This window comes from Myxococcus sp. AB036A, assembly GCF_006547355.1.
GTDB lineage: Bacteria > Myxococcota > Myxococcia > Myxococcales > Myxococcaceae > Myxococcus > Myxococcus virescens.
In genome coordinates, this window is sequence record NZ_VHLC01000031.1 from 1 (window position 1) to 57671 (window position 57671).

Annotated in this window: 20 protein-coding genes and 1 pseudogene (1 of these 21 running past the window's edge); 7 read left to right on the forward strand and 14 right to left on the reverse strand. The window is 66.7% G+C overall.

Annotation, left to right across the window (positions count from 1 at the left end):
- Positions 1-358: 358 nt before the first annotated feature.
- The 7 genes and pseudogenes from FL344_RS15120 to FL344_RS15145 all read right to left on the reverse strand — a co-directional run bounded on the left by FL344_RS15120 (position 359) and on the right by FL344_RS15145 (position 16185).
- Positions 359-2257 carry a hypothetical protein gene (locus FL344_RS15120; RefSeq protein ID WP_141619035.1) on the reverse strand — a complete coding sequence of 633 codons (1899 nt, stop codon included), beginning with the start codon at positions 2255-2257 and terminating at the stop codon, positions 359-361.
- A 347-nt stretch (positions 2258-2604) separates the two neighbouring features.
- Positions 2605-6963 carry a DEAD/DEAH box helicase family protein gene (locus FL344_RS15125; RefSeq protein ID WP_141619036.1) on the reverse strand — a complete coding sequence of 1453 codons (4359 nt, stop codon included), beginning with the start codon at positions 6961-6963 and terminating at the stop codon, positions 2605-2607.
- Positions 6960-9320, reverse strand: coding sequence for a hypothetical protein (locus FL344_RS15130; RefSeq protein WP_141619037.1), 2361 nt, complete (start codon positions 9318-9320; stop codon positions 6960-6962). Before FL344_RS15130 ends, FL344_RS15125 begins: the two co-directional genes overlap by 4 nt.
- A gap of 338 nt (positions 9321-9658) precedes the next feature.
- The gene (locus FL344_RS39085) at positions 9659-10075 is read right to left on the reverse strand and encodes a hypothetical protein (RefSeq protein WP_228565067.1); all 417 of its coding nucleotides are present in this window, start codon (positions 10073-10075) and stop codon (positions 9659-9661) included.
- Between the two features lie 321 nt (positions 10076-10396).
- Positions 10397-11368, reverse strand: a pseudogene (locus FL344_RS40020) (N-6 DNA methylase); the annotation flags it as partial.
- Between the two features lie 307 nt (positions 11369-11675).
- Positions 11676-13013 (reverse strand): phospholipase D family protein, encoded by a 1338-nt coding sequence (locus FL344_RS15140; protein ID WP_141619039.1) that lies wholly within the window; start codon positions 13011-13013, stop codon positions 11676-11678.
- A 1351-nt stretch (positions 13014-14364) separates the two neighbouring features.
- Complete coding sequence (locus FL344_RS15145) at positions 14365-16185, reverse strand: hypothetical protein (RefSeq protein ID WP_228565068.1); 1821 nt, start codon at positions 16183-16185, stop codon at positions 14365-14367.
- A 280-nt stretch (positions 16186-16465) separates the two neighbouring features.
- Between FL344_RS15145 and FL344_RS15150 the strand changes: the two genes are divergently transcribed.
- Entirely contained in the window at positions 16466-16795 is a 330-nt protein-coding gene (locus tag FL344_RS15150) for a YnfA family protein (RefSeq protein WP_141619040.1), read from the forward strand.
- Between the two features lie 34 nt (positions 16796-16829).
- Here FL344_RS15150 and FL344_RS15155 read toward each other — a convergent pair whose 3' ends face one another.
- From FL344_RS15155 to FL344_RS15180, 6 genes are all read right to left on the reverse strand, one after another.
- Entirely contained in the window at positions 16830-18575 is a 1746-nt protein-coding gene (locus FL344_RS15155; protein WP_141619041.1) for a fatty acyl-AMP ligase, read from the reverse strand.
- Between the two features lie 39 nt (positions 18576-18614).
- Positions 18615-19943 (reverse strand): MFS transporter, encoded by a 1329-nt coding sequence (locus FL344_RS15160; RefSeq protein ID WP_141619042.1) that lies wholly within the window; start codon positions 19941-19943, stop codon positions 18615-18617.
- Positions 19940-24100, reverse strand: coding sequence for an amino acid adenylation domain-containing protein (locus tag FL344_RS15165; protein ID WP_141619043.1), 4161 nt, complete (start codon positions 24098-24100; stop codon positions 19940-19942). The genes FL344_RS15160 and FL344_RS15165 overlap by 4 nt, the downstream gene beginning before the upstream one ends.
- Positions 24093-38333: a non-ribosomal peptide synthetase gene (locus tag FL344_RS15170; protein ID WP_141619044.1), complete on the reverse strand. Its 14241-nt coding sequence runs from the start codon at positions 38331-38333 to the stop codon at positions 24093-24095. The genes FL344_RS15165 and FL344_RS15170 overlap by 8 nt, the downstream gene beginning before the upstream one ends.
- Before the next feature lie 92 nt (positions 38334-38425).
- Complete coding sequence (locus FL344_RS15175) at positions 38426-41866, reverse strand: non-ribosomal peptide synthetase (protein WP_141619045.1); 3441 nt, start codon at positions 41864-41866, stop codon at positions 38426-38428.
- A complete protein-coding gene (locus tag FL344_RS15180; protein ID WP_228565069.1) occupies positions 41863-50058 on the reverse strand; it encodes a non-ribosomal peptide synthetase/type I polyketide synthase in 8196 nt (2731 codons plus the stop codon). Before FL344_RS15180 ends, FL344_RS15175 begins: the two co-directional genes overlap by 4 nt.
- 227 nt (positions 50059-50285) lie before the next feature.
- On the opposite strand from FL344_RS15180, the gene FL344_RS15185 reads away from it, so the two are divergent.
- Positions 50286-51230, forward strand: coding sequence for an arginine deiminase family protein (locus FL344_RS15185; protein ID WP_141619047.1), 945 nt, complete (start codon positions 50286-50288; stop codon positions 51228-51230).
- Between the two features lie 24 nt (positions 51231-51254).
- Here FL344_RS15185 and FL344_RS15190 read toward each other — a convergent pair whose 3' ends face one another.
- Positions 51255-51458 carry a hypothetical protein gene (locus tag FL344_RS15190; RefSeq protein WP_141592917.1) on the reverse strand — a complete coding sequence of 68 codons (204 nt, stop codon included), beginning with the start codon at positions 51456-51458 and terminating at the stop codon, positions 51255-51257.
- 146 nt (positions 51459-51604) lie between these two features.
- Here FL344_RS15190 and FL344_RS15195 point away from each other — a divergent pair, with 146 nt between their 5' ends.
- From FL344_RS15195 to FL344_RS15215, 5 genes are all read left to right on the forward strand, one after another.
- Positions 51605-52210 carry a hypothetical protein gene (locus FL344_RS15195; RefSeq protein WP_141619048.1) on the forward strand — a complete coding sequence of 202 codons (606 nt, stop codon included), beginning with the start codon at positions 51605-51607 and terminating at the stop codon, positions 52208-52210.
- Positions 52211-52257: 47 nt separating this feature from the next.
- Positions 52258-52770 carry an FHA domain-containing protein gene (locus FL344_RS15200; protein WP_141592919.1) on the forward strand — a complete coding sequence of 171 codons (513 nt, stop codon included), beginning with the start codon at positions 52258-52260 and terminating at the stop codon, positions 52768-52770.
- 61 nt (positions 52771-52831) lie between these two features.
- Entirely contained in the window at positions 52832-54115 is a 1284-nt protein-coding gene (locus FL344_RS15205) for a Stp1/IreP family PP2C-type Ser/Thr phosphatase (RefSeq protein ID WP_090490810.1), read from the forward strand.
- Positions 54116-54222: 107 nt separating this feature from the next.
- Complete coding sequence (locus tag FL344_RS15210; protein WP_141619049.1) at positions 54223-54708, forward strand: hypothetical protein; 486 nt, start codon at positions 54223-54225, stop codon at positions 54706-54708.
- A 102-nt stretch (positions 54709-54810) separates the two neighbouring features.
- Positions 54811-57671: the 5' portion of a carboxypeptidase regulatory-like domain-containing protein gene (locus FL344_RS15215; protein ID WP_141619050.1), read on the forward strand. It continues 109 nt past the right edge of the window; 2861 of the gene's 2970 nt are visible here — the first part of the coding sequence; the start codon lies at positions 54811-54813; its stop codon lies beyond the right edge, outside the window.

A 57671-nucleotide genomic window follows, 5' to 3' on the forward strand; every position in this document is an offset into this window, starting at 1 on the left:
CTTCCTGGCCAATGCGCGGGCCATGGCCAATCTCGCCCCCAAGGAGGGCCTGCCCCCAAAAGCGCTCGGCCTGCCGTCGCGAAGAAACCCCATGCGGGCGTTTCTCGTCCGGCAGGGCCTTCACTGAAAGTCCTCGTCCGCTACTCCGTCCAGGAGATTCGGCGCCTGCTGCTGGCCCTCTGGCGGCGCACGCTCCCGCCAGTTGCCGATGTCCTCCTGTGGAGTCGGTGGCGACGGCACCATCAAGCCGTCGCCATGCGCTGCCACTACCGGGCGCGTGGCGCCAGACACAAACTGCAACTGTAGGACTAAGCGCCTCAGGCGAGGGGCACTCCGTCAACGCCTGCATGATAGGCATCTATAAGATAAACGTGGGAGAGAGCCAGCCTTCCACCCACGGCGCCGTCTGTTCCTCCCACATCGGCGCCCGTCCACCTGCCAGTACTGCGCGGGAGAGCAGCTGGTTCGACGCGGTGCAAGTTACATCAGGCAGCATCACGCATGCCGGACAGGCGCCTCCGCGGGCATCGCAGAGACTCCCGGAGCCGCAGCGTAGACGCCTGGGGTCACCCATCATTCGAAGGAACTCGCGATGGCGGTTCCGCCACATTGCCGAGAGGTGGCCGAGGTCTGGCGTCATTCCCTTGCGATATACGACAAAAGCCAAGTCGGCGGGATAGACGAGCTCTCCAATCCCATCCGAATCCAGACCTGATGTTTCCGCCATAGCATGGACCATCTGGTGTGCTAGCGTGTGCAGGAGCATATACACGTATGCAGGCAACTCCCGGACGGCGCCAGGTTGGCCAATGCGCTTCCGGTATTCCTCTAGAAACGGGCCGAAGTCCCGGTATTGCTCCAGGTATGCAGCTCCGATGGAATGGGTCCCTGATGCAGGGACATTTGGAACCCCATTGGCTATCAGCCATGCACGCACGCGCTCTTCGTCCAAGCGTACGTAGAAAGCCTCGTTAGCTTGTTGCAGCACGTAGACGGGTCGCTTGCCGTTCTTGAGAGGTGGGAAGGCATTGAGTCGCACGGGCACGGGGATCTTTCTATCGTTCACCTCGCGTGTGTGGATAGGCGTAGCGGAAACTCGCGTGTATCCAAACGTGTACTCGCAGATAGGCAGGCCTTTAATCAGGACTAGCTTTGATAGGCCCAGTTTGCACAGGAGGTCTCCCGTTTCCACTTTATAGTCGGCAAGTCGTGCGGGGCTGTCACTGGCTTCCGAGAGATTCTTGTCTGGGAACAGAACGTCGAATGCCGTGATCCCAGCCTTTTCGTCCACATGCTCATGCCGGAGTGCTGCATGCTCAAGCGTTCGTTGAAAGGGGTTGAAACGGCGGGCCCAGTCGACCTGCGCCTCCGCTTGGCGCGAGAGTTCTGCGCTATCCACCTCACCCAGCGATACGATCTCCGCAGCTAGCCATTCCCGCATAATCTCGTCCGCGAGGCGCTGATATTTTTGCGATTGAGGAAGTCTCCCGGATGTGGCGGCGTCCTGCGCGAGCTGGTTGTACTCTTTCCACTCGTCCCATTTCTCACCCAGGCCGGAATCCCGAACAGCAGCCTCAAGTTGTTGTTCGGGCGGAGGGCGACGCGGGACACCATGAAGGCGTGCAACCTCATGGAGTAGCTCCTCACGCCGGTCAGCGGTCATCAGCTCACTGGGACGAGGATCGCGCAAAATGACGAAGCGCCCGCTCTGTACGTAATGGACAGAATTAGCTCTGTATGAAACGGGCAGCATGTTGATTTCCGCCCACTCATGGTCATTCCCAGCGTCCATTAGAGGCTTGAGGATTGTGAGGGAGTGCTTGTCCTTCTGCACGACTTGGCGCAGGCCTGAACACGTCAGGCACTGAAATGCCCACTCAGAAAATGATGGGCTTTTATTGAGCAGTCGGAACTCCGTCCCGCCACATTGGCAAGAGCGAAGTTGGCTCACTTCCCCGCTTTTCTCATTGTAATGAAAGCGCCAGGGACTCAGAGGTTGGATGTCGCCAGACCAATGCGCGAACACCACGTCTACTTGGCGCCAGCGGGATCGATGATCACGGCACTTTGTAGGAAGAGGATGCTCGACCTGCTCGCGGACTGAGCCAAATTCCTTTAGTACACGGCATACTGAGCACTGGTAAAGAAGCGGCCAGGGAACATAGCCGATTTTCTTGGGATCCGTCGGGACGAAATCATGCGTCCAGTCAACAAATACATCATCCTGGGGGCCAGGCGGGATGAAGACGTTGTCCACGCAGAGCGGTAGTGGAAGGCGAGTTTCGTTGCCCCGAGAATGTCGGGCGCGGTCCGCCCAGTTCTTTACTTGTTCTTGCATTCCATCGCGAATTGCCGTGACTACCATTGCCGGCAGTTCAATTGGAATATCAAGGGGAACGGATCGACAGATGCCACGGCCACCCTCAAATGTGAAAAGCACCTCCGGGGCGTATGCCGTCGCGAGTTGAGTTCTTGAGCGTGAGAACCTTGGTGGCTCCGGAGTGGCATCCCGAGCTTCAGCCTGATTCCGCTGCCTTAGCCCTTTTGATGCTCGCGCCCGGCCACCCTTTCGCCAGTCGTCCGGCGGCTTCCTCGATCCCGCGCTCATACGGCCTCCGTGATATTGTCCTCGTCGACTTCGCTGACCTTAGCTTTTTGGTGGCGGATGAAGTCCATCACCTGCTTTACATCTTCGGACCGGACGAACCCATGTTCTGGTTCGTAATTGGCTCCCACGACGACTCCGGCCTCCTCAACATCTCGGAGTGACGTCATGGGTGGCATGAAGCGATTGCGGGGATCCCTCCAGAAATCTGCGAGCGAGGCCTCACTGTTTTCGCGCTGCACAGCATCAAGGAAGTCCTTCAACCTTCGTTCAATTTCCCGGGAGTAGTGCGTTGCGTGGCCTGGCTTGCCGAGTTCCTGCGGCCCACGTCCGTGGAACCCGAACGCATCAAGCACGAAATCAGCCAGTTTTTGCCGGAAGCTATCTGGAGCCTTGAGTAGTTCTGCACGTAAGTAACGGATGATGTTGCGCGGGCGTACTACGTGCTTCTCCCTTAATCGAAGGAACTCGGCGCCTTCCTCAAGAACAGCCCAAGCCTGGATAACCGATGGGATCGCCCGGCGCAGCGCATTATCTGCCCATCGCTCGATCGCAGGTGGATCGATCATCCGTTCAAGAAAGCGGTGAAAGATGTCGTGAGTTTCCACCACGTACCTGTCACGTCGACTCTGCGGCGTGGGCACCAGTACGACGAAGCCTACATGGGTGCGTCCAACCCGACTGGAGGCCTGAATGTACTCGGCGATGTTGGAAGGAAGGCCAGCGAAAAACATGCTGTTGAAGCGCTCCACGTCCACACCATGTGAAATGGCTGAGGTAGCCACCACGTTGCGTAGTTCGCCTTCGGCAGCGACATCCCGGTACGGCTCGCCAACCTGCGGCCGTTTCTCAGCACGCTTCATGATTTCTTGGATGGAACTCATGTCCACTCCGCCCGAAATGAGTTCAGAGGGGAAAGCCGAGCCGATATTGAGTCCTGCACGCTCGTGTTCGCGCCGCACCTGAGGGTCTAAGGCATCAATAACTTGATCCCCGCCCTTCTTGTTTGTGACATAGGTAATGGCGACTCGGTGCAGATCCAGTAGCGCCAGGAGTAAGTCGAAGCGATTCCTACGAAAGAGGTCTTCGAGGGCGTTGCGCCGCCAAGCTCCATGCTGATCAGGAGAAACGGCAGTTAGTATCCTCTGCGATGCCTCAGCCTGTAGAGAGACGTCTTGCAGTCCGCGCCAGATACTCGTCACCACCAGATGAAAAGCTGAGAGGACGGCTACGGTGGTAACCGTATGGCTCGACCCATTGGTCATAATCGAGACATACAGACGCATCCAGGGCGAGGTACGCTCCGGGCTGTTTGACCTGCCTGGTTGCATCGCAAGGGCAGCCCGGTCGAGGTTCTTGGCAGGGGGCGGAGCTGGCTCGGAGAAAAAGGAAGAGTAGATGTCCGGACCGGGCCTTGGAAATAGAAGGGCACGGCGTTGATAGATGGTTTCAAGTTGGCGTCGAGGATCGGAGACTGTTGCCGTGGCTGCGATCACCTTTGGCATGCGCGCCGGAGCACCAGGGCGGCTATGAGAGCGCGTAACGCGCAACTGCGAACCCGCCTCCGCAGCTATGCGGCGTAGTGCAGCCTCTAGAGTAGTCTCGAATAGACCGGCGAAGGTGCCAAGGCTTTCCTCAAGGAGGTGCATTTCATCTTGAATGATGAGAGACGGGAATGGATCTTTAAACACCTTCTCACCGGAATCATAGGCAGGAAACACCGGGAAGCGGTGAGAACTCGGGCCGTCGCGGAGTTCCGTTTCCTTTCGTGGTGTGAGCAGATGCCCAGCGTGCGTAATCCACCGGGCCAATCCGAACATTCCAAGGACACGGGCGATGGTGTCGGGATTTTGGCCAATCATGGCCAGTTTGTCCACGGTTCCCAAGAGCACGGATGGGGCGCGTCCGTAGATGGTATCATCCGTAAACAGGAATGGTAGCGGCGTTGGGAGGGGACCGGCGTGCGCTACGTTCCAATGGCAGCCGGCATTGAAGCACACGACAATCGCGCGGAGTTCGGCCTCGTCATTACTTCTTTTAAGTCGCAACCCGGTGGGGCACTCGCAAAGGGGGCAGACCGGAATCTTATTGTAGGCAGCGCGCGCCTCCGCATAGGCGCGCGCAGTTTCCTCGTCTGGTGGTTCCTTTTCTGGATCTAACTGGCCATCGTCAGGGTGGGAAGAATCGTCAAGGAATGGCACTGCAGATGGGATGCCAGAAACGCGATTAGGTGTATTGGCGCTTCCCACCCAAAAGCCGATCTCGAACGGCCACGTACCTAGCTCTTCCTTCTTACGAACCAATTCTGTGTGGACGAGCAGGCGAAGGAGACGTTGCGCCTGTTGAAGGGTGAGCAGTCGTAGCGGGTAGCGCACCACTCCGGTGACGCCTCGGTTCTTGCCGCGTAAGCGGTCGAGGAAGAGCGCGAAGACGAGGGTGCCGTAGAAAGCCTCCGACTTACCTCCTCCCGTGGGGAAGTAGAGTAGGCTCGCCGTGTCCTCGTCCTCATCCGGCGAGTGAAACTCCTCGAACTCTTGCAGGCGCGACGCCAGACAGGGAACGTGAGCCAAAACGAAGGCAAGTTGAAACAGACGCCAGCCCGCAGATGCATTGCCGGCCTCGCGGGCGAGGAATGACTGGTTCATGAGCACGAAGGCACGCCATGGTGTGGCCTTAGGTGACGTAGGCTCAGCGGCGAATGCGGCCTTGGCCTTGACGAGAATGGTTACTCCTTTGTCGACCAGCTCCGCTTCTCTGTGCCAGCCGGCCACATCGGCAGTGAGTCGCTCCTTCTCTGCAGAGGCTTGCTCCGGGGATAAATCGCGGCCCACCTCTGTCTTGAGTTGGTGTTCCTGCTTAGCAATCCACTGTCGGTACTCACTGGCGATCCGGTGAAGAGTGTCGACGGGAAAATCATGCCGAGCTAGTTTAGAAAACTGCGTTTGAATCTCAAGCTGGCGTGGTACTACTCGGGGTTGAACCCACCTTGGTGCCCAAGTGCTCTCAAGGACAATGTTCGAGCCCTCTCGGCGGGAGACGGACCCACAATTGAGACCTATCGCATCGTAGGTCATGTATGCGCGGAAGCGATAAGAGGGCTCAACACGATCTAGACTAAGGGGCCGATGGACAGCTTCGGGTAATGATATCTTGAGACTGGCCTGGAACAGGCAAGGGCAGCGGTGAATCAGCTCGGCCCGACTTAGCTCCCGATTGGCATTTTCCAATGCAATCCGCAAGGAAATGCGGGAGGGGGCAGTGAAGTCTTGAATTCGCGAGACCGTGAGCCGGATCTCTCGCAAGTCAGGCAAAAGAATGTTCCTATCAGGTGCTTGGCTCCGAAGTCGGTCTAGAAAGCTATTCCAACTGGCCTCGCTCTGCCAGTCCTGTGGCGCCATTCGTACTCGCCGCCATGCGTTTCGGCTCCCCTCCGGAGTGGTCAGCCAACCCTGTACGCTCTGGTGGAGGGCAGCGTGGAGTTCGTGTTTGTATCGGACGAGTTCAGCCTCTAGTGCCGCATCAGTTGCGCTCAGTTCGCACCGGAAGGCCGGGAGATCAACCGCGATGCGACGCCACTTCATGGGTATTTCGAGATCTGCCAGCATCTCCAAGGGATAGCCGCTCGCATCAATGGGAGCGGGATTGGTTTCAGCTGGCTCGACTGTCGAAGGATCCTCGGCGTCTAGTGCATCCATCTCCGACGCGCGCGGCTCAGGTGGATCTTCAGGAGTTGCCGGTTCGTTGGCGCGCTGCGGTGAGGAGATTGTCTGACCTGCCACAGGCTTCAATTCGCGTGAGGGCAGGTGGATGCCAAGTTCCTTTAGCGTCTCATCGTAGGCTTCGGCATGTAGAGCAATCCGTCGTGCTCGGCGCTCGCGCCGCTCCTCCTTGGGAAGGCCGCGATCATTGCTAGAGAGCCCATGTGAAGCGATCTTCTCTTGGTAACGTCTTGTGTGCTCCTCTTTGATTCGCTTCTCCCATTCCTTCTTGAGCCGGGGAACTGGCTTGAGGTCATAGCGCCGGTCTTGCAGTTCAGCCCATTCGGGGAGAACACGTATGTAAACGGAGAAGGACGGTTCTGCCACCAGAATGCCTGAAGACTGGGCTGCAACCTGAGTGTCTAACCCGATGACAGCGATGCGGATGTCAGAGGTTTCGTCCTCACCGGCCTCTGTATACTGGGGCAGCAGGAAGCCGGACACGAGCGCACGGTCCGGGCGCCGCCCATAGAGGACCTGCCCATCCAGCCCCTCGCCAGTACAGTGTGCAACGGTGAGGTTGACGAGCGCGTCAGCAAGACCCTCCTTTGCCTCTTGCAGCAGGGTCAGAGCTTCCGGCGGCGGCGAGGTAATAGTCATCGTGGTTTCTCCTCAGATACCTCTTCGATCACGTCCACATATCGCTCAGCAAGTGCTCGGAGAGCTTGGATGTCTGTGCGCCGGGAGGGGGTGGCTGCTTCTGCAGCATAGGGGTCGACTAGGATGTGGAGGTATGCCTTGTGAAGCTTCAGCCCGCCCGAAAGACGGCGAGAGCGAGTTTCAAGGACAGATTGCTTCCAGAACGCTCGGGCCTCACGCTCACGAATGCCGATGGCATTTGCGAATGCGAGAAAGTCTTCTAGTTGCTTGGGCGCATGTGGTTGGACGGTGCTGACATCTTCTTTTAAGTACTGATCAACGCGGATCCAGTCGAGAACCCGGTGGAGTTCAGGCGCGATGCGCTCGGTCTTCCGCATGCGTTCGGCAATCGAACGCGCCTTCTCTGTGAGGCTATCTCCGGGAATGCTTTCGAGCTTTGCCTGGATTACTTCGTGGTAGGTGCGCACCTGCTCAGCCTCGACGTAAAAGTGCAGCCGGGCCCGGGCCGTTTCCATGAACTCTTGGTTGAGCACGCAGATTTCATCCCCTGGGACGAGATCCTGGGCGTGCTTCTCGGAAAATGGGTTTGCAGGTGCCTCGCGCTCGAAGAGTACGAGCCCCATTTTGGGACGTGCACGGATGATAAAGCCCTGCCTTGTACGCAGCCTGATGATTGGACTGGTGCGGTCGTCGTCGCTAGTGAAGTCGAGGAGACGTGGGCCTGTGCGCTCGCCGCCTTCGTCATCGTCACGGAGCGGGTCATCCCAACTAAGAGGTGCATAGCGTCCGTTGCGAGTAACTATCTCCCTCTTGCATGCCGATGCCAGCTGTCCAAGGCGGACAGCAATCTCTCCCATTTCACCAAGCTCACCCAGCCGCGATGAGCGATCCTCCAGATGTTGGACCTGATCCCCATCGGCGAGCACGACAATGTGCTGGGGGAGGTCTCGCAGCGTCAAGGCTTCGAGCAATACGTTGCTGGAAAGGGAAACCATGACGAGGCTGTCGATCCGATGCTTCTTAGACTGAAGCTGAACTCTGAGTTGTTCCGGATAAACGAAACGGAGTTCTCCCGTCACTAGCCGCTTTCGGACGTCGGGACCTATTTCTGGATGTGCGGAGAGAGCTATATCCGCGTGCTCAGCTTCCATCGCATCTGCCATTACAACAGCAAGCACGGATGCCTTCGTGAAAGCCTTCTTTAACGTGGCGGCGAGGAGGGGGGCCATGGGCGAAACCGCCCGTACTCCTTCAATGAAGGCGCGGACGTCCTTGTCCAACTCACGGACGGCAGTGCTTTCTACCTGTGTTAGTACGCTGGATGGGCGGGTGATGCGATCAAGGGCTGGCCCCGCCGAGTACATGGCCATGATGTCGCGCCAACTCTCGCGGCTTGTCTCGTCGTGCACAAAGTCTGAAAGCGCGTCAACGCCAATCGGGAGGCGTGCGCACCGGCGTAGGGTCTCTCGGACTTCTTTGAGTGCATCTGCTGTGTCGGCATCGCCTAACTTCAGGGCCTGTGTGCGAAGGCGGCGGATGCGGCCCAGGATGTCCACAAAGCGCCCCGCAAACGATGCCACTTGGATGTCCAACTCGCCAGTATCAGAGAATGGCTCCGGATCCATGAGTAGTGCACCGGTACGCCGATCAGAAAGCCGGGCCCATTTTGGCACTGTACTCTTCTTGTGGAGGCCATCGTGCAGGTGCAGCAATCTGGAGCAGAGGAGGTTCTGAACGAAGGGATCGTCAGTGACGGCGAGAACAGGAATGCGCCCGTGAGTATGCCTAATTGCGGCGAGGATGGCTCCGAACACCGCGTACCAGTTTGGGCCAAAGGGCTGCCGAGCACGATCCGTTGCGTCCAGAAGAATTGCGTGGACTGGAGCGGGGACACGAATCAAGAGGGAGTGAGAAGCAGTCTCGATCATGTCATCGCGGTGCAGACCGAAGAGCATGAACGGCGCATTCGCCGGGTCATTCACCTCTCCAGAGGTCACATCTCCTAAGAGAGTGTATTTTTGCACTCTGTGAAGGACGGTATGTTTCGGTACCACCTCGCCTACGCGACAGACTGGGACGAGTTCTTCGAGGGCTGAGTGTTGATACTCAGGGAGTATACGGTTCTTGTAGCGTTTATCGGTGATGCGGCCTTGGAGATCTTTGACGCGGATGAGGGCCTGGTGGAATCCGCGCCAGCGTTCCTTGGCTGATGATGCTAGATCCAAGCGGCCGAGGTGCTCGGCATTCAGTCGATGTAACCGCACCCGATCGATCAGGATACTCCGATAGCCCATTCCCGTGTGGAGCGTCCATGGAAGGTAGAGCGCGCGGAAAGAAACTGGCTCCTCCCGGTACACGTGAGGAACCCTGTGAAGTGTTGGGGCAGCTAGAAGACCAAGGCAGGCCAGCGCGTAGGCGGCACTTATATCTGATGGGAATGGCCAATATACGACCGCTTCCGAGCGGCGCAGCAGATGTACTCGGAGAAGAGCTGTCGCTAGCTCGATGAAGAGTCTTGAGGGAGGTCTCGGGTTGCCCCCCTCAGCCGGAACAAGGAATGGTGCACCCACAGCTTCGCGGAAGCGTGCCTCGTCGGGTAATCTTGGGTCCGGAAGCGGAGCGGGGCGGGAGTCGGTATGTCCCGCTGTCTCTTGGCGCGGCGTCGGCTGGTACACGCCGTATTCACCGCGAGCGCTCATTTGACCAGCCTCTGGTGTGCCATCTCATAGGCCACCCTCACAGCGTCATCAAAGGAGAGTCCCTGCGCTAGTGTCGCTTGGAGGTCGGCGGGCCAGGGGAGGGGTAGGTCGCGCAGGGCAGCAACGGAGACACTCGCTGTCCCTGAGCTGCGTCGGTACATCGCGTCGACGGCGGCACTACCCAGCAGTTGGGCGATAAGGTTTAAGTTCGGCGAGGCGGTCTTATTCTCATCTGGAAGAAGGACCAGCGTATGATTTTCAGTTACGAAGCCGCCGAACTTGGAGAGCACTTCGGGCGCCAAGGGCGCCGCAATAAGGCGGCGAGGTTGACGATTGTTTGTTGTGCGTTGCAGTATGATCGCTGACCTTCGTATGATTGCGGCCGAGTCCCGATCGAATTGCACGAAGTCCATCCCACGAGTGTCTTTGGCAACTGGATAAACGGGACTGCCACAACTAACGTTCCTGGCCCAGATGAGGGGGACGTCAAAGCGACCTTTTCTGGCCGTTCGCATCCGGTGGCGCTCACGGTTCCAGACGAAGTAGCCTGATCGGACTTGTAGGCCCCAGTTGGAGAGCCTGGCCAAGTGGTCCGTATTCTCGGGCAGGCTGCGAGCAGGCATGACCCAAGGCATGTTGGGCCCGGATGGCAAAACTGATGTGCCTAGCGGGATCGAAGAGCCTCGATTTGGAATGAGCCCCCAATGGACCCGGCCGGAACCCGTCCCCTTACGTAGCAACATCACGCAGGTGTCCTGAGTTACTTCTAGAAATACTCCCTCACGTGCCTCAAGCACATGAATAGAGAGAACCTCAGCTTGGCTCCGGATGTATGCTCGCAGGCGGGCAAAGAGGGGGCCGGCAAGAAAGCTCGTTGGCAGCACGAGGGCGGCTATTCCTCCGTTACGGAGGAACTCAAGCGAGATGCCCACAAAGATGGCGTATAGATTGATGTGCCCTGGTTCCGCTAGATGGGCCCATCTGCGCCGCTCGGCTTTCGTAACTCCCAGAAGCCGCCCATAAGGAGGGTTCGCGAAGACCGCATCGAACGATGCGTTCCGCTGCGCACGGCGTGCATCTCCTACGGAGACAACGTGGCGCCCCAGTGAGGCAAGCCCCAATCGCCGGGCTAGAATGGCCTCGGCCAGGGCTGCTAGTTGGGGGTCAAGTTCGAGCCCCCTCAACCGGGCCAAGATGTCTTCCGGGGGAGCGCCGCTCTGCAGCATGGCTTCCCCAAGCGTTGAAAGGAAGGCAGCTCCACCTGCGCATGGGTCGATTACTCGTGCCGCACGGAGGTCCATGCCGGCTTCCAGTGCGAACGCGAGGACGTGTCGCGCGAGAGTAGGCGGTGTGAAGTGAGCGGCGAGCCGCCGACGCAGTGCGGCAGGCATCAGAAGAGTGTGGAAGTTGCCGATCCACCAGTCGCGCTCGTCAGCTGGAAGAGTGGACAGGAGCGAATGAAGCAGCTCTAGCCGGGGATCGCCTACTTGAACCGACAGGAGTTGCTGGGAGAAATGCAGGCGCTTGGCACCGGAAAGACCGAGGCGACCCGCATTCAGAACGGCCGCCGTACGCTTCACGGCTAATGCGATGCTCGTAGCTACGATAGCGCCGGCCGATTGTAGATGGGGGCCGGATACGGAAGTCGAACTAGCTTCCGAAGCACGCTCCCTCTTGCTGCGCGGCTCACGCCACGCGCCTAGCATGACTCCCCCGAAGATGTCCGCGAACCAACTCCGGAACAGACCGATATCATGTGGAGCTTGGTGCTGCAATGCGTGCGCTGATAAGATCTATACTGCGCCCGCGGGTCCATCCATCGAGTCCGTCTGGACACCATGATCAAATGGACCTGAAGGAGGGCTTATGGGTAGGGGGAGGTGGCGTCCCTGACGTGAGGGACCCGGTTCTATTCAGAGGCACCAAGAGCCTAGGAACTGTCGGGTGCCTTCACAGTCGCCTGCACCCGAGCCGACACGAGTGGCCCCCCCTTTTTGTGGGAGAGGGCACAAGCTACTTGCGCGTCCTCCGGTTCCTCGATCCGCCGTTCTCTTCGTTGTTGTCTCCCCGATGCTCCTTCTGGCGTTTAAGCTTCGTCAGATTACGACGTCGGAGCGACATCAGAACATACGAGCCTGATTCCGGGTTCAGCGTTCGGAGAGCCTCTTGGTAGGCACCATCCGTGTCTTTCTCTTCGGCTGCAAGCCCTCTTACAAGGTACCAAGGCTTGTCTTCAGGTGGAACTAGGTTAAGCCTGGCTAGGAAGCGGGTATCCTCGGGAGACGCCTCTACGGCCTGATTTTCGTTGAGAATGGGAACCCAGGTCGCCTTCCCCGAATCGAAGAGGTACTCGAACTGATCGTAGATGGCGTTTCGCACTGAAACGCGCACCTGTTGCATGTCGCGAGCTACCTTGGGCCGGAACGGCTGGGGAGCACGAAGCATCGTCGGGTTCGTCCTGTTCGCGATGTGCCAGTCAGCTTGAAGCTCGACTCCCCCACGCTGCACCTCAATCCCGAGCACCCTGCACCATAGTGTCGCCTTCGCCTGAGCCAGCGCGAGTAGTGCTGCATTTGGTGTCGCCGGAAGACTTTGAAAGATATAGATGTGCACCTCGGTATCGAGCGCCCGTAGCTGTCGAAGGGCCGCCGGGATCTCGAAGTACACTACGTCCCCTGTCGCAGGAATGCCGTTCGGTGCCTCAGCAGCAAGGATAACGATCGTCTTCGTGAACTCAGAGTCGCGCTCGGCATCGTTGACCTTGCCTCGCATGCCATCGATGAAGGAGCTTGTCCACCAGGTCAGCGCGTCCTTCATCGAAGGTGAATAGACGACCGATTGCGCCTGGGCCGCATCAATATGCGCTTTGATGCGTTGCATCTCGGGATCGCTCATAGGGCCTTCAAGCATGATGCCTGCCTCACCATTCAGGCCAAGGAGCGCGTAGCCGGTCACGTTGTGCGAGCCAACAAACGCCACTCCGCTCTTGTCGGGCATTTCCAGTAGATATACTTTGCTGTGCAGCATCGGGTGATAGCGGTAGAAGCGATGTGCGGCGCCTTTGGTCGTCCTTCGCGTATGCCCGAGATGGACGAAAAGCCGCGATGCGGCAACTCCACCGGCAAGGAGGCGATCCATTGATTCGTAGCCTCGGAAAGTGCCCGCTCCAATCACAAATGCTTCCAACTTCGCTGGATTGGTCAGGATCGGTGGTGCGATTGCCTCGATTCCTTCTACGGTGGCAAACCCACTTACGATCCAAGCACGGCTGGCTTGTTGGAGGCGGCTCTTGAGCAGCGATGCGATCTCCTGCTGCGGACGATCGAACAGCACACTGACTTGTAGAGGCATCTTCCCGCTCTTCCTCTCTGCTCGGCGCAAGCTGGTACGTGGGCTGCCCTATAGGGAGTCGCTCAAGTGTATCCCACCTCCTGTGCAGCCCCTTTAGAACTAGTGGAGTCTGGATCATCAAGAGCAACGCCCCAGAGGAGCTTCGGCGTATTGGAGGCGATGGCCCAGCTTTTAGGCTACACGCCGCACGCGGAATAGCTGAAGGTCGGCCAGCCCTGGTACTTCGCCCCTGGGCAGGAAGGGTATGACCGGCTAATTGATGCGTACGTGGCGCACGCGAACAACTCCAAGAAGCTGAAGCGACCGTGGCGGGTCTACAACCCGCTGGCCAGCGGGGATGGCCCCAAGGGGGCGATCACCTACCTAATCGATGCACAGTGAGACGAACTTCTCCCACAGGTGGGGACTCAGATTTCGGCTCAGTACGGAGTGGCAGACGACATGCGTCTACTCTACTGATCGTCTTCGGCTTCTTGGCGACCACAGACGCTGAGTGGGAGAGGTACAGGTCGATGGGATGCGGTCGATGCATTTCGCTCCATGGAGCGAATGGAGTTCGACGCTTCTGAGTATGCTGAAGCGGGACTGTACGGATTCTGTACGGACCGGGCCGGTGACGAGCGAGCGCCAGCAACGGCCAATGGTCAGTAAGAATAAGGGGTTACGGCCAATGGTTCAGAAGGTGAGGGGCAGGGCCGGGATTATGAGACCACCGCTCTAACCAGGTGAGCTACCTGGCCGTAAGTGAGATGCAACCTACGGCTTTTACTGCGGAACTTCCACTGCCTTCCTACCTGCTCGCCCGGTGTTCGTGCAACAGCTTTGGTAACGGGGCGGGTACTTCGCGCTTCGGGGCGGCTCTATACCACATGGCTCGTGGCGGGCAATGGGGACGATACAGAGAGAGGCCAGGGCCATAACCTGGACACCCCATGCCTTGCCACGGCCCCCGGTGTTCGCCTCCCATCCCCGTGCCGGGAGGCGCTCCCTGGATAGGCGTCAGTTCGCGGTGCGCCCGCGCCGCCCGCGGGTTTCGGGTGTCCTCCAGCAGCACCGCGAGGGGATGCTCGGCGGCCCAAGGTGTAAATCCTCCCGCGGTCCAACAGTGACCCTGGAATGCCGGGGTTTCGTTTCGCGCCGGACTCAGGCGTGTTTTCCGGCGGAGGGCCATCAGCCCCAGCAGCCTGGAGGAGAAGTTCGAGACGCGCGACGACCAGGCCGTGCTGTAGCGCGACCCCCGCGTGGACCACGTCAACGACACTGTCGCGAAATGGCGGAGGTGGCGGCGCGAGTCCGTGAGCAGCGCTCGCTTGCGAGGGACACACCCGCAGGCGAGCTGCGCATCCCCCGTCTACCGGAACGGCGGCTCGGGCTGTTTCGCGAACCATTGCTTCGCGTTCAGCAGGTGCAGGTCCTGTCCGCCGGGTTTGAATTCGATTCCGCCGGTGAGGGCGCCCAGGGTCGCCAGGAGCGCGCCCTGTAGCTCTCCGCCTGCGAGGTCCAGGTGCCCTCTCAGGGAGAAGCCCTCTCCGTCCGCCTGCAGTTCGCGCAGTTGGAGCCCGCCCTCGTCAATCTGCACCCGGCCCGTCACCGTGACGTCCCGGATGTTGAGCAGGGACGTCAGGAAGCGCGGCAGATTCTTCGCGGACGTGAGCAGCGCGGCGACAGGCTGTGTGTCCGTGAGCTTGCTGGCGAAGCGTGCCGACAGCACTGTCGGAGACAGGGACAGTCGGGCCTGGGGCAGGGTGAAGACGCCGCTCCAAGCGCGGATGGGCACGGGGCCATTCGTGGACACATTCGTCAGCCGGAGCGTCGTCCCTGTCAGTGTCAGGGACTTCGTGTCCCACGACATGTTCCGGGCGTCCACGTCCGCCTCGGCACGCAACAGAACCTTGACGCTTCCCATGCGTCCGGAGACGAGGTCGGAGTCCACGCTCAGCCGCAGCGAGTCCTGAGCCTTCGCGGACTTCGACCGCTCCCGGCTCTGCACCGTCATGAACCCGGAATCGATTTCCATCGTTCGCGCCAGCCAGGGATTGAGCATCCTCAAGTCCAGTGGCCGACTCCTGGCCACGCGGAGGTCCGGCTCCAGCTCCCAGTCCGACTGCTCCGCGCTGCGCCGCGCGAGGACGGTGAGGGTGATTTCAGGGACTTCTGCACCCGTGCCTTCGGGCCCGGACACCCGCACGGGCGCGAAGGTGAGCGTTGCCGTCCCTTTCCGCGTGTCCGGGCTCTCCGAAGCCAGCGAGGCCTTGAGGGCCCAGGGCGCACGCGCTCGGATGGGACCGGCCCGCACGCTCAACTCCTGGCCCTGGACGTCAATGCGGCTGTCATCGGCCAGCCCGCCGTCTTTGAGGTGGAGGTCCAGGTCCACCTTGCCTTCGCCCCCTTTCAGGGAGACGGCGTTGTTCGACCCCAGGTGCTCGTTCAGCCAGTCCAGTGGGAGCAGCTCCATCTGGCTCGTCACCTGTGCGCTGAGCGCCCGTGAGAGGTCCCAGCCCTGGTCGTCCGTGAAGGGGACTTCGAGCTGTGCCTTGGCCTCCAGGCGCTCCAGCCGGGTGACCGGTTTCCGGTCGAACTCCATGGCACCGGAGACCACGCGAATCGCAGGCGTCTCGACGTGGATGCGCTCCCGGCCCTTGATGTCCAGCGAGCCTTGCACGTCCAGGTTTCCCACGAAGCGGACCCGGCCGAAGTCCAACTCGCGAACCTCGTGGACCGTCACGTCCGCCAACTGGATGACCCACGGGCGGTAGTCCGGGCCCGGTGGCGGTTCCTTCTCGATGCCGAATGACGGTTCAATCCGGAAGCGCGCGCCATGCCCGTCGATGCGCTGCACGTCCACGCGCTTGTGCAGCAGGGCGGTCAGCGACACGTCGGCCTCCAACGCGTCCATGTTCACCTGCCACCACTGGTTTTGATTCTGCTGGGTCAGCGTGAAGTCGCGGAGGTGGAGCTGTCCGAAGGGCCAGAGCCACCACGCGCGCTTCCAGGCGAGCTCGGTCCGGCTGGTGGACCGGCGCATGATGGCTTGGACGGCGCCCAGGTTGAGCGCCACGTTGATGGAGACTTCCAGCACCACGAGTGCGCCCAGGGTCCACGCGACGGCGCGCGGCCACCGTTTCTTGCGAGGGGCTGTGTCCTGGACCGCTGGCGGCGGGATGAGCGTCATGTCGCGGGTACCCGGTGGGATGTCCAGGGGGAGCGGCGCGGGCCGTTCCCGGAAGGCGCGGGTGCTGTTTCCCGCCTCCTTCCGGATGCCTCAGCCGCCGCGCGCAGACAAGGTGCGAGCAGGCTCGCGAGTCCGATTCGTTGCTGGAGTGTCCGCGGGTGAGCCGATACCAGAGGTCCAGGTTCTGGACTGGGAAGGGCGGGGGATTGATGGAAGGCTCGGAGCATGGGCTTGGCGCCGCGGCAGCACCTCGACCGCGCTTCACGAAAGGTTCCTCGCCGTGCATCTGCTGTATGCCTTCGGGCTCTTCGTCGTCACCGCGGTGGCCGAGGTGGTGGGCTGCTATCTGCCCTACCTCTGGCTCCGTCAGGGGAAGTCGCCCCTGCTCCTCGTGCCCGCGGCGGGGAGCCTCGCGGCCTTCGCGTGGTTGCTCACGCTGCACCCGACAGGCGCGGCCCGCACCTATGCGGCCTATGGCGGGGTGTACATCGCCGTGGCGCTCGTCTGGCTGTGGCTCGTGGAAGGGGAGCGACCCACGACGTGGGACCTCGTGGGCGCGCTCGTCGCCATCCTGGGGATGGCCATCATCGTGCTCGGACCTCGCAGGTAGCGAGGGCCTGCTTCATCAAGCCGCGCGGGACGGACTACGCGGCCCAGCGCTGGAGGCTGCCCTCCACGTACTTCGCCCGGCAGGCGCGCCGCTGGACCTTGCCGCTGGACGTCTTGAGGATCTCACCCTGCTGGAGCAGGACGACCTCATGAACGTCCACGGAGTGCGCGGCGGCCACGGCCTGCCGGATGGTCTTCTGGAGCGCGCTCCCGTCCAGGGCCTGAGCACCATCACCCTGTTCAGAGGGCACGAAGCGGGCGCTGACCTCCACCAGCACCACCAGCCGCTCGCCCTCCGGATGGTCGACGGAGAACGCCACCGAGCAGCCAGGACGGAGCGCCGGGTGCTGGCTCTCGGCCGTCAGCTCGAGGTCCTGCGGGTAGTGGTTCCGGCCGTCGAGGATGATGAGGTCCTTGATGCGGCCAGTGACATACAGCTCGCCGTCAATCATGAAGCCCAGGTCGCCGGTACGCAGGAAGGGGCCTTCCTCGCTGCCCTGGATGCGCGCCTGGAAGGTCTCCGCGTTCGTTTCCTCGCGTCCCCAGTAACCGTGAGTGACGTGGGGACCGGCCGTCCAGATTTCGCCCACCTCGCCCGGTGCGCACGCCACCAGCGTCTCTGGATTCACGATGCGGATGAGGCTGTCTCCCCAACTCCGCCCGGAGCTGACGAGCGTCCGCGCGGACGGGCCCGGCGGTGCGGAGACGGCGCGGTTCTGCTCGAGCGCCGCCGAGTCCACGGTGAGGTGGCGTGGCAGTTCGGAGGCGATGCCTCCCGACACGAAGAGCGTCGCCTCCGCGAGCCCATAGCAGGGATAGAAGGCCTCTCGGCGGAAGCCGGCGGGCGCGAAGGTGTCCGCGAACTCCGCCAGCGTCTCCGCCCGCACGGGCTCCGCGCCGTTGAAGGCAACGCGCCACGAACTCAGGTCCAACGAAGCGAGCTGCTCCGGCTTCACCTTTCGCGTGCAGAGCGCGTAGGCGAAGTTGGGCCCGCCGCTCGTCGTTGCACGGTACTTCGTGATGGTGTTCAGCCAGCGGATGGGGCGCTGCAGGAAGGACCACGGGGACATCGCGATGGAGTGCGCGCCCAGATACATTGGCTGGAGCACCGCGCCGATGAGCCCCATGTCGTGGTACAGCGGCAGCCATCCGCATATCGTCGGCTGTTCGTCGTGGCTGAAGGCCTGCCGGATCATCTCCTCGTTCGACATCAGGTTCCGGTGCAGCACCATCACGCCCTTGGGCGTCGACGTGGACCCTGACGTGTACTGGAGGAAGGCCAGCGTGTCGCCGGTGATGGCGGGACGCTTCCAGCCGTCCTCCAGCCCTTCCTCCAGTACGTCCGTGGCAATCCAGCGGATGTCCTTCAGGACGGGGTAGGTCTCGGCCAGCGCGTTCACGCTCTCCAGGATTTCGCGCGTGGTGAGCGCGAAGCGCGGCTTCGCATCCTGGAGGATGGAGAGGATGCGCGTGACGGCCTGGAGCTGCGCGGGAGGATAGGCAGGCACCGCGGCCACGCCCGCGTACAGGCTGCCGAAGAACGCCGCGATGTAGTCGAGCCCCGGTGGATACAGCAGCAGCGCTCGCTCGCCAGCGCCCTTGTGCTCCTGCAGCGCCGCGGCAATGGCGCGGGCCTGGCGATCCAGCTCGCCATAGGTCCAGGTGGTCTCCTGGCCTTCACCATCCTGGAGGAACGTATACGCGCGGGCCTCGGTCTGGTTCGAGGCGCGCCAGCGCAGCAGGTCGGTCAGGGTCTGCACGGAACGGCTGGGACTCGGCATGGCGGGTCTCCTTGGGAAGTCGTGGGAAGAGGGGAGGGTTCAGGGGCTCGCCGCGGGTTCGGCGGAAGGCGTGTCCTGAGGGGGCGCCTCCAGCTCACGCAGCGGGCGGTAGAGCGTGGACAGCAGCGTCATGAGGACCGCCAGCACGCCCGCGATGAGGAACATCAAGGCGATGCCTCGGCCTGGGCCCTCGCCGACGAACGCACCCAGCAGGGGAACGAGCTTTCCTCTCGAGGCCATGGCGGGCTCGAAGGCGTGGTCCGCCAGAGGCCCGGCGATTGTGTACGCCAGCGGCAACATGGCCCCGGTGATGGTGCTGGTGAAAGCGAAGACACGGCCGCGCAGCGCCAGGGGCACGATGCGCTGGAGGAGCGTCTGGCTGGAGCCGTTGATGATGGGGAGGCCGAAGAAGAACGCGAAGGCGACACCGGCCAACACGGGAACGGAGGTGGCCAGCCCGACGCAGATGAGCGCGAGTCCACAGGTGAGCTGGAACCCGAGCAAGCCATTCATCAGTCGCTTGGGGCCGCCCCAGGCGCTGATGACCAGGCTGCCCGCCAACATGCCCACGCCGCCCGCGGTGGTGAGCGCGCCCAGGGTGCGCACGTCCGCGAAGGACAGGACCAGCGGGGTGACGAGGACCTCGACCGTGCCGGTCAGGAAGTTGCTGGCCGCGAGGAAGCCAATGAGCGCCAGGAGTCCTGGAGTGGCGCGCAGGTAGGCACCGCCAGCCCGAATCGACTCGAGCAGCGGCACCCGCTCCTCGCCGGACGACGACACGAGGTGCTCCCGGGGGATTCGCGCCAGGAGCAGGGGCAGCGCGCCGAGCACGAGCGTCGTCGCGTCGATGAGCAGGATGCCCTTGAGTTCGATGAGCTCCATCAGGGTGGCGCTCAACATGGGCGCCACCAGTTGGGAGAACGCGAGCCCGACCTGCACCAATCCGTTGGCCCTCCCCAGATGTTGCGGCGGCACCACCGTGGAGACGAGCACGGCGAAGGCCGGCTGCTGGAACGCGCTGGCCGTCGACACCACGGCGGTCGTGACGTAGGCGTGCCAGGGTTGGAGCAAGCCATTGAACAGCAATAGCGCCAGCACGAGGCTCGACAGGCCGGCGGCCGCGTCGCTGAGCACCAGCACCCAGCGGCGGTTCCAGCGGTCCACGAGCGCGCCGGCCACCGGCCCGAGCAGGATGGCGGGCAGCGTCGCGGAGAGCATGACCAGCGCGTACTGCGTCACGTCGCCCGTCGTCTTGTACGTCCAGACGCCGAGCGCGAAGCTCGTCAGCCCCGAGCCCAGCAGTGACAGGACCTGTCCCAGCCAGATGACGACGGCGGACTTCATGGGGAAGGACGGCGCCGCCGTCATCGAAGGGCTCCGGCCCGGACGAGGCCCTGGCGCACGTGCTCCGCCAGCACCTGGACGTGCGGCGCGGCCAGCATCGTCATGTGGTCTCCCGGCACCGTCACGGGCGTGACGGCCGTGGAGGCGTGGCGGCCCCAGCCCCAGCTCGGGTCGTCCGCGAAGGACTCGGGGACGATGCCGTCTTCCTCGTGCCGCTCCTGGGCCCGGAAGAGGGCGACGGGAATGGGGAGCGTGTTCCGGGGGACGTAGTCAATCGCGTACGCGGCCTTGTAGACGTCGATGAACCCTTGGACCTGCTGGCTGTCCGCGCCGTCGGGGAGGAGTCCCGCCTGGACCAACCTGCGGGTCAGGTACTCTCGGCGCGCTTCGGCAGACAGCGGCCGGAGCGCCTCGGCGGAGATGCCCAGGTCCACGCCGTAGAGACGGCCCGCCGTGCTCGCGACGGAGGCCATCCAGTCCGCGTCGTCAAACGGGGGCGCCTCGCTCGGCGAGGCTTCGTTCACCGGGACGGTGGTGTTGAGGATGCCCAGGAAGGCAATCGACTCGCCCTGCTTCCGGAGCTGCTGCGCCATCTCGAAGGCGACCCAGCTACCGAAGGAGTGGCCCAGCAGGTGGTATGGCCCCTGCGGTTGCACCTGCTTGAGCGCTTCGATGTAGCACGCGGCCATCTCCTCGACGGAGCGATGCGGCTCCGCGCGTCCATCCAGCCCGCGTGCCTGGAAGGCATGCACCGGCAGGGTGGGGCCCAGTGCCTGGGCCAGCTCGCGAAGGTAGACGGCGTTTCCACCGGCGCCCGGGACGCAGAACAGGGCGGCGCGATTGGCTCCCGGCTGGAGCGTCACCAGCGGCGACCATGGCGCGGGCGACGCCTCTTCGTGAAGCGCCTTGGCGAGCTGCTCCAGCGCGGGGTTCTGGAAGAGGACCGACAGCGGGAGGGCGCGGCCGAACTGCTCACGGATACGCACCATCAGCCGGACGGCCAGCAGTGAGTGGCCGCCCTGGTCGAAGAAGTTGTCGTGCACGCCAATGGGGCGCACTGCCAGCAGCTCCTCCCAGATGGCCGCGAGCCGGGTCTCCACTTCGTCGCGCGGAGCGACGAAGCCATCCTGCGCGTCGCGGCGGACGCTCTCCGGTGTGGGCAGGGCCTTGCGGTCCACCTTGCCATTGGGGGTGAGCGGGAAGGCGGCCAGGATGACGAAGGCCGCGGGCACCATGTACGGCGGCAGGTGCTTCTTGAGGTGCTGCCGCATGTCATCGGCCGTGGCCACGTCTGGCGCCGTGAGCGTGAGGTAGGCGACGAGCTGCTTGTTGCCGGCGTCCTCGTGCACGAGCAGCTCCACGGCCTGGACCGCGGCGTGCTCCAGCAGCTTCGCCTTGATTTCATCCAGTTCGATGCGGTGTCCGCGAATCTTCACCTGCGTGTCGTTGCGGCCGATGAAGGCGAGGGTGCCGTCCTCCGTGTAACGGGCCAGGTCGCCCGTGCGGTACAGGCGGGCGCCCGGTGTGGCGCTGAAGGGATTGGGCACGAAGCGCTCAGCGGTCAGGTTCGACTGGCCCCAGTAGCCACGCGCGAGTCCGTCACCGCCCACGAAGAGTTCTCCCGAGATGCCGATGGGCACCGGCTGCATCGCGCTGTCCAGCAGGTACATCTGCGTGTTGGCGAAGGGCCGGCCAATGGGGACGATCTGCTCGCTGGGGGTGGGCTCGGGCTGTTCGAAGTACGTGCTGTCGATGGTTGCTTCGCTCAGACCGTAGGAGCTCACCAGCCGCGTGTCCGGTCCGCAGAGGCCGCGGAGCTGGTGGTACTCGCGCATGTCCCAGGTGTCCGAGCCGACGATGAGCAGGCGCATGAAGTCCAGCCGGAGATTGTGCTCCTGGAGGTACCCCATCAGCAGCCGGACCACGGCGGGGACGAACTCGCCGCTGTCCACCTGCTCGCGCTGCATCAAGCCGTAGAGCTTTTCGGGCTCGAGCAGCCATTCCCGCGGGCAGAGGACCAGCGTCTTCCCCGCACCGAGCGCCCGGGCCAGGTCGCCGGAGAACACGTCAAAGGAGAAGCTCGCCATCTGGAGGTGGGCGCGCAGCTCGGGCAGCCGGTAGTCGCGCTCCCAGGCGAGGTAGGCGTTGACGAAGCTCCGGTGAGAAATCATCACGCCCTTGGGGCGGCCCGTGGAGCCTGACGTGTAGACGACGTAGGCGAGGTGCTCGGGGCTGGCGCCGCCTTCGGGCGTCGTCGTGGGCATCGCGGCGATGGCGTCCGCGTCCGTGTCGATGGCCACCACGGGCGGCAGTGGCGCGGGCAGGAGGGGCGCCAGGCCCTGGCGGGTGATGAGCACCGCGGGCCGGCTGTCCGCGAGCATGAGCGCCGTGCGCTCCGGCGGATATGACGGATCCAGCGGCACATAGGCGCCGCCCGCCTTGAGCACGGCGAGCACCGCGACCACCATGTCCACGGAGCGGTCCAGGAAGACGCCGGTGATTCGCTCGGGCCCCACGCCCACGGAACGCAGGTGGTGCGCCAGTTGGTTGGCCTTCGCGTTCAACTGTGCGTAGGTGAGCCGGCGTTCAGGGTCGGTGATGGCGATGGCGTCGGGTGTGCGCGCTGCGTGCGCCTCGATGAGGTGATGGATGCACGTGCGCGGCGGCACGTCGAGCCGGGCCTGGTTCCAGTCACGCAGGATGCGCTGACGCTCATTCGCAGGAAGCACCGGCAGCTCGATGAGCCGCTGTGCCGGGTTCGCGGCGATGCCCGCGAGCAGCGTTTGGAAGTGGGCGACCATCCGCTCGACGGTGGAGGCGTCGAAGAGGTCCCGGTTGTACTCCCAGATGCCTTGCAGGCCACCGGCCTCCTCGGAGAACCACAGCGTCAGATCGAACTGCGCGAAGGCTTCACCCGAGACGCTGAAGGACTCCATGCTCAGTCCGCCCAGCTCGGCTGGGGGCGTGGGCGTGTTCTGGAGCACCAGCATCACCTGGAAGAAGGGGGAGTGGCTGGTGTCGCGCGACGGCGCCAGCTCCTCCAGCAGCTTCTCGAAGGGGATGTCCTGGTGCCCGTAAGCCCCCAGCGTCACGTCCACCACGCGCCGCAGCAACTCCCGGAAGGTGGGATTGCCTTCGAGCCCCGTGCGCATGACCAGCGTGTTGAGGAAGAAGCCGATGAGCGGCTCCACCTCCGTCCGGTTCCGGTTCGCGATGTACGTGCCGACGCTGATGCGCGGCTCGCGCGTGTAGCGGTGGAGCAGTGCCTGGAGCGCCGCCAGCAGCACCATGTAGAGCGACGCCTTCTCCTGAGTCCCCAGCGTCTTCAGTTGCTGGGCTACGTCAGGGGCGACCTGGAAGCTCCGCTTGCCACCCGCGTAGGTGCGCACGCGCGGGCGCGGCCTGTCGGTGGGCAGCTTGAGCGCGCTGTCGCTCCCTTCGAGCTGCTGACGCCAGTAGTCGAGCTGCGACGCCAGCACGTCGCCCTGCATCCATTGCTGCTGCCACGCCGCGAAGTCCGCGTACTGGAGCGGGAGCTCCGGCAGCGGTGACGGCTTGTCCTGGGAGAAGGCGGCATAAAGCGCCGTCAGCTCCTGGACGAAGATGCCGGTGGACCAGCCGTCCGAAACGATGTGGTGCACGACGAGCAGGAGGACGTGGTCCTCGTCGCCCATGCGCACCAGCCTCGCGTGGAGCAGCGGCCCCGCCGCGAGGTCGAAGGACGTCCCCGCGAGCTGAAGCGCCAGCTCCTCGCACAGGGGCTCGCGCTGGGTGCCTGGCAGGTAGCTCAGATCCAGCACGCCCAGCGACAGCAACAGCTCCGGGAGGATGCGCTGCTGGGGTTCGCCGTCCTTCGCGACGAAGGTCGTGCGCAGCACCTCATGGCGCCGGATGACCTCGTTCAGCGCACGCTCCAGGGAGGAGACGTGGAGCGGCCCGGTGAGGCGCACGAACTCCGGGATGTTGTAGGCGGGTGTCCCGGGCTCGAACTGGTCCAGGAACCAGAGTCGGCGCTGCGGGAAGGAGAGCGGCAGCAGCTGCTCCCGTGAGACGCGAGGGATTCCGGGCGTGCGTGCCTCTCCCTTCGGCGCGGTGACCACGTTCTGCTGTCGCAGCTTCTTGAGTACCGCCTCGCGCTTCTCCGGGGAGAGGCCCGCGAGCTTCTTGAGCAGGTCACTCATTCGTCCCCTCCAGGAGCTTCTCCAGGTCCGCGTCCGAAAGGTCGCCGACTTCCTCCATGGCGGAGGCCAGCGCGGCTTCGTCCACGCCTTCCAACTGCGCGAGCACCACCTGCTCCGCCATCCCCGCGATGGTGGGGTGCTCGAAGAGGGCGCGCAGCGGCAACGTCACCTGGAACATCGCGTTGGTGCGCGAGATGATCTGCGTGGCCAGCAGCGAGTGCCCGCCCACGTCGAAGAAGTCGTCCGTGACGCCCAGCGACGTCTGGCCCAGCACGTCCTTCCAGAGCGTGAGCAGGCTCGACTCCGTCTCCGAGCGCGGTTCGACGAGCCGCTGCTCGCCCGTGCGCTGAGTTGCGTCCGGCACAGGGAAGGCCTTGCGGTCCACCTTGCCGTTCGGGCTCAGGGGGAGTGCCTCCAGGCGCACGAAGACGGCCGGCACCATGTAGTCGGGCAGTCTCTCCCTCAGGTGGTCGCGGAGCACCGCCGTGTCGCGGATGTCCGAGCCCACCACGTAGGCGACGAGCCGACGGGGTGTCCCCGGGTCCTCGCGCAGCAGTACCACCGCGCCCTGGACGGCCGGGTGCTTGCCGAGCGCGGATTCGATTTCGCCCAGCTCGACGCGGAAGCCGCGCAGCTTCACCTGCGTGTCTGCCCGGCCGAGGAACTCCAGGTCGCCTCCCAGCAGGTACCGCGCCCGGTCTCCCGTGCGGTAGAGCCTCGCACCAGGCTCGGTGGCGAACGGGTCGGGGACGAAGCGCTCCGCGGTCAGGTCGGGGCGGTGGCAGTAGCCGCGTGCCACGCCCTCGCCGCCGATAAAGAGCTCGCCCGCGATGCCGGCGGGCACCGGCTGCTGGTGCGCATCCAGCACGTAGAGGCGGTTGTTGGCGAAGGGACGGCCAATGGGGACCAGTTGCGTGTCGCCGGGGCCCAGGTCGCCGCTTTCGAACCACGTGCTGTCGATGGTCGCCTCGCTGACGCCATACGAGTTGATGAGCCGCGTATCGTCGCCGATGACGGCCTGGAGCCGGTGGTACTCGTTCACGTACCAGGCGTCGGAGCCGGCCACGAGCACGCGCATGAAGTCCAGCGTCTGGCCCGTCTCCTCCAGGTGCTGGAGCAGCCCGCGCAGCACGGCGGGGACGAACTCGGCGCAGTCCACGGCCTGCTCCTTCATCAGCGCGAGCAGGCGGGGCGGTTCGAGCAGCCACTCACGCGGGCAGAGCACCAGCTTGCCGCCTGAGCACAGCGCTCGGGACAGGTCTCCCGCGAACACGTCGAAGGAGAAGCTGGCCATCTGCAGGTGGCTGCGGCAGTGCTCCCGCAGCCCGTAGCTCCGCTCCCAGCCGAGGTACGCGTTGGTCCAGCTCCGGTGGGAGATCATCACGCCCTTGGGCGTGCCCGTGGAGCCGGAGGTGAAGACGACGTACGCCAGACCGTCCAGTGTGGTGAGCCGCGTGGGGGCTTGGGTGGACAGCGCGGCGCGGGCTGGTGCCTCCGTGTCCAGCAGGTAGAGCGACACCTCCGGGTTGACGAAGGTCTCCACCAGGGACTGCTGGGTAAGCAACAGGGAGAGCCGGGCCTCGGAGGCCATGCGCGCCAGTCGCTCGGCCGGGTAGGTGGGATCGAGCGGGACATAGGCGCCGCCCGCCTTGAGGATGCCCAGCAGCGCCACCAGCAGCTCCGGCGTCCGCTCCAGGCACACGCCCACCAGCACTTCGGAGCCAATGCCCCGGGCGCGCAGGTGGTGCGCGAGCTGGTTCGCCTTTGCGTCGAGCTGGCCGTACGTGAGCGAGCCCGCTTCCGGCGCGACCACGGCGACCGCGTCCGGCGTCCGCAGGGCCTGTGCCTCGAAGAGCTCGTGGAGGCACGCGCCCAGTCCAGGGACCTGCGTGTCGTTCCAGTCGAACAGCACCTCGCGACGGGCCTCCTGCGTGAGCAGCGACAGCTCCCACAGGTGCTTGTCCTCCGCGTCGAGGATGCCCACCAGGACTGTCTGGAGCTGCTCCAGCAGTCGCTCCATGGCCTCCACGCCGAGCCGCGGAGACTCGAAGTCCAGGTTCAGCATCAGCTCCTTGTCCGCATGTGCGGAGAGCGTCAGCGGATAGTTGGTGCGCTCCTGCGCGGTGACGTCGCGCACCTCCAGCGCGCCCGCGCCCTGCCGCACCGAGTCCTCCACGGGGTAGTTCTCGAAGACGACGAGGCTCTCGAAGAGAGGAGTGCCACGCGGCACGGGGCTCCAGCCCTGGACCTTCACCAGCGGCGCGTACTCGAACGGAGCCCGCTCCACCTGCCACGCCTGGAGCGCCTTCAGCCAGTCCACCACCTTGCTCTGGGCCGGCAGCGACACGCGGGCCGGCAGCGTGTTGATGAACAGGCCCACCATCTGCTCCACGCCGGGCAGCTCTGGCGGACGGCCCGCGACGGTGACGCCGAAGACGACGTCGTCCTGGCCCGCGTGACGTCCGAGCACCAGGGCCCAGGCCGCCTGGACCAGCGTGCTGAGCGTCACCTGGTGCCGCCGCGAGAAGGCGCGGAGCTGCTCCGTCACCTCGGCGGACACGTGGACCTTGCGCTCGCCCATGACCTGCGCTGCGGTGCGCGCCTGGCCTCCCGTTTCACCGGGAAGGGGCGTGGGCTCGCCGAAGCCTCGCAGTGCCTGCTTCCACCAGGTCTCCGCCTGCGAAATCTCCCGGCTCTGGAGCAAGGCGATGTAGTCGCGGAACATGGGCGGCTGTTCCAGACGCACTGGCTGCTGACGGAGCTGCGCGTCGTAGATGGCCAGCATCTCGTTGAGGACGCGGCCCACGCTCCAACCATCGAGCAGCAAGTGGTGGAAGCTCCACACCACGCGCCACGTCCGAACGCCCAGGCGCAGGACGCCCACGCGCATCAGCGGCGCCTGCTTCAAGTTGAAGCCGCGTGCCCGGTCCGCGTCCATCCAGGCTGACAGCCGGGTCTGCTGCTCCGGCTCGGACAGGTGGCTCCAGTCCTGCTCCTCCCATGGGAGCACGCCCTTGCGGTTCACGAGCTGGAGCGGCGCTTCCAGTTCCTCACCCACGAAGCTGGTGCGGAGGATGGGGTAGCGCGCCATCACCTGCTGCCAGGCCTCGCGTAGCGCCTCGCGGTTGAGGTCCGCGTCCAGCGTCCACGCCGCGCGCTCGAAGTACATCCCCGAGTCCGGGTCGAGCATGGCGTGGAAGAGCATGCCCTGCTGCATGGGAGACAGCGGGTAGAGGTCCTCCATCTCTGGGTGTGACTGCATCAGGCCGTTCAGCGTGGCCTGCGTCACCTTCGCTAGCGGGAAGTCCACGGGGGAGAACCGCGCCGCGTCCTCGCCGCGCCGCTGGTCCACCATGGCCCGGAGCGCGTGGACATAGCCCTGTGCCAGGGCGCCCACCGTGGTGCGCTGGTGCAGCGCCTCGCTGTAGGTGAAGGACACCTCCAGCTTGCCGCCCAGGACGTGTGCATTCACCTCCAGCACCTGTCGCCGCTGGCCGAGCGCCCCCTGCTGCGCGCCGAAGGGCTCGTCCGCGGGTGCGAGCAGCGACGACGTGGGCAGGGCCGAGTCGAGCTGGCCCAGGTAGTTGAAGGCCACCGGCGCTTCCGGCTGCGCACGGAGCCGGGTGCCTCGCTCGTCCTGGCGCAGGTAACGCACCAGTCCGTAGCCCAGGCCCTTGCGCGGCACCTGCCGCAGGGAATCACGCACGGCGCGGAGTTCGTCACCCACGCTGCCATCCCGAGGCAGCTCCAGCGTCACCGGGTAGGCGCTGGTGAACCAGCCCACGGTGCGGCTCAGGTCCACGCCGTCGAACAGGTCCTCGCGGCCGTGGCCTTCCAGTTGGACACGCAGCCGGCGCTGTCCTGTCCAGGTGGAGAGCGCCTGCGCGAGCGCCGTCAGCAGCACCTCGTCGATGCGGGCACGCCAGGCCGTCGGCACCTCCTGAAGCAGGAGCCGGGTCTCCTCGGCCTCCAGCGCCACCGTCAACGTGCGCGCGGACGCCAAGGTGTTGTCGCCGTCCGTGGTGTCCACGGGGAGCGGTGCCGTGTCTTCACCCTGGCTCAGCCAGTAGTCGGCCTCGTGCTCCAGCTCCGCGCTGGCCGCGAAGGACTCCAAGCGGCGAGCCCAGGCTTGGAAGGACGTCGTCTTCGGAGGCAGCGCCACCGGCTGCCCCTGGCTGAGCTGCTGGCACGCCGTCTCCAGGTCCATGAGCAGCACGCGCCAGGACACGGCATCCACCGCGAGGTGGTGGATGCCGAGCAGCAGCCGGTCGCCACGCTGCGGACCCAGGTGGAAGCGCACGGCCGCCACCAGCGGAGCCTCCTCCAGCCGGAAGCCCGCCTGGGCACGCAGGCCTTCTTCCTCCAATGCGGCGCGCTGCGCGGCCTCGTCCAGTCCAGACAGGTCCACCTCGCGCAGCGTCACGGTGCTGTCGAGTCCCAGGCTCTCCTGACGCCAGCCGTCGGTGGTCCGTTCGAAGCGCAGGCGGAGCGCGTCATGGTGCGCGACCAGGGCCCGCAGCGCGTCCTGGAGAACGGACGCGGCGACGGGCTGACGCAGTCCCAGCAACAGCGACTGGTTGTAGTGATGGAGGTGCGGGAGCTGCCACTCGAAGAACCAGTGCTGGATGGGCGTGAGTGGGACGGGGCCCGTCACCGGACCCTGCTCGCTCTCCACGACCTGGGCCTGACCCACGTGCGGGGCCAAGGTGGCGATGGTCTGGTACTGGAAGAACTGACGGGGGCTGATGTGAAGCCCGGCCTCCAGCGCTCGCGCGATGACCTGGATGCTGATGATGGAGTCGCCACCCAGCTCGAAGAAGTTGTCGTGGATGCTGACGCGCTCGCGGGACAGCACCGTCGCCCAGATGTCCGCCAACGTCTGCTCCACCGGGTTGCGAGGCGCGACGTGGACGTGCTCGCGCTTCACCTGCTCCTGCGCCAGCGAGGGCATGGCCTTGCGGTCCACCTTGCCGCTGGGCGTCAGCGGCATGGCCTTCAGCATGATGAAGACAGACGGCACCATGTACTCGGGGAGGCGTGACTCCAGGGCCCGGCGCAGGGCGTCCTGTTGGGGCGGTTGCTCCACATCGTCAGCGACGACGTAGGCCACCAGTTGCTTGCGGCCCGGTGCCTCCTCCCGCAACAGCACCGCGGCGTCCTGCACCTCTGGGTGCTCGGCCAGCGCCGCTTCGATTTCGCCCAGCTCGATGCGGAAGCCACGCAGCTTCACCTGGTGGTCCAGGCGGCCCAGGAACTCCAGCCGCCCTTCGGCCAGCCAGCGCACCCGGTCTCCCGTTCGGTACAGCCGTCCTCCGGGCTCCACAGCGAATAGGTCCGGCACGAAGCGCTCGGCGCTCAGGTCCGGACGGCCCAGGTATCCGCGAGCGACGCCCGCGCCGCCGATGAACAGCTCACCCGGTACGCCCACGGGCACCGGCTGCATCTGGCCATCCAGCACGTAGAGCCGGACGTTGGCCCACGCACGGCCGATGCCCAGCCGGTCGGGGTCCACGGCCTCGTCCACCGATGCGCAGATGGTCGCCTCGGTGGGGCCGTACGCGTTGATGAAGCGGCGGGACTTCAGCCACCGGCGCGCCAGCTCCGGCGAGCAGGCCTCGCCGGCGGAGACGACGGACTCCAGCTTCGGCAACGTCTCTGGCTCCAACTGCGCCAGCACTGACGGCGTCAGCGTGACGCCTGTGATCTCCTGCGCGGTCAACAGGCCCTGGAGCGGCGCGCCGGGCATGATGGCGTCCCGGGGAGCGAGGCAGAGCTGCGCGCCCGCGAGCAGCGTGGAGAACACCTCGCACACCGACGCGTCGAAGCCGAAGGCGGCGAACTGAAGCACGCGGCTCTTCTCGTGGACGCGGTGGGCCTGGATGGCGGCCAGCGCCGTGTTGCACAGGCCCCGGTGCGTCAGCAGCGTGCCCTTGGGGCGACCTGTCGAGCCTGACGTGAAGATGATGTACGCGAGGTTGTCCTCGGACATCTCCACCGCGAGCGGCGTCTGCGGTTGGCTGGCGATGAGCGGCCAGTCCGTATCCAGGCAGACCAGCAGCCCGAGCGCGGGAAGCTCGTCCGCCAGGTGCTCCTGCGTGACGAGCACCGGGATGGCCGCGTCGCGCATCATCAGCGTCAGCCGCTCCACCGGATACGACGGGTCCAGTGGCAGCCACGCGCCGCCGGCCTTGAGGATGCCCAGGATGCCCACCACCAGCTCCAGCGAGCGGTCCACGCACAGGCCCACGCGGACCTCGGGGCCCACGCCGGACGCCTTCAGGTGCCAGGCGAGCTGGTTCGCCCGCGCGTCCAGCTCGCGGTAGGTGAGCTGCTGTCCCTCGAAGGACACCGCCACCGCGTCTGGCGTCCGCGCCGCCTGTTGCTCGAAGACGTGATGCGCGCAGAGGCCCGGGCTTCGGGGCGTGGCGGTGTCGTTCCACGCCAGCAGCGACTGCTGCCGCTCCGCCTGGGACAGCAGCGGGAGGCGGGAGACGCGCTCGTCTGGCACGGCCATGGCGCCCAGGAGCAGCTCACGCAGGTTGCCCATCATCCGGCCGATGGTGGCCGCGTCGAACAGGTCGGTGCTGTACTCGCACAGACACTCCAGGCCCTGCTCGGTCTCCGTGGCCACCCACGTCATGTCGAACTTGGCGGCGCCGGTGGTGCTGGTCTCCTCGCGCAGCGTCAGCCCGTCCAGGTGGAGGTCGGAGGATGGAGCGTTCTGGAGGATGAGCTTCACCTGGAACAGCGGCGAATAACTGAGGTCGCGCTCCGGGTTGAGCGCCTTCACCAGTTCCTCGAAGGGGAGGTCCTGGTGAGCGTAGGCATCGAGCGCCACCCGTCGCGTCTGCGCCAGCAGGGCCCGGAAGCTGGGGTCCCCGCTCAGGTCGCCGCGCATGACGAGCTGGTTGACGAAGAATCCAATGAGCCCTTCGGTGCCGGAGCGGTTGCGATTGGCGATGTCCGTGCCGACGACGATGTCCGTCTCGCCGGTGTAGCGGTGCATCAGCGCCTGGAAGGCCGCCATCACCGCCATGAACGGGGTGACGCTCTCCTTCCGGCAGAGCGCCTGCAACGCCTTGGCCGCGTCCACGGGCAGCAGGACGCCCTGGTGCGTGGCGCCGCGGAAGCTCTGCACGGGCGGCCGTGGACGGTCGGTGGGGAGGTCCAGGTTGGGCGGAGCCCCGGCGAGCCGCTGCTTCCAGTAGTCGAGCTGCCGCTCCAACACGGGGCCGGACAGCCACTCCCGCTGCCACCGCGCGTAGTCCGCGTATTGGACGGGCAGGGCGGCGAGCGGCGGCGGCTGGCCCGCGGACAGGGCGCCGTAGAGCTCGGCGACCTCGCGGACGAGCACAGACAGCGACCAACCGTCGGCGATGATGTGGTGCAGGGTCAGCAGCAGCAGGTGTTCCTGGTCATCCAACTGGATGAGCCCCATCCGGCAGAGCGGGCCGCGAGTCAGGTCGAAGGGACGACGGGCCTCTTCGTCGGACAGGCGGCGCGCTTCGACTTCACGGCGCTCCAGCGGGAGGTCGCGCAGGTCGATGGTCTCCACCTTCGGTGCCGCGGGCGGGTGGATGACCTGGACGGGCGTCTGGCCATTCATCCGGAACGTCGTGCGCAGCGACTCGTGGCGGCGGATGAGCGCTTCCAGGCAGCGCTGCACGGTGTCCGGGGCCAACGCGCCCGTCAGCCGGATGACGGCGGGCATGTTGTAGAAGGGGCTGTCCGGCTCCATCTGGTACAGGAACCAGAGCCGCTGCTGTGCGAAGGAGAGGGGCAGCTCGCCGTCGCGGGAGGAGGGTTGGAGCGGCGGGGGCGGTGCTTCACCGGCCTGCTGGGCCTGGAGCACCTGGACGCGCTCCGACAGCGTGGCGATGGTGGGCGCCTCGAAGAGCGCGGCGATGGGCAGCTCCACGCCGAAGGCCTCGCGAATTCGCGACACCACGCGCGTGGCCAGCAGCGAGTGGCCGCCCAGGTCGAAGAAGTGGTCGTGGATGCCAGCATGGTTCGTGCGCAGCACGTCCGACCAGATGCTGGCCATCAGCTCCTCGGTGCCGTTTCGCGGCGCCGCGCGGGACTCGGAGGAGAGCAGGCCGTCGGGGACGGGCAGGGCCTTGCGGTCCACCTTGCCATTGGCCGTGAGCGGCAGGGCCTCCAGCGCGACCAGGGCAGCGGGCACCATGTGCTCGGGCAACCGCTGCTGGAGGAAGGCGCGCACGCCGGCCGTATCCGCTGCCGTGTCCGCGTGCGGGATGACGTAGGCGGCCAGCCGCTGGTCCCCAGGGACGTCTTCGCGCACGATGACGACTGCGTCCCGCACGGACGCGTGCTGGCGAAGGGTGGCTTCGATTTCGCCCAGCTCGATGCGATAGCCGCGCAGCTTCACCTGTCCATCACGGCGTCCGAGGAACGCCAGCTTGCCGTCCGGCAGGAAGCGGGCCTGGTCCCCCGTGCGGTAGAGGCGCTGTCCCGGACCCTGACCGAACGGGTCCGGCACGAAGCGCTCGGCCGTGAGGGCGGGGCGGCCCAGGTAGCCGCGCGCCACGCCGGTGCCTCCGATGTAGAGCTCGCCCGAGACACCCACGGGCACTGGCTGCATGCGCGCGTCCAGGACGTAGAGCGCCGTGTTGGCGATGGGCCGGCCGATGGGGACGATGCCGTCGGGCAACTCACCCGCGCTGACGTCATGGGTGGAGCAGCCGACCACCGTCTCCGTGGGGCCGTACTCGTTGATGAGCCGGACCTGGGGCGCGTGCTTCCGCCAGAATGCGACGGTGGAGGGCGGCAAGGCCTCGCCACCCACGACGAAGGTGCCAGTCAGCTTCGACAGTGCCTCCGGCGTCATCAGCCCGGACAGCACCTGGAGGTGCGCCGGCGTGAGCTTGACCAGGTCATGCCCTCTCGGCTGCTGGAGCGCGAGCGCGAGTGCTTCCACCTCCCGTCCTGACGGCACCAGGTGAACGGCTCCCCCCGCGAGCAGCGGCGTGAGGAGGCTGGTGATGGTGGCGTCGAACGCGATGGACGTGTGGACCAGCGAGCCCTGGCCCGGCTTCACCGCGTAGGCGTTCTGGGCCCACGTCAGGTAGTTGAGCAGCCCTCGCTGCGTGAGCAACGTGCCCTTGGGCAGACCCGTGGAGCCCGAGGTGTAGATGACGTATGCCAGGGAGTCCCCAGAGGCGGTCGAAGCCGGTGCCTCCGTCGGCAACGTCGCCAGCCGGACCGCTTCCTGCTCGACCAGGAACCGAGGAACGCTGATGCCCGTGAACGTTGCCTCTTGCGTCTTCGTGGTGAGCAGCACCACAGCGCGCGAATCGGACAGCATGTAGGCCAGGCGCTCGGCGGGGTAGCTCGGGTCCAGCGGCAGGTAGGCCGCGCCGGCCTTGAGCGTTGCCAGGAGGCTGGTGACCAGCTCGACGGAGCGGTCCAGGCCGAGCGCCACCACGCGCTCCGGGCTCGCGCCCAGCGACAGCAGATGATGCGCGAGCTGGTTGGCACGCGTGTCCAGCTCCCGGTACGTCAGCGTCCGTTCTCCATCGACCACGGCGAGCGCATCCGGCGTGGCGGCGGCGCGAGCCTCGAAGTGGGAGAGGAACGTGGGCTCCGTGGGCAGCGCGGCGGCGGTGTCGTTCCACTCCACCAGCATCCGGCGCTGCACGTCGGCGGGCAGCGGGCTGGAGGTGTGGTGCGGGGCTTCGGCCTCGAAGGCCAGCGCGTGGAGGACGCGCGCGAAGCACGCGCCAATCTGCTCCACCTGGGCGTGGTCCAGCTCGACGGCGTTGTAGTCCAGCTCCAGCGTGAGCTCCTGCGTGTGAGGCTCGGTCTGGAAGTGGACGGCGAGGGTGACGTTGGTGCCCTCGGAGCGGAGGGTGCTCAGCGCCTCCAGCTCCGCGAGCGTGCCCGCGATGTCGTGGAGGACGTGGAAGTGCATGTAGTTGAACATGACTTCGTAGAGCGTCTCGCGGCCCCACTGCCGCTGAATCTCCGCCATGGGGTAACGGCGGTACGGGTAGAGCGCGCGCTCCGCGTCGAAGGCTGCGCGGACCAGCGACAGCCAACTGCCCGGGGCCAGCTTCAGGCGGAAGGGCACCGTGTTGAGGAAGATACCGCGCAGCTTCGAGCCATCGCCTTCCTCGGGGCGGCTGTTGACGCCCGTGCCGGTGATGACGTCCTCCTGGCCGCTCAGCACGCTCATCACCTTGAGGTGCGACGCGAGCAGGATGCTCTTGAAGGGCACGCCCGCGGTTCGCGTCAGGGCGTTCAGGCCCTCGCTCACTTCGGGGGAGATGGGCACCTTCACCGTGGCGATGCGCGGCTCACCCTCCGCCAGTGGACGGCGCCAGCGCGGCACGCGCATGACCTGTCCGTCCTCCAGCAGCTCGCGCCAGTAGCGTTGGTGGTCCTCGGACGCGAGGGCCTGCCGCTCCATGGCCACGAAGTCGCGGTAGGTGATGCTCAGTGGCTCGAAGCGCGGCGGCTCCTGGTGGTTCACCAGCGCGTAGTAGTGGTTGAACATCTCCACCAACGTGGAGTGGAGGCTCCAGCCGTCGATGATGGCGTGGCACTCCGTGAGCGTGAACTGAAAGTCCCGTTCACCACGGATGTGGATGAAGAAGCGCAGCAGCGGAGGGCACGCGAGGTCGAAGTGTTGCTGCTTTTCGTCCTCCAGCAGCTTGCGGATCTCGGCGTCCTGCGCCTCGGTGGACAGGTGGCGGACGTCGGTGACCTCGACGGAGAGCTGGGCCTCGCGGTGCACCAACTGCAACGGCTCGCTGTAAGACGTCATGTCGAACGCCGTCCGCAGCACGGGCTGCCGTGCCGTCACCACCTGCACGGCTTCCATGAAGCGCGCGGCGTCAAACGGCGCCTTCAGGCGCAGATGGAAGCTGTCCGTGTTGTGGTAGATGTTCGAGGTGGGCGCCAGCTCCATGTGGAAGAGCATTCCGGCCTGGATGCGGGCCAGCGGGTAGGCGTCCTCCACGCTTTCAGGCACCTTCGCCCGGTCCTCGGCGGAGATGAGGCTGAAGGGCTCGGTGCGCGGGAAGACCTCACGCGCGGGCTCCGCCTTCGCGGCGGCCTCCGCCAGCTCTGCCACCGTCTGGTGCTGGAAGAGCTGCTGCAACGAGAAGCGGATGTCCTGCTTCTGCGCCAGCGTGAGCACCTGGATGCTCAGGATGGAGTCGCCTCCCAGCGCGAAGAAGTTGTCATGGATGCCCACGCGCGGGACTTCCAGCACCTGCGCCCAGATGGCGCAGAGGGCTTCCTCCGCCTTCGTCCGGGGCGCGACGTACGGGTTGGCCAGGTCCGCGCGGGCGCCCTCGGGCTCCGGCAGGGCCTTGCGGTCCACCTTGCCGTTCGCCGTGAGCGGGAAGCGCTCCATCATCACGAAGGCGCTGGGGACCATGTAGTCCGGCAGCTTGCCGAGTAGATGCTGGCGCAGCTCGTTGACGCTGGGCGGAGGCTGTTCGGACGACGCGACGTAGGCCACCAGGGACTTGTTCCCGGGCGTGCTCTCACGCACGCGCACCAGCGCCTCACGCACCGCCGGGTGCAGGCTGAGCACCGTCTGGATTTCGCCCAGCTCGATGCGGAAGCCGCGAATCTTCACCTGGTGGTCGATGCGGCCCAGGTACTCGAGCTGCCCGTCCGCGGTGAAGCGCGCCAGGTCGCCCGTGCGGTAGAGCCGGGCACCGGGCTCGCGGCTGAACGGGTGGGGGACGAAGCGCTCCGCCGTGAGCTGCGGCCGGCCCAGGTAGCCACGCGCGAGGCCCGCGCCACCGACGAAGATTTCACCCGCCACGCCAATGGGCGCCGGCTCCAGCCGCGCGTCCAGCACATAGAGCTGGAGGTCGGGAATCGCGACGCCAATGGGGCTCTGCTGCGTGCGCTCGGCCTCGGCGGCATCCATGGGACGGTAGGTGACGTGCACCGTCGTCTCGGTGATGCCGTACATGTTGATGAGCCGCGGCTGGGTGTCCCCGTGCTTGCGGAACCAGGGCACCAGCGTGGCTGGCTCCAGGGCCTCGCCGCCGAATACGATGTAGCGCAGCGACAGGGGCGGCGCCTCCGCGCCCAGGCGCTCCTCGGCCTGGATGAGCTGACGGAAGGCCGCGGGCGTCTGGTTCAGCACCGTGACGCGCTCATCGCTCAGCAAGCGGAAGAAGGCATCCGGCGAGCGCGAGATGAGGTAGGGCACCACCACCACCCGGCCGCCGTAGAGCAGGGCGCCCCAGAGCTCCCAGACGGAGAAGTCGAACGCGTACGAGTGGAACAGCGTCCACGCGTCGTTCTCGTTGAAGTGGAACCAGTGCTCCGTCGCCTCGAACAGGCGCATCACGTTGCCGTGCGGAAGCAGGGAGCCCTTGGGCAGGCCGGTGGAGCCCGAGGTGTAGATGACGTACGCAAGCTGCTCCCGCGTCGTCGCGAGTTCGGGCGCATGAGTGGGCTGCCGCGCCAGTTCCTCGGCGGCTTCATCCAGGATGAGCAGCGCCGCGCCCTCGGTGGGCAGCCGGTCGATGAGGGGCCGCTGCGTCACCACCAGCGACATCCGGCTGTCCGACACCATGAAGGCCAGACGGTCCGCGGGATAGGTCGGGTCGAGCGGCACGTAGGCGGCTCCCGCCTTCAGGATGCCGAGGATGCCCACCACCGTGGCCAGGGAGCGCTCCACGCAGAGGCCCACCAATCCCTCGGGCTGGACGCCGCGCGCGATCAGCGCATGGGCCAGTTGATTGGCCCGCCGGTCCAGCTCCGCGTAGGTGAGTCGCCCTCCATCGGCGACCACGGCGATGGCGTCAGGGCGCTGGCGCACCTGGGCCTCGAAGCGGCCGTGCAGGGTGTCCGTGCCCGGGAAGGACTTCAGCGTGGGCCAGACATCGAGGAACTGGTGCCGCTCGGGCGACGTGAGCAACGGCAGCGCGTCCAGGCACAGCTCCGCGTTGGCCGCGACGCCCGCGAGCAGCGTCTGGAAGTGCCCCGCGAAGCGCTCCATGGTCGCGCGGTCGAAGAGGTCCCTGTTGTACTCGACGAAGCCGCGCAGGCCGTCTGGGGTCTCCTGGAGGTCCAGCGTCACGTCGAACTTCGACGTCCCCGGTTGCAGGTCCAGTTGCTGGATGGTGACGCCGGGCAGGGCCAGCGCCTGGCCCGCCATGCCCTGGAAGTTGAACGCGGCCTGGAACAGCGGCGTGTAGGCCAGGTTGCGTGCGGGCTGCACCGCCTCCACCAGCTTCTCGAACGGGATGTCCTGGTGCGCATAGGCGCCCAGCGTCGCCTCCCGCACGCGCTGGAGCAGCTCGCGGAAGGACGGGTTGCCGGACAGGTCCGCGCGCAGCACCAGCGTGTTGACGAAGAAGCCGATGAGGCTCTCCGTCTGGACCCGGTTGCGGCTGTTCTGCGGCGCGCCGACCAGGATGTCCGTCTGGTGCGTGTAGCGTGACAGCAAGGCCTGGAACGCGGCCAGCACCGTCATGAAGAGGGTTGCGTTTTCGCGCTGGCCCACCTGCTGAAGCGCCTGCACCAGCGCGGTTGGCAGGTGCAGGGGCAGGGCGTCTCCGCGCTGCGTCTGGACGGCGGGGCGCGGACGGTCCGTGGGGAGCTGCAACACGGGGGCGCCCGCGAGCTGCTGCTTCCAGTACGCCACGTGCGCGTCGAGCGCGCCTTCTGTCGCCATCCACTCACGCTGCCACTCAGCGTAGTCCGCGTACTGGATGGGCAGCTCGGGCAGCTCCGGCTCTCGCTGGGCGACGAACGCGCCGTAGAGCTGCGTCATCTCGTGGATGAGGATGCCCAGCGACGCCCCGTCCGAGATGATGTGGTGCATCGTCAGCACCAGGACGTGGTCGGTGTCCGCCAGCCGCAGCAGCCGCGTGCGCAGCAACGGGCCCTTCATCAGGTCGAAGGGCTGGCGAATCTCCTCGGTGGCGAGCCGCCGTGCTTCCGCCTCGCGCCCGTCCCGCGGCAGTGACGACAGGTCGGTGACGGCGAAGGACGCGGTGCCTTCGGGAGCGACGACCTGAACCGGCTGGCCTTCTTCCTGCGCGAAGGTGGTGCGGAGCGATTCGTGCCGTTCCACCAGGACGTCGAAGGCGCGCTGGAGCGCGGCCGTGTCGAGCGTGCCGCCGAGCCGGACCGCGCCAGCGATGTGGTAGCTCGGGTTCTCCGGCTGCAACAGATGGAGGAACCACAGCCGCTGCTGCGCGAAGGAGACAGGGAAGACGAAGGATTCAGCGGTCATGTCTGGGGGAGAACCGGCTGGCGAAGATTTGAAGGCGAGGAACGGAGCAGCGGCGGAACGGGCCACGTCAGTCGTGGCGTGGACCCGGGGCGCTACTCCTTCTTCGAAGAAGTCGAGTCAGGGAGGTTCAGCTCGGCGCGCGTCGCGGCCTGGACGCGGCGGGCCTGCCGGGGCCGGGCCACCAGCGGCGGAGGCGCGGCGGGCGCACCGGGCTGCTGGAGTGTCTCCAGGTGCTTCGCCAAGGCGTCGAGCGTGGGGTGCTCGAAGAGGACGCGGAGTGACACGTCCATATTGCAGGACTCCTGGATGCGCGCCACCACCTGGACGGCCTTCATCGACTGGCCTCCCAGGTCGAAGAAGTTGTCTCGCGCGCCGACCTGCTCCACCGCGAGGACGTCGCGCCAGATGGCCGCGAGCTGGACTTCCGTGGGCGTGCGCGGCGCCTCGTAGGCCGCTGAGGCGCGCTGGTTCGCCGACGGCGCGGGGAGCGCTTTGCGGTCCAGCTTGCCGTTGGCCGTCCGGGGGAAGGACTCCAGCGTCACGAAGTGGCTCGGCAGCATGTACGCCGGCAGGTGAGAGGCCAGGTGCTGGCGGATCGTCAGCGCCTCGGGGGCGCGCTCGGTGCCGGGGCGCACGTAGGCGACCAGCTCCGCGTGGCCCGCCACGTCCCACAGCTTCACAGCGGCTTCCAGGACGCCAGGCACCTGCGCCAGCCGGGCTTCAATCTCTCCCAGCTCGATGCGATAGCCGCGCAGCTTCACCTGTCCATCGCCGCGGCCCAGGTACTCCAGCGTGCCGTCTGGCAGCGCGCGCACCAGGTCCCCCGTGGCGTAGAGCCGCCCGCCCGGTGCCTGTCCGAAGGGATCCGGCACGAAGCGCTCCGCCGTCAGGTCCGGACGGTGGAGGTAGCCCTGCGCCACGCCGTGCCCGCCGATGTACAGCGCGCCCGTCACGCCCAGGGGCACCGGCTGCATGGCCGCGTCCAGCACGTACACCTGCGTGTTGCCAATGGGGCGGCCCAGCGTGATGCGGCGTCCCGGCTCCAGGCGCGTGGTGGTGGACCAGATGGTCGTCTCCGTGGGGCCGTACATGTTCCACAGGGACGCGCCGCGCGAGCACAGCGGCTCGACGAGTTCGGAGGGAATCGCCTCTCCACCGCAGAGGAGCTTCAGCGTGGGGCTGCCTTTCCACCCCAGCGTCAGCAACATCCGCCACGTGGAAGGCGTTGCCTGCATCACCGTGGCGCCACTCTCCACCAGCGCCCGCATCAGCCGGGTGCCATCCACGGCCGTCTCGCTACTGGCGATGACGACGTTTCCGCCCACGCTCAGGGGCAGGAACAGCTCCAGCACGGAGATGTCGAAGGCCACCGTCGTCACGGCGAACAGCGTGTCCTGGTCGGTCATCCCAGGCGCCCGCTGCATGGACGCCATGAAGTTGACGACCGCGGCGTGCGGTACGGCCACGCCCTTCGGGCGACCCGTGGAGCCGGACGTGTAGAGCACGTAGGCCAGGTTCGTGCCCGCGATCGTCACCTGGGGCGGCGTCGTGGGGGCGCCGGAGGCCTCGGCCAGCACCATGCGCTTGCCGCGATAGGCAGGGACCTGTGCGGCCAGCTCCGGCTCCGTCAGTAGCAGTGAGACGCCGCTGTCATCCAGGATGTGCGCCAGCCGGTCCGGCGGATAAAGCGGGTCCAGCGGGACATACGCCGCGCCCGCCTTCAGGATGCCGAGCAACCCCACGAGCAGCTCCACCGAGCGCTCCAGGAAGATGCCCACGCGGTGCCCCGGCTCCACGCCGAGCTGGCGCAGGTGGTTCGCCAGCCGGTTCGCCTCTTCATCCAGCTCTCGGTAGGTCAGGGCGCGCGACTCGAAGCGCACGGCGGTGGCGTCCGGACGGCGCGCGGCCTGCCGTTCGAAGAGGCCGTGGAGGCTGTCGGGCAGGGGAAGGTCGAGCGCGGTGTCGTTCCACTCCCGCAGCAGTCGCAGGCGCTCGGGCCCGGTCAGCAGGGGCAGGTCCCTCACAGACCGGGTGGGGTTCTCCGCGATGGCCGCGAGCAGCGTGAGGAGGTGGCCGGACATCCGCTCGACGGTCGCCGCATCGAACAGGTCGGTGTTGTAGTTCAGCTCGCTGACCAGCCCCTGCGCCGTCTCTGCCATCGACAGGGAGAGGTCGAATTGCGTGGTGCCGCTCTCGAACTCCAACTGCTCCAGCGTGAGGCCGGACAGCGAGAGGACCTCGGACGGCGTGTTCTGGAGCGTGAACAGCACCTGGAACAGCGGGGAGTAGCTCGGGTCACGCGCGGGCTGGAGTGCTTCGACCAACTGCTCGAAGGGCAGCGTCTGATGCGCATAGGCGCTCAGCGTGTCCTGACGCACGCGGGTCAGCAGCTCGGAGAACGGACGCGCGCCGTCCACCTGGAGCCGCAGCGGCAGTGAGTTGACGAAGAGGCCGATGAGGGGCTCCGTCTGGTGCACCCGGTTGGCAATGGGCGTGCCGATGACGAGGTCCTCCTGCCGGCTGCCGCGGGACAGGAGCACGCCGAACGCGGACAGCAGCGTCATGAACAGCGTGGCCTCTGCCTCGCGGCTCCGCTGCTTGAGCCGGGCGGTCAGCTCCGCCGGCACGGTGAAGCGATGGGTCGCACCGTGGAAGCGCTGGTTCGCGGGGCGCGGCCGGTCGGTGGGCAGCTCCAGCAGCGCAGGGGCGCCGGCCAGGTGGTCGCGCCACCAGGAGAGGTGCGGCTGGAGGTCGCCACGGGTGGCGCGCTCCTGCTGCCAGCGCGCGAAGTCACCGTACTGTAGGGTGGGTTCGGGAAGCGGAGAGGGCTCGCCCGTGCTGAACGCGCGGTAGAGCGCCGCCAGTTCGCGGATGAGGACGCCCAGGGACCAACCGTCGCAGGCGACGTGATGGAGCGTGAGCAGCAGCACGTGTTCGCGTGGGTCCAACCGCAGCAGCGACAACCGCAGGGGCAGGTCTCGTGACAGGTCGAAGGGCCGGCTGGCCTCCTCCGTCGCCCACCGCCGGACCTCGGCCTGACGCGCGTCGGCGGGGAGGTGCTGGAGGTCCACCTCGGGCATCGTCACGGAGGCGGGCGGCAAGACGCGCTGGAAGGGCTTGCCCTGATGCTGCCCATAGCTCGTGCGAAGCACTTCGTGACGGCGGACGATTTCGTCCAGGCTCCGCTGAAGCGCGGCGATGTCCAGGGCGCCTTCGAGCCGCAGCGACGCGGGCATGTTGTACGCGCCGCTGGGCCCTTGGAACTGCTCCAGGAACCACATGCGCTGCTGGCCGGATGACAGCGGCAGCGCTCCGTCGCGAGGGCCGGCGGGGATGAGCTCCGCGGCGCTCTGGAGTGACTGGCCCACCTGCTGGAGGAAGGAGACCAGCTCCTCCTTGCGGGACTTCATCTCTCCGAGCAGGTCGGGTGTCATCACACCCGGCGGGGCGTTGAAGCGCAGGCGCTCGCCTTCCATCCACAGCCGTACGTCGTGCTGGCGCAGCCGGGTCAACAGTCCGTCGATCGTGTTCACAGCTCCCCCTCTTCACGGCTCGCGCCGCTGACGCTGGTGTCCTCGGCTGTACGTGACGCCCACAGGATGGTGTCCACGTGCTCCGCGAGCCCGGCGATGGTCGTCTGCTTGAAGAGCCGCTCCAGCGGCAGCTCCACCTTGAGCGCGTCCCGCAGTCGCGAGGCCACCTGCGTGGCCAGCAGCGAGTCACCGCCCAGTTCGAAGAAGTCGTCGTGGATACCCACGCGAGGCAGGCGCAGGGCCTTCATCCACACCTCCGCCAGCGTCTGCTCGGTGGGCGTGCGCGGTGCGACGAAGGGCCGCGTGGGCGCGCTGGCCTCCGGGTCGGGCGCGGGCAGCGCCTTGCGGTCCAGCTTCCCGCTGGCCGTCAGAGGCATGGCCTCCATGAGGACGAAGAAGGCGGGGACCATGTAGTCCGGCAGCTTCTCCAGCAGGAACTGGCGGAGCGCGGCGGGTGTCACGCTGCCCTGCGCGGAGGGCACCACGTAGGCCACCAGCCGCTTGTCATGTCCGGCCAGCGCGCCCGGCTCCTCGCGGACCGTGACGACCACTTCCTGGACGTGCTCGTGCGCGCTCAGCGCGGACTCGATTTCTCCCAGCTCGATTCGGAAGCCGCGCACCTTCACCTGGTGGTCGCTGCGTCCCAGGAACTCGAGCGTGGCGTCAGGCCGGTAGCGGACCAGGTCTCCGGTTCGGTAGAGGCGCGCCGCCGGGTCGTCGCTGAACGGATCCGGGACGAAGCGCTGCGCGGTGAGCTCCGGGCGGTTGAGGTAACCCGCCGCGACCAGCGGTCCGCCGATGTGCAGCTCGCCCGCCACACCGATGGGCACGGGCGCGCCATGCCGGTCCAGCACATAGCAGGGGCGGTTCGACAGCGGCTGGCCGATGGGGACGCGCGTGGCGCTCCAGCCCTTGGGGATGTCAAAGGTGGTCGCGGTGATGAGCGTCTCAGTGGGGCCGTAGGCATTGAGCGTGCGCACGTTGCCCAGCGGGCCGTGCTGCCACAGCTCCAGCACCTTGGGCAGCACGGTGTCGCCGCCGATGATGACCAGCCGCAAGTCATGGGCACCGATCGTTGGCGGCGATTCGGCCCAGCTCTGCGTGAGCTGCTGCCAGTACGCCGTGGGGAAGTTCATCACTGACAGCCGCTGTTCGACGACGCGGCGGGCCAGCTCCTCGGGCGTCCAGACCTGGTTGCCGCGCAGGACCACCGTGGCGCCTGTCATGAACGTCGGGAGAATCTGCTCCAGGGACGCGTCGAAGTTGAACGAGGCGAACTGCAGCACGCGGTCGCGCTCGGTCAGCTCGAAGTGGAGCTGCATGTCCTGGAAGTGCACCGCCATCTGGCCGTGGCTGATGACGACGCCCTTGGGCTCACCCGTGGAGCCGGAGGTGTAGATGACGTAGGCGGGGGACGTGGCCGTCGCGGAGTTGGGCGGGTTCTCCGTGGGGCGAGACGCCAGCGTGACGGCGTCCGTGTCCAGGTGGACGACCTTCGCGGTGTGCGAGGGCAGCCGCTCCGCGAGGGACTGCTTCGTCACCAGCACGGCCGCGCGTGCGTCGTCCAGCAGGAAGCGCAGCCGCTCCACGGGGTGCGTGGGGTCCAGCGGAACGTAGGCGCCACCGGCCTTGAGGATGGCCAGCAGCGTCACCAGCATCTCCGGCGAGCGATCGATGAAGGCGCCCACCAGCACGCCCGGTCCGACACCCAGGCCGCGCAGGTGGTGCGCGAGCTGGTTCGCGCGCCGGTTGAAGTCGGCGTAGGTGATGCACTGGCCGTCCAGCTCCACCGCGTGCACGCCGGGCCTCGCGGCGGCCTGCTGTTCGATGAACTGGTGCGTGAGGAGGTCCTCCCGGTAGCCCACCTGGTTCTGGTTCCACGCCACCAGGACCTTGCGGCGCTCGGTCGGGGTGAGCATCGGCAGGTCGGCGACGCGCGCTTCCGGCTGCTTGAGCGTTCCTGACAGCAGCGTGCGGAAGCCCTTCGCCCAGCGGGCCAGCGTCGCCGCTTCGAACAGGTCGGTGTTGTAGTCGAAGTCGAGGACGAGTCCGTCCTCGGCGTCGATGACGTTCAGGCTCAGGTCGAAGGCGGCGTAGCGCACGGGCTGCGGGACGAAGTGTGTCCGAAGGCCGTCCATCTGGAGGTTGCCCAGGGGGCGCTCCAGGTTGAACGTGACGCTGACGAGCGGGGTGTGGCTCGTGCTGCGCGGCAGTCCCAGGCGCTTGATGAGCAGGGCGAAGGGATAGTCCTGGTGCTCATACGCCTCCCAGAGCACTTGCTTGAGGCCCTGGACGTATTCGGAGAACGTCTGCTCACCCTGAACGTGGCTGGCGATGGGCAGCAGGTGCGAGCAGTAGCCCACCAGCCCCTCGCTGCCCTCCATTCCCCGGCCCGCGGTGGGGATGCCCACCAGGACGTCATCCTGGCCCGTCATGCGGTGGAGGAACGTGGTGTAGACGGAGAGCAGCAGCATGAAGAGCGTGGACTGCTGTTGCGCCGCCGCCTCCCGCAGGGACTGGGTGGTGGCGCGGTCCAGTCGCAGCGTCTGCCGGGCACCCCGATAGCTGCGGTGTGCGGGGCGGCCATGGTCGATGGGCAGCTCCAGCGCGGGCAGCGTCTCCACGCGCCGGCTCAGCCAGAAGCGCTCGTGGGCCGTCTGCTCCTTGGTTCCGGCCTGCTGCTGGAGCCACTGCACATACTCGCCCCATTGCATCGCGGGTGGAGGCGGGGTGCTCTTGCCTCCCCGGAGCTCGGTGTAGCGCGCGGCAATCTCGCGGACGATGACACCCAGCGACCAGCCGTCCACCGCGACGTGGTGCGCGGTGAGGACGAGGATGTGCTCCTGGGCACCCAGCTTCAGCAGGTTGACGCGGAAGGGCGCACCGCGGTGCAGGTCGAACGGCGTGTTGCTCTCCTGCTCGTACCAGGCGGAGAGGCGCTCGGCCTGCTCCAGCGCGGGCAGGGGGGAGAGGTCGTGCAACGTCAGGGAAAGCGACAGCGAAGCGGCCGCGGTCTGCTGCTCGCCGGACTCGTGGACGTGGATGCGCAGGGCTTCATGCCGGTCGACGACGTGCTGGATGGCGCGTTGGAGCACCTCGGGCTGGAGCACGCCTTCGAGCCGCAGGCTCATCGACAGGTTGTAGGAGATGGAGCCGCCGGGGCTCATCTGGGCGAGCACCCACAGTTGCCGCTGCGCCTCCGTCATCGGCAGCGTGCGCGCTTCCACGCGAGTGGGCTCGGGCGGTGTGGTGCGTGGCCAGAATCCGCCCGCGCGCATGTCCGCCACCGTCTCGGTGACGGCGCGGACAATGGTGTCGAGGTCCTCGTCGGAGTGCGCGGTGGAGAGCATGCACGTGCGCCCCTCCCAGATGTAGATGCCGCGATGGATGAGGTGGCAGAAGAACAGGTCCATCTCCAGCGACTGGTACAGGTAGCTGGTGTTGCCAGCGGCGGAGAAGCGCAGCACCGAGCCGCCGTGGACCGCCTCGATGGGCGCCTGCTCGCGCTGGAAGATGTCGTTGAGGCGAGCGACCAGCCCCGCGGCGCGGCGGCTCAGATTCTCCTGGAGCGCGGGCCCCTGGGCCTTGAGGTGGCTCAGCGTGGCCACCGTGGTCGCCATGGTCAGCGGGTGCTTGCAGAACGTGCCTGCGGAGAAGGTCGTCTCGACAGCGGGGTAGGACGCGTCGCCGTAGTTCCAGTCGCCTCCGTCGATGCGGTCCACGAATCCGCCGCGGTCCGCGACGGCGCCAATGGCCATGCCGCCACCGAGCACCTTGCCGTAGGTGACCAGGTCCGCCTCGATGCCGTACCACGCCTGAGCACCCCCTGGATGGAGCCGGAAGCCGGTGATGACCTCGTCGAAGATGAGGGGCACGCCTGCTTCACGCGTCATCGTCCGCAGCGCCTGGAGGAAGGCCCGTGGCTGGAGATTGGGACGGCGGCTCTGCACGGGTTCGACGAGGACGCCCGCCAGCTCGTGAAGGTGCTCGCGGATGAGCTCCAGCGTGCGGTCCTCGCCGTAGGGCAGCACGAGGACGTCCTCGACGACCTTGGGAGACACGCCCGCCGCCATGGGCAGCGACTGGGGCTCGCCGTTGACCATGCGGCCCACCACCAGCGTGCCGTCGGAGTGGCCGTGGTAGGAGCCGGTGAACATCACGATTTTCGTGCGACCTGTCGCGGCGCGCGCCAGCCGGAGCGCCGTCATCACCGCCTCCGTGCCGGAGTTGCAGAAGGTGACGCGCTTCATGCCGGTCAGCTCGCAGAGCAGCTCCGCGGCTTGCCCGCCCAGGTCCGACTGGGGGCCCAACTCCATGCCCTCCGCCAGACGTTGTTGCAGCGCCTCCATGATGAAGGGCGGGTTGTGACCGAACAGGTGCACCCCGAAGCCCATGGAGAAGTCGATGTACTCGTTGCCGTCCGCGTCCCAGACCCGCGAGCCCTTCGAACGCACGCTGACGATGGGGTAGCAGACCTCCTTCAGCTCGGCGCGGAAGTTCATCAGCCACCGCACGTCGCTCCACTTCGAGCGGTAGCGGACGGCTGCTTCCTTCGAGCGCTTCGTGCGCGCGGTGTACTTCGCGATGAGCGCGTCCAGATGACGCTGCTGTACCGCGGGGAGCTCGCGCTCGGGCGTGCCGGACCTGGGCCCCGCGCCAAAGGGTGACGCGCCTCCAGCCTTCGCGGTGTTCGTGGGCACGGTCTTGGGGGCGGGGGCTTCCTGCGCCGCGACGGGAAGCTGCATCGTCGCTGCGGGACGTCCGCCCAGGAGCGCGAGCTGCTGCGCCATGAGCTGCAACTGCTGCTGGATGAGCTGCTCGACGGCGCTTCCCGGAGGTGCGGAGAGCGTGTTCACGGCGGCGGGAGGCGCGCTCATGGGGAGCGGCGCGGGAACGCTCGTCGCGGCTGGCGCGGAGTTCAGCACGAAGCTCGCGGGCAGCGTCTGGTCGAGGTGGCTCGCCAGGGCGTCCAGCGTCGTCAGCTCCTCGAAGAGCTGACGGATGGCCAGCTTTACGCCGAAGCGCTTCTCCACGTTGCGGATGGCGTCCAGCAACACGAGGGAGTCGGCGCCCATCTCCAGGAAGGACATGCGCGGGTCGAGCTTCTCGGGAGGGGCCTGGAGCAGCAAGGCGACGACCGCGCGGAGATCCGTGAGGATGCGCTCCTTGCGTGACACGACGGGCGCTGCGGCAGAGGTCTGGGTCATCATCGTCGGCCTGTGGGCAGGGGAGGGGAGCGCGGAGTCCAGCAAGTACCTCTGGCGCTCGAAGGGATAGGTGGGCAGTGGGACACGCCGTCGCGGACGGTCAACGTCCACTGCGCTCCATGGGACGGCGACGCCGCGCGTGTGCAACGCACCGAGGCTGTCGAGCAGTGTCCCCCAGGCATCCTGCTGACGCCGCAGGCTGGGGAGCCATAGGCTCGCGCTCTCGGGAACGCAGCGCTTCGCCATGCCGAGCAGCGTGTCGTGCGGGCCCAGCTCGATGAACAGCGCGGGGCCCGCCTGCGTCAGCGTCTGGAGGCTCTTGAAGAACTGGACAGGCGCGCGCGCGTGCCGTCGCCAGTAGGCGGCGTCGGGAGCCTGGGACATGCGCTCGCCCGTGACATTCGAGATGAGCGGGAGTCGCGGCGCGTGGGCGGGCAGGACGCGGGCTACCTGCTCGAAGCCATCGAGCATCGGCTCCAGCAGCGGCGAGTGGAACGCGTGGGAGACGGTGAGGGGGCGCGACTCGACACCTTGCGCCTGTAGCGCCGCGGTGATGCGCTGGACCGCTTCACGCTCACCGGAGATGACGACGTGCCTGGGCCCGTTGATGGCGGCGACGTCCACCAGGGACTCGCCCTCCAGCGCCATGCGCACCGTGCCTTCATCCGTCAGGACCGCCGCCATGGCGCCGTTCTGGGGCAGTGCCTGGATGAGACGGCTGCGCGTGGCCAGCAGGGCCAGCGCCTCCTCCAGCCCGAGCGCGCCCGCCGTGTGCGCGGCCGTGAATTCGCCCACGCTGTGGCCCATGACGGCGTCGGGCACCACGCCCCACGAACGCCACAGCTCCGTCAGGGCATGGCCCAGCGCGAACAGAGCCGGCTGGGTGTAGCGCGTCTGGTGGATGAGCTGAGCGGTGGCGTCCGTCGTCGGAAACAGCACCGACAGCAGCGGGACATCCAGGTGTGGACGGAGAAGCGCGTCGCAGCGCTCCAGGGCTTCACGGAAGACGGGGGCGCTGTCGAACAGTTGTCGGCCCATGCCGGGGTACTGGGTGCCCTGGCCGGGATACAGGAAGACGATTCGCGGCGCGGCGCCACGCTGCACCTCGCCCTGATGCAGCCTGGGAACGGCGTGCCCTTGGGCGAAGGACTCGAGCCGCGACGCCATCTCCGCATGGGAGTTCGCGGTGAGCGCGAGCCGATGCGGCCACGCATTGCGGCCGGTGTTCGCGGTGAAGCAGACATCCGCCAGCGCGGGGGCGTCCGGCCGTAGCAGGTGCTCCTGGTACTGCCGGGCCATGTTCCGCAGGGCCGCATCGCTCCGGGCCGACAGCGTCAGGACGTGGCTGTCACGCTCGGGGAGGCGAGGTGCATCCGCGGGGCGCGGCGGAGGCTCGCTCAGGATGACGTGGGCGTTGGTTCCACCGAAGCCGAACGCGCTGACTCCCGCGACACGCGCGCCGGGCGCTTGGGGCCAAGGCTCCCGGCGGGTTGGAATCGGGAATCGGGACGCATCCAAGGCGATGTGCGGGTTGAGTGCGCGCAGGTGGACCTGCGGCGGAATCTCGCCGTGGCCCAGGGCCAGCACCGTCTTCATCAGCCCCGCGATGCCTGCCGCCGCTTCCAGGTGGCCGATGTTGCTCTTCGCCGAGCCGATGAAGCAGCGCTGCTCCGCCGTCCTCCCTGGAGACAGCACGGCGCTCAGTGCCGCCAGTTCAATCGGGTCGCCCAGCGGCGTCCCCGTGCCGTGGGCTTCGATGTAGCCAATCTGTTCTGGCGACAGGCGGGCCTGACGCAGGGCTTGCTGGATGACGTCCTGCTGCGCGGCGCCGCTGGGCGCGGTGAGCCCGTTGCTGAGCCCGTCATGATTCACGGCCGAGCCGCGGATGACGGCTAGGATGGGCGCGCCCGAGGCCAGCGCATCGGACAGGCGCTGAAGGACGACGATGCCGCAGCCCTCCGAGCGCACGTAACCATCGGCCGACGCGTCGAACGTCTTGCAGCGTCCATCCGCCGCCATCATCCCCGCCTGCGAGAAGGCGATGGTGAGCTCGGGCGACAGGATGAGGTTGACGCCGCCCGCCATCGCCAGGTCGCACTCTCGGCCGCGGAGGCTCTGACAGGCCAGGTGCACCGCGACGAGCGACGATGAGCACGCGGTGTCCACGGCCATGCTCGGACCGCGCAAGCCCAACACGTACGACAGCCGGTTGGCCGCGATGCTGTGTGCGTTGCCCGTGCCCGCGTATGCATCCAACAAGGAGCGGTCGCCGAACTGTCGCTGCGCGTAGTCGCTGGTGCTGATGCCGACAAAGACGCCGGTGCGACTGCCCTGGAGTCCCTGCGGTGCCTGTCCCGCGCGCTCCAGCGCCTCCCACGCGACTTCCAGGAGCAGGCGCTGCTGCGGATCCATCCGCACGGCTTCGCGAGGCGAGATGCCGAAGAAGAGCGGGTCGAACGCGCCGACGTCTTCGAGGAAGCCGCCCCATCGCGTGTTCATCGTCGCGGGCGTGGACGCGTCCGGCGCGTAGAGGCTCGCCGCGTCCCAACGGTCCGCGGGGACTTCGGTGATGGCATCCCCGCCGCGCTGGAGCAGCGCCCAGAATGCCTCTGGCGTCGGGGCGCCCGGGAAGCGGCACCCCAGCGACACCACCGCGATGGCGTCGTCCTGCGCGGCCTCGGTGACGGGCGTCGCGGGCGCATGCGCCACGGGCTCGGTGCCACGGCCGAGCGCCTGGCTGAGCGCGTCGATGGTGGGGTGCTCCCACAGGATGGTGGGCGACACGTCGCGGCCCAGCCAGTCCGCCAACTCACCCGACAGGAACACCGCGTCCTTCGACGTCAGCCCGTAGCGAACGAAAGGTTCCTGGGGGTCGACCTCTTCGGGCGTGAGCTCGGCGGACTCGGCGACGTAGGCCCGAAGCCACGCCGCGATTTCATCGCGCGTGCGGTCTTCGGACACACCGGAGACCAGAGGGGAATCCACAGGGGCCTGCGAGACACCGGAAGATGACTTCATGGAAAATCACGGACCGACAGTGTAATCCTGCAGATCTGGATTATTATGAAATCGTTTTGAATCCGACTAGTCTTGACGGAGTTCCGAGGTAAATTTCTGGTGCCAGCGCTCCGGCAGGGGTTGGCGCTTTCCAAGTGGGGTCTCGGCGCCAGGAGTCCGGGCTGACTCACTGCTGTGACGACAGGTGCTTGCAGATGGCGTTCAGCGAGTTCGAGTGCTGGTCCGAATCAGGCCAGTTGGATTGCGTGGCGGTGTTCCGGCCCGCGGCGCTGGACGTCACCACCGCGGAGGAGGCGGCGGCGGTCGGCTTCATGCGGCCTGTCACTCGCAGTGAGGCGGAGGACGCCTTCGGCCGGCTGCGGGACGCGCTGACGCGCCTTGGTTGCCAGACGATTGACCTGTGGGAGTTGCTACCGGAGCGCGAGCGCGCGGTGAGCGACACCACGGTGAACCGGGTGTTTGTCCGCGATACCGCGGCGGTGCTCGGGCGTCAGCTCGTGACGGGCACGGCGGCCTTTCCGGTGCGGCTGGCGGAGTTCGACGTGGCGCACCGCGCGCTGTCGCAGCTCCAGCCGGAGCTGTCGAGCGACGAAGGCCCGACGTCCGCGCGCATCGAGTTCGGGGACGTCTTCGTGCTCGACGCGGAGCGGTTGCTGGTCAACGTGGGGCTGCGCAGCGACGCGCGGGCGCTTCAACCCTTCCTGGAGCTGGCGTGGCGTTCAGGCTTCCGCGAGGCCGCCGTCGTCCGCATCCCGGAGAGCCTGGGCATCATCCACCTGGATCTGGCCTTCAACGTGCTTGGGCCGCGGGCGGTGGTGGCGCGGGCCTTTCTGCGCCACACGCCCATCCAGGTGTTCACACAGGGCGTGGCGCCGCACTGGGAGCCCTTTGACGGCTACTTCGCCCAGCGGGGCCGCCGCGTCATCCCCTTCGAGCCGAAAGGGGAGAGCGGCTTCATGTCGAACTTCATCTACGTGGGGCCCGACCTGATTCTCGCCTCGGAGAGCGCCTCGGTGGGCCTTCGTCCTCTGGCGAAGGAGGCCGGCATCGAGGTGGCGAGCGTCGACATCGAGGCGCTGGAGCGGGGCAACGGCAGCGTTCGGTGCCTCACGATGCCCCTGCGCCGGCGCGCGGTGTAGCGAAGGACCGCCGGCGATTCGCGCTCAGGAAGGGCGGTTCACCGCGGGCGGGTGGGGCATGTCGCCTTCGCGCTCGTAGTAGAGGCTCGCGCAGCCCTGCTCGTAGACCACGAGCACCCTGTCACTTTCCTCCAGCAGGTCGGAGACCTTCTCCGTGGTCTTGCGGACGAGTACGTCGAACCTACCCGGGCGCTGTTTGTTTCCGGCCCGGACTGTCACGACTGGCATGCGGGGTTCAGCTCCTTGTGCCCCGCGGCGAGCGGTTCCGGGAGGACATCCCCGGCCTGGGCCCATCCGAAGGTAACAAAGGCGTGTCATAACCAAACGAACAGTCCGTTGACAAGCGGGCCGCGCCATGGCGGGAAGAGGCTCCCATGCTCCGCAAGCTCCCCGTTCTGCTGGTTGGTGTTCTTGGTCTGGCCTCTTCCGCGGGCGCGCAGGAGGCGCGGCGGCCTCCGGAGCACCGCTCTCCGACGCCCGCCTGGGCGCCTCGCGGCGTGCTTCTGGGTGTCAGCGCCCAGGATGGCCTGGTCGCTTCCCAGACGAAGGTGCAGTGGCAGCTCACCTTCTACCAGGACCGCAAGGACGCCTTCGCCTTGCTGCTGGAGGGCAGTCTGTCGTGGGGGCTCGCGTTCCCCGATGCCGAGGAGGGCAAGCCGCAGAACGCGGTGCGCTCATTCTACCAGCACAGCCCGCAGGTGGGTGTGGGCTACCGGAACCACCTGCCCGGCCAGGTGCACTGGGGTTTCCAGGTCACCGGCGGTCCCGTCTTCTACGGCGCTGACTTCGATGGTGGGCTGGAGAAGGACCGGCGCGTGGCGGGCCTCATCGAGGGCCGCGTCCACCTGGGTTACCAGTTCGGGGACGTCGCCGGTGGGCTCGCTGTGGGGTATGCCGAGGTATTTGGCTACAAGCGCCGCAGCCTTGGCCGCTTCTTCGTAGGTGGCCCGATGGTCGGGTTGTTCGTGGATTGGCGCTAGGCTTTGCGTAGAGTGCGGCCTGCGAGCACCCTGTTCGCACGCCGCGTATGCCCGAGCCGCTCAGCGCCCATGTGTCGCGATACCTCCGCAACCGAGAAGTCTTCGAGCGGAACCTGCCAGCCGCGCTGCTCGTCTTCACTCCAGCGACGGAGGAAGGCAGCGGCGGGGACGGGGAGGAGTACCGTCTGAAGACGGTGACGAACGCGGGGAACCCCACGCTGGGGGCCAGCGGGCCATTGGTGTTTCCCGTCGTGAAATCGCGGACGAACGCCTTCGGGCGGGGTATCACCGTGGGGCGGACGGGCAACAACGACGTGGTCCTGGACGACGGGAGCGTGTCCCGGTTCCACGCCTGGTTCAGCCGGGAGGAAGGCCATGCGGGCTTCCTGCTGACGGATGCCGGGTCCAAGAATGGCTCCTGGGCGGGGGGCGTCCGCCTCGTGCCCCGGAAGGCCGTTCCGGTGGCGGATGGAGCTCGGTTGCGCTTCGGCCAGGTGGAGGTCGGCTTCTACACGACCAGCGGCTTTCTGCGGATGCTGGCCGTGAGGATGGCTCCCTGAGCCTTGCCACGTCTTCGTGGGCCTGCGTAACGTGCGGAGTCGCCCTCTGTCACACACGGGAGTGTTCGCGGTGGCCTTGACCACAGAAGCTTTTGGACTGACCGACGTCGGCCGCAAGCGGCAGCACAACGAAGACGCGATGCTGGTGGATGCGGCACTCGGTCTCTACGTGGTGGCTGACGGCATGGGCGGTCACGCGGCCGGCGAGGTTGCGAGCAACCGGGCCACGGAGGTCGTCAAGCAGCACATCTCCGCCAACCGCCACCTGTTGAAGGACCTGGGCATCAACCCGACGCCGGACAGCCGCTCGGCGGCGGCGGCGCTCGTCGAGGTGGCCGTCCAGCGCGCGTGCGCGGACATCTACCGGACGGCGATGTCGGACGCGACCAAGCGCGGCATGGGCACGACCTTCGTGTGCCTCGCGGTGGGCGGCAACAAGGGCGTCATCGGCCATGTGGGTGACAGCCGTGTCTACCTGGTGCGGCATGGCCAGTGTCACCGGCTGACGGAGGACCACACGCTGGTCGCCGCGCAGCTCAAGGCCGGCACGATTACCAAGGACCAGGCCGCCAACTCGCAGTACCGCAACGTGATTACGCGCGCGGTGGGCATCCAGGAGTCCGTCCAGGTCGACACGCTCATCGTGGACCTGGTGCCTGGGGACATGTTCATCCTCTGCTCGGACGGCCTGCACGGCTATGTCGAGGACGAGGAGGTCCTTCCGCTCATCGCCGGCATCGCGCCCGCAGACCTGCCCAAGCGCTTCATCGACGTCGCCAACGAGCGCGGTGGCAAGGACAACATCACCGCGGTGGTGGTGAAGGTCGCGGGCGAAGGCTCCAGCGTCAGTGAGGAGTCGAGCGAAGCGCAGTCGCGCATGGAGGCGCTGCGCAAGATTCCGCTCTTCCGTCACCTCACCTACAAGGAGCAGACGGCGGTGCTGTCCATCGCGACCACCCGCACGTATCCCGCAGGGCGTGAAATCGTGGTGGAGGGGCAGCCGGGCGAGGAGCTCTTCGTCGTCATCCGGGGCCGGGTGGCCATCGAGAAGAACGGCGTGGAGATCGCCGAACTGCGCGCGGGTGGCCACTTCGGAGAGATGGGGCTCATCGACAACGCGCCGCGTTCAGCGACGGTGCGGGCGACGGAGCCCACGCGCACCATGGTCATCTCGCGGCCGGACCTGATGGGCCTGATGAAGCGCGAGTCCATCCTCGCGGTGAAGATGCTCTGGAGCTTCGTCCAGGTGCTCAGCGACCGGCTTCGCGCCACCAACTCGGAGCTCAGCGAGGCACGGCAGGAGCTGGCCGTGGCCCAGGCGATTGCTCCGTTCGCCGAGGAGTAGGAGGACGCGTCATGGCCCCTCGTCGACCGAAGCAACTCCGTCCGGAGTCCCAAGCACGTCAGACGCCCCAGGTACGTTCGCGCCGTTCCGTTGTCGGAGGGCGACGCATGGCGAGGGCGGTGGGCGGCGACGTGGTGGTGAAGTTCCTGGGCGAGGTGGTTGAGCTGCGCCATGAGCTGAGGGCGACGCAGGGGGACGTCGAAGGCATGGCGATGAGCATGGGGTCCATGCGCGCCGGTATGGCGACCATGCGGTCGAACATGGCGACCATGCAATCGAACATGGTGGCCATGCAGACGAACACGGTGGTCATGCAGACGAACATGGCGACCATGCAGTCGAACATGGTGGCCATGCAGACGAACATGGCGGCCATGCAGTCGAACATGGACTCCATGATGGGCAATATGGAGACGATGATGTCGACCGTGGAGTCCATGATCGTGGGGCTGCGTTCCGTGTCGGGACGCATGAGCCGGATGGAGGCCCACGCGGGCCGCATGGCCCAACTGCTGACTTCCATGGCGGATTCGACCCAGGAGCGTTTCGAGCGGGTCGAGAAGCGCCTGGATGACCTCGAAGACAAGCTGTAGGCGCGGCTCGCCCATGCGTTCGGGAAAGGACGCGTCCGGAATTTTCAGGGGGAATCGGCCGTTCCGCGCCCGGCCCCGGGCTAACGTCCGCGCCGTCTGCGCATGCGCAACTGGATTGTCATAGGCGTGATGGCGACCCTGCTCGCGGCAGGGGTGGTGTGGCTGTGGCCCGGCACGGAGACGGGGCCCGCCGCTCGCGACACGCACGCCTCCACTGGCAAGGCTCTGCCGGAGTTCGCCGCCGTGGACGTGGCCTCCGCGGGCGAGGGGCTGGCGCTCACGGGACGTGTGCTGGACGCCTCGGGTCGTCCCGTCGCGGGCGCGGAGGTGTTCCTGGCCGCCAGCGCGGAGCGGACGCTCCTGGGCGTTCATTGTGATGCGTGTGGCCAGGCGCTCCTGTCCTGCTCGGCGCGTGAGACGGCGCTGCACACGCTGGCGTTCTTCGAGCAACAGCAGGGCTTCCTGACGCCGCGGGCCACGGTCAGCACGGACGCGGAAGGGCGCTTCCGCTTCGAGCACCTGGCTGGCGTGTCCTTCTCCGTGTGGGCCCGCGCGCCAGGGCTGGGCGTCGCGCTCCGCGAGAGGGCCGCGCCTGGGGACCCGGTGGAGCTGTACCTGCCGCCGCTGCGCACCCTGGTGGGGCAGGTGGTGGACGAAGCCGGCCGGCCCTTGGCCGGGGCTCACGTGCACGGAATGTCGCGGCGGGCGCCGCTGCCCTTCGAGTCCACGAGCGGAGCGGATGGCCGCTTCACCCTGACGGGCCTGGGCGAAGGGCCTTTCTATGTGTTGGCCACGGCGGAGGGGTACCTGCCCGCGGTAGGGGCGCAGGTGGAGGCGGGGCCACAGCCCGTGCGCCTGAAGCTGACGCCCGCGCGCACCCTGGAGGTTCGCGTCACCCGAAACGGTTCCCCCTCGGCCGCGCTAGTACGGCTGCGCGCGGACCACCTGTCGCGGGAGCTGCGCACGGACGGCACTCCGGTGCGCTTCTCCGGCTTGTATCCGGACCAATTGGTGGTGACCGCGGAGGCCAAGGGCCTGGCGTCCGTGCCCCGCGTCTTGACGTTGGACGAGCGCGTCACCCAGGTGACGCTGGCGCTGGAGGAAGCGGGGAGCCTGCTCGTCACGGTGGTGGATGAAGATGGGCAGCCCGTGCCGCAACCGGAGCTGCTGTTGCGCATGCCGACGGGGGAGGTTGTCCGGCAGGAGCGCGGTGGCACCGGCGCGTTGGTGACGCTGGGCCCCCTGGCCGTGGGCAACTACGTGCTGACCGGGCAGGCCGAGGGCTTCCGTGATGCGCAGCTGCCCGCGAAGGTGACTTCAGGGGAGACGGCGCTCGAACTCGAGATGGAGCGCGCCACCGTCATCAGCGGGCAGGTGCTGGATGTCTATGGCCGGCCCGCGCCGGGCGTGTCCGTGTTGGTGCAGCCCACGGGCGCGTCGACGCTGGCGGACGCGGAAGGGCGCTTCAACGCGCAGGTGCCCACGCCGGGGCTCTACGAGCTTCATGCGCACCACTCGGAGTGGGGCGGTGGCCAGTTGAAGGTGACTGCGCCGGCCACCGACGTACAACTGGCGCTGGAGCCTCGCGCGTCGTTGGAAGTGACAGTCTCCGCCGAGGGCCGCCGCGTGGAAGGCGCGGACGTGGTGCTGTGGGTTGAGCAGCAAGGCATCTTCCGGAGTGACCGGCCGTCCGGCTCGGATGGCATGGTCCCGATGCGCGGGATGCCCGCGGGCACGTATTCGATGATGGCGTCCCATTCCGACTATCAGCCGTCGGATCGCCGGGAGGTGACGCTGACGGATGGGCAGACGCTGAAGCTGGAGGCGGAGCTGAAGCCCGGAGCGCCGCTCAATGGCGAGGTCGTGGACGGGCAGAACGCTCCGGTAGCGGGCGCCACGTTGGTGGTGGTGCCCCGTGGCGCGGAGCCCGTGCAGTCCGACGCGAGCGGCCGTTTCGAGTTCCGCGCGCTGCGGCCGGACCGGGGCTACCGCTTGGAGGTGAGGCACCCGGGCTATGATCAGGTCGAGCGCGCCGAGGGCAAGGCGGGTGGCCCTCCGGTGCGAGTGGTGCTCAGGAAGCGCGACGTCTATCGCGGGCGCGTCATGGGCGATGACGGTGAGCCGGTGCGCCGCTTTCGCGTGGACGAGCACGATGTGAATGCACCGGATGGCCGCTTCGAGCTGCCGTTGCCCACGGCGGGCGACCGCGTCATCGCGTCGGTGGATGCGGCGGGCTACGAGCCGCAGATGGTGGACCGCCCGGCCTCGCCTGACCTGGGAGACCTGGTGCTGGAGAAGCTGCCGGGTGTCTCGGGCCGCGTGGTCGACGAGGGCGGTGGGCCGGTGCCAGATGCCGTGGTGTCGTGCGACGTCTGTGACGACTCCGTGCTCTCCGGGCCGGACGGCACCTTCACGGTGGCCAGCCCACCCTATGTGACGCGTTACTCGCTCACGGCGCGCAAGGGGCGGCTGAGCGCCACCCAGTCGTTGGAGCGGGGCTCGCGGGGACCGGTGGAACTCAAGCTGCGGCAAGCCACGCGTTTGAGCGGCCGGGTGTACCGCCCGGACGGGAGCCCCGCGGCGGGCTTCGAGGTCGAGGCCGTCAACGCGGACCGCAGCGAACCGCTCACCATCGTCACCGGGCCGGATGGCGGCTACAGCGTGGAGATCTCCCCGGGCAACTACCGCTTCGCGCTGGGCGCGAACCGGGAGTTCTCTGGCGAGCCGGCGCTGGTGGTGCAGGTTGGCGGCTCGGAGATGTCGCTGGACCTGGGCCCGGCGCCGGGCACCGCGTCGCTGGCCGTCCAGGTGAAGCCGGAGCGGGGCCGGGCGCTGTGGGTCGTCGCGGGAGAGCTGGGGGCGGTGGGCAATCCTCCGGCGGTGGCGTTGATGCGCTCGCGCTGGGCGCAGCTCGTGTACCAGCCCCGGTCGGAGCAGGTCCGCCTGAGCGGCCTGCGGCCCGG

What these genes read in the sequence shown, in the direction of transcription:
- FL344_RS15170 (WP_141619044.1), bottom strand. Translation starts at nt 38,333, where the DNA reads ATGACCGCTGAATCCTTCGTCTTCCCTGTCTCCTTCGCGCAGCAGCGG.
- FL344_RS39085 (WP_228565067.1), bottom strand. Translation starts at nt 10,075, where the DNA reads ATGGACTTCGTGCAATTCGATCGGGACTCGGCCGCAATCATACGAAGG.
- FL344_RS15140 (WP_141619039.1), bottom strand. Translation starts at nt 13,013, where the DNA reads ATGCCTCTACAAGTCAGTGTGCTGTTCGATCGTCCGCAGCAGGAGATC.
- FL344_RS15125 (WP_141619036.1), bottom strand. Translation starts at nt 6,963, where the DNA reads ATGACTATTACCTCGCCGCCGCCGGAAGCTCTGACCCTGCTGCAAGAG.
- FL344_RS15155 (WP_141619041.1), bottom strand. Translation starts at nt 18,575, where the DNA reads ATGCCGAGTCCCAGCCGTTCCGTGCAGACCCTGACCGACCTGCTGCGC.
- FL344_RS15210 (WP_141619049.1), top strand. Translation starts at nt 54,223, where the DNA reads ATGGCGAGGGCGGTGGGCGGCGACGTGGTGGTGAAGTTCCTGGGCGAG.
- FL344_RS15185 (WP_141619047.1), top strand. Translation starts at nt 50,286, where the DNA reads ATGGCGTTCAGCGAGTTCGAGTGCTGGTCCGAATCAGGCCAGTTGGAT.
- FL344_RS15165 (WP_141619043.1), bottom strand. Translation starts at nt 24,100, where the DNA reads ATGAGTGACCTGCTCAAGAAGCTCGCGGGCCTCTCCCCGGAGAAGCGC.
- FL344_RS15160 (WP_141619042.1), bottom strand. Translation starts at nt 19,943, where the DNA reads ATGACGGCGGCGCCGTCCTTCCCCATGAAGTCCGCCGTCGTCATCTGG.
- FL344_RS15145 (WP_228565068.1), bottom strand. Translation starts at nt 16,185, where the DNA reads ATGACGCTCATCCCGCCGCCAGCGGTCCAGGACACAGCCCCTCGCAAG.
- FL344_RS15195 (WP_141619048.1), top strand. Translation starts at nt 51,605, where the DNA reads ATGCTCCGCAAGCTCCCCGTTCTGCTGGTTGGTGTTCTTGGTCTGGCC.
- FL344_RS15190 (WP_141592917.1), bottom strand. Translation starts at nt 51,458, where the DNA reads ATGCCAGTCGTGACAGTCCGGGCCGGAAACAAACAGCGCCCGGGTAGG.
- FL344_RS15200 (WP_141592919.1), top strand. Translation starts at nt 52,258, where the DNA reads ATGCCCGAGCCGCTCAGCGCCCATGTGTCGCGATACCTCCGCAACCGA.